At 58.6% G+C, this 57,671-nt stretch carries 47 protein-coding genes and 2 pseudogenes (1 of these 49 running past the window's edge); 31 read left to right on the forward strand and 18 right to left on the reverse strand.

Features of this window, described 5'->3' with window-relative positions; translation table 11 throughout:
* The 7 genes and pseudogenes from ACRER8_RS01850 to glmS all read left to right on the forward strand — a co-directional run.
* Window positions 1-185 (forward strand): annotated as a pseudogene (locus ACRER8_RS01850) (F0F1 ATP synthase subunit alpha); the annotation flags it as partial.
* A 50-nt stretch (window positions 186-235) separates the two neighbouring features.
* Entirely contained in the window at window positions 236-1,096 is an 861-nt protein-coding gene (atpG, locus tag ACRER8_RS01855) for a F0F1 ATP synthase subunit gamma (protein WP_110951681.1), read from the forward strand.
* A 28-nt stretch (window positions 1,097-1,124) separates the two neighbouring features.
* A complete protein-coding gene (atpD, locus tag ACRER8_RS01860; RefSeq protein ID WP_431744660.1) occupies window positions 1,125-2,501 on the forward strand; it encodes a F0F1 ATP synthase subunit beta in 1,377 nt (458 codons plus the stop codon).
* 44 nt (window positions 2,502-2,545) lie between these two features.
* Window positions 2,546-2,971: a F0F1 ATP synthase subunit epsilon gene (locus tag ACRER8_RS01865; protein ID WP_431744661.1), complete on the forward strand. Its 426-nt coding sequence runs from the start codon at window positions 2,546-2,548 to the stop codon at window positions 2,969-2,971.
* 123 nt (window positions 2,972-3,094) lie between these two features.
* Entirely contained in the window at window positions 3,095-4,462 is a 1,368-nt protein-coding gene (gene glmU / locus ACRER8_RS01870) for a bifunctional UDP-N-acetylglucosamine diphosphorylase/glucosamine-1-phosphate N-acetyltransferase GlmU (protein ID WP_431744662.1), read from the forward strand.
* Window positions 4,463-4,731: 269 nt separating this feature from the next.
* A complete protein-coding gene (locus ACRER8_RS01875) occupies window positions 4,732-5,499 on the forward strand; it encodes a DeoR/GlpR family DNA-binding transcription regulator (protein WP_431744663.1) in 768 nt (255 codons plus the stop codon).
* A 9-nt stretch (window positions 5,500-5,508) separates the two neighbouring features.
* Window positions 5,509-7,359, forward strand: a complete 1,851-nt coding sequence (glmS, locus tag ACRER8_RS01880; protein WP_431744664.1) for a glutamine--fructose-6-phosphate transaminase (isomerizing) — start codon at window positions 5,509-5,511, stop codon at window positions 7,357-7,359.
* A 151-nt stretch (window positions 7,360-7,510) separates the two neighbouring features.
* Here the strand turns inward: glmS and ACRER8_RS01885 are convergent, their stop codons facing one another.
* Entirely contained in the window at window positions 7,511-8,443 is a 933-nt protein-coding gene (locus tag ACRER8_RS01885; protein WP_431744665.1) for a LysR substrate-binding domain-containing protein, read from the reverse strand.
* A gap of 199 nt (window positions 8,444-8,642) precedes the next feature.
* Window positions 8,643-9,566 (reverse strand): DMT family transporter, encoded by a 924-nt coding sequence (locus tag ACRER8_RS01890; protein ID WP_431744666.1) that lies wholly within the window; start codon window positions 9,564-9,566, stop codon window positions 8,643-8,645.
* A 156-nt stretch (window positions 9,567-9,722) separates the two neighbouring features.
* On the opposite strand from ACRER8_RS01890, the gene gcvA reads away from it, so the two are divergent.
* From gcvA to ACRER8_RS01935, 9 genes are all read left to right on the forward strand, one after another.
* Window positions 9,723-10,631, forward strand: a complete 909-nt coding sequence (gene gcvA, locus ACRER8_RS01895) for a transcriptional regulator GcvA (RefSeq protein ID WP_431744667.1) — start codon at window positions 9,723-9,725, stop codon at window positions 10,629-10,631.
* A 383-nt stretch (window positions 10,632-11,014) separates the two neighbouring features.
* A complete protein-coding gene (locus ACRER8_RS01900) occupies window positions 11,015-11,458 on the forward strand; it encodes a cupin domain-containing protein (RefSeq protein ID WP_431744668.1) in 444 nt (147 codons plus the stop codon).
* Window positions 11,458-12,966, forward strand: a complete 1,509-nt coding sequence (locus tag ACRER8_RS01905; RefSeq protein ID WP_431744669.1) for a methionine--tRNA ligase — start codon at window positions 11,458-11,460, stop codon at window positions 12,964-12,966. The genes ACRER8_RS01900 and ACRER8_RS01905 overlap by 1 nt, the downstream gene beginning before the upstream one ends.
* A 13-nt stretch (window positions 12,967-12,979) precedes the next feature.
* Window positions 12,980-14,104, forward strand: a complete 1,125-nt coding sequence (locus tag ACRER8_RS01910) for an NAD(P)/FAD-dependent oxidoreductase (RefSeq protein ID WP_431744670.1) — start codon at window positions 12,980-12,982, stop codon at window positions 14,102-14,104.
* On the forward strand, window positions 14,101-15,060 hold the full coding sequence (locus ACRER8_RS01915) for an ABC transporter substrate-binding protein (protein ID WP_431744671.1): 960 nt from the start codon (window positions 14,101-14,103) through the stop codon (window positions 15,058-15,060). Before ACRER8_RS01910 ends, ACRER8_RS01915 begins: the two co-directional genes overlap by 4 nt.
* A gap of 52 nt (window positions 15,061-15,112) precedes the next feature.
* Complete coding sequence (locus tag ACRER8_RS01920) at window positions 15,113-16,471, forward strand: SidA/IucD/PvdA family monooxygenase (RefSeq protein WP_431744672.1); 1,359 nt, start codon at window positions 15,113-15,115, stop codon at window positions 16,469-16,471.
* Complete coding sequence (gene sbnA, locus ACRER8_RS01925; protein ID WP_431744673.1) at window positions 16,468-17,487, forward strand: 2,3-diaminopropionate biosynthesis protein SbnA; 1,020 nt, start codon at window positions 16,468-16,470, stop codon at window positions 17,485-17,487. Before ACRER8_RS01920 ends, sbnA begins: the two co-directional genes overlap by 4 nt.
* Window positions 17,480-18,487: a 2,3-diaminopropionate biosynthesis protein SbnB gene (gene sbnB / locus ACRER8_RS01930; protein WP_431744674.1), complete on the forward strand. Its 1,008-nt coding sequence runs from the start codon at window positions 17,480-17,482 to the stop codon at window positions 18,485-18,487. The genes sbnA and sbnB overlap by 8 nt, the downstream gene beginning before the upstream one ends.
* Window positions 18,478-20,295: an FAD/NAD(P)-binding protein gene (locus tag ACRER8_RS01935; protein ID WP_431744675.1), complete on the forward strand. Its 1,818-nt coding sequence runs from the start codon at window positions 18,478-18,480 to the stop codon at window positions 20,293-20,295. The genes sbnB and ACRER8_RS01935 overlap by 10 nt, the downstream gene beginning before the upstream one ends.
* Window positions 20,296-20,474: 179 nt before the next feature.
* Here the strand turns inward: ACRER8_RS01935 and ACRER8_RS01940 are convergent, their stop codons facing one another.
* The 4 genes from ACRER8_RS01940 to ACRER8_RS01955 form a co-directional block, all read right to left on the reverse strand.
* On the reverse strand, window positions 20,475-21,755 hold the full coding sequence (locus tag ACRER8_RS01940; protein WP_431744676.1) for a hypothetical protein: 1,281 nt from the start codon (window positions 21,753-21,755) through the stop codon (window positions 20,475-20,477).
* A 16-nt stretch (window positions 21,756-21,771) separates the two neighbouring features.
* On the reverse strand, window positions 21,772-23,076 hold the full coding sequence (locus ACRER8_RS01945; protein ID WP_431744677.1) for a hypothetical protein: 1,305 nt from the start codon (window positions 23,074-23,076) through the stop codon (window positions 21,772-21,774).
* A gap of 541 nt (window positions 23,077-23,617) precedes the next feature.
* A complete protein-coding gene (locus tag ACRER8_RS01950) occupies window positions 23,618-25,237 on the reverse strand; it encodes a glucan biosynthesis protein D (RefSeq protein ID WP_431744678.1) in 1,620 nt (539 codons plus the stop codon).
* Window positions 25,238-25,416: 179 nt separating this feature from the next.
* Window positions 25,417-26,046 carry a LysE family translocator gene (locus ACRER8_RS01955; protein ID WP_431744679.1) on the reverse strand — a complete coding sequence of 210 codons (630 nt, stop codon included), beginning with the start codon at window positions 26,044-26,046 and terminating at the stop codon, window positions 25,417-25,419.
* Between the two features lie 151 nt (window positions 26,047-26,197).
* Here ACRER8_RS01955 and ACRER8_RS01960 point away from each other — a divergent pair, with 151 nt between their 5' ends.
* Entirely contained in the window at window positions 26,198-26,671 is a 474-nt protein-coding gene (locus ACRER8_RS01960; protein ID WP_431744711.1) for an Lrp/AsnC family transcriptional regulator, read from the forward strand.
* Between the two features lie 81 nt (window positions 26,672-26,752).
* Here the strand turns inward: ACRER8_RS01960 and lpdA are convergent, their stop codons facing one another.
* Both lpdA and ACRER8_RS01970 read right to left on the reverse strand, forming a co-directional pair.
* Window positions 26,753-28,153, reverse strand: a complete 1,401-nt coding sequence (lpdA, locus tag ACRER8_RS01965) for a dihydrolipoyl dehydrogenase (protein WP_431744680.1) — start codon at window positions 28,151-28,153, stop codon at window positions 26,753-26,755.
* A gap of 220 nt (window positions 28,154-28,373) precedes the next feature.
* Window positions 28,374-29,174, reverse strand: a complete 801-nt coding sequence (locus ACRER8_RS01970; RefSeq protein WP_431744681.1) for a CDP-alcohol phosphatidyltransferase family protein — start codon at window positions 29,172-29,174, stop codon at window positions 28,374-28,376.
* Window positions 29,175-29,442: 268 nt separating this feature from the next.
* On the opposite strand from ACRER8_RS01970, the gene hflK reads away from it, so the two are divergent.
* The 5 genes from hflK (at window position 29,443) to cfaB (ending at window position 36,938) form a co-directional block, all read left to right on the forward strand.
* Window positions 29,443-31,422, forward strand: coding sequence for a protease modulator HflK (gene hflK, locus ACRER8_RS01975; protein WP_431744682.1), 1,980 nt, complete (start codon window positions 29,443-29,445; stop codon window positions 31,420-31,422).
* An 11-nt stretch (window positions 31,423-31,433) separates the two neighbouring features.
* A complete protein-coding gene (gene hflC, locus ACRER8_RS01980) occupies window positions 31,434-32,471 on the forward strand; it encodes a protease modulator HflC (RefSeq protein WP_431744683.1) in 1,038 nt (345 codons plus the stop codon).
* Complete coding sequence (locus tag ACRER8_RS01985) at window positions 32,468-33,535, forward strand: SPFH domain-containing protein (protein WP_431744684.1); 1,068 nt, start codon at window positions 32,468-32,470, stop codon at window positions 33,533-33,535. The genes hflC and ACRER8_RS01985 overlap by 4 nt, the downstream gene beginning before the upstream one ends.
* Complete coding sequence (locus ACRER8_RS01990; RefSeq protein ID WP_431744685.1) at window positions 33,532-35,475, forward strand: cation-translocating P-type ATPase; 1,944 nt, start codon at window positions 33,532-33,534, stop codon at window positions 35,473-35,475. Before ACRER8_RS01985 ends, ACRER8_RS01990 begins: the two co-directional genes overlap by 4 nt.
* Before the next feature lie 278 nt (window positions 35,476-35,753).
* Window positions 35,754-36,938, forward strand: coding sequence for a C17 cyclopropane fatty acid synthase CfaB (gene cfaB / locus ACRER8_RS01995; RefSeq protein WP_431744686.1), 1,185 nt, complete (start codon window positions 35,754-35,756; stop codon window positions 36,936-36,938).
* A gap of 593 nt (window positions 36,939-37,531) precedes the next feature.
* Here cfaB and ACRER8_RS02000 read toward each other — a convergent pair.
* A pseudogene (locus ACRER8_RS02000) lies at window positions 37,532-37,656 on the reverse strand (hypothetical protein); the annotation flags it as partial.
* A 325-nt stretch (window positions 37,657-37,981) separates the two neighbouring features.
* The gene (gene cls, locus ACRER8_RS02005; protein ID WP_431744687.1) at window positions 37,982-39,421 is read right to left on the reverse strand and encodes a cardiolipin synthase; all 1,440 of its coding nucleotides are present in this window, start codon (window positions 39,419-39,421) and stop codon (window positions 37,982-37,984) included.
* 187 nt (window positions 39,422-39,608) lie between these two features.
* On the opposite strand from cls, the gene ACRER8_RS02010 reads away from it, so the two are divergent.
* Together ACRER8_RS02010 and ACRER8_RS02015 are read left to right on the forward strand one after the other, a co-directional pair.
* Window positions 39,609-40,130, forward strand: coding sequence for a DUF3617 domain-containing protein (locus ACRER8_RS02010; RefSeq protein ID WP_431744688.1), 522 nt, complete (start codon window positions 39,609-39,611; stop codon window positions 40,128-40,130).
* A 252-nt stretch (window positions 40,131-40,382) separates the two neighbouring features.
* A complete protein-coding gene (locus ACRER8_RS02015; RefSeq protein ID WP_431744689.1) occupies window positions 40,383-41,627 on the forward strand; it encodes an N-acetylmuramoyl-L-alanine amidase in 1,245 nt (414 codons plus the stop codon).
* A 199-nt stretch (window positions 41,628-41,826) separates the two neighbouring features.
* On the opposite strand, the gene ACRER8_RS02020 is transcribed toward ACRER8_RS02015, so the two are convergent.
* Window positions 41,827-42,216: a glutamine synthetase gene (locus ACRER8_RS02020; RefSeq protein WP_431744690.1), complete on the reverse strand. Its 390-nt coding sequence runs from the start codon at window positions 42,214-42,216 to the stop codon at window positions 41,827-41,829.
* 89 nt (window positions 42,217-42,305) lie between these two features.
* Here ACRER8_RS02020 and zigA point away from each other — a divergent pair, with 89 nt between their 5' ends.
* A complete protein-coding gene (zigA, locus tag ACRER8_RS02025; protein WP_431744691.1) occupies window positions 42,306-43,508 on the forward strand; it encodes a zinc metallochaperone GTPase ZigA in 1,203 nt (400 codons plus the stop codon).
* 175 nt (window positions 43,509-43,683) lie between these two features.
* Here zigA and ACRER8_RS02030 read toward each other — a convergent pair whose 3' ends face one another.
* On the reverse strand, window positions 43,684-44,055 hold the full coding sequence (locus ACRER8_RS02030; protein WP_431744692.1) for an NADH:ubiquinone oxidoreductase: 372 nt from the start codon (window positions 44,053-44,055) through the stop codon (window positions 43,684-43,686).
* A 54-nt stretch (window positions 44,056-44,109) separates the two neighbouring features.
* On the opposite strand from ACRER8_RS02030, the gene ACRER8_RS02035 reads away from it, so the two are divergent.
* Window positions 44,110-45,072 (forward strand): CobW family GTP-binding protein, encoded by a 963-nt coding sequence (locus tag ACRER8_RS02035; protein WP_431744693.1) that lies wholly within the window; start codon window positions 44,110-44,112, stop codon window positions 45,070-45,072.
* Window positions 45,073-45,092: 20 nt separating this feature from the next.
* Here ACRER8_RS02035 and ACRER8_RS02040 read toward each other — a convergent pair whose 3' ends face one another.
* Both ACRER8_RS02040 and ACRER8_RS02045 read right to left on the reverse strand, forming a co-directional pair.
* Complete coding sequence (locus ACRER8_RS02040) at window positions 45,093-45,485, reverse strand: DUF3301 domain-containing protein (protein ID WP_431744694.1); 393 nt, start codon at window positions 45,483-45,485, stop codon at window positions 45,093-45,095.
* A 183-nt stretch (window positions 45,486-45,668) separates the two neighbouring features.
* Window positions 45,669-46,154: an acyl-CoA thioesterase gene (locus tag ACRER8_RS02045; protein WP_431744695.1), complete on the reverse strand. Its 486-nt coding sequence runs from the start codon at window positions 46,152-46,154 to the stop codon at window positions 45,669-45,671.
* A gap of 306 nt (window positions 46,155-46,460) precedes the next feature.
* Here ACRER8_RS02045 and ACRER8_RS02050 point away from each other — a divergent pair, with 306 nt between their 5' ends.
* A complete protein-coding gene (locus tag ACRER8_RS02050) occupies window positions 46,461-48,224 on the forward strand; it encodes a cation:proton antiporter (protein ID WP_431744696.1) in 1,764 nt (587 codons plus the stop codon).
* Between the two features lie 31 nt (window positions 48,225-48,255).
* Here the strand turns inward: ACRER8_RS02050 and ACRER8_RS02055 are convergent, their stop codons facing one another.
* The 3 genes from ACRER8_RS02055 to uvrD all read right to left on the reverse strand — a co-directional run bounded on the left by ACRER8_RS02055 (window position 48,256) and on the right by uvrD (window position 52,139).
* Entirely contained in the window at window positions 48,256-48,663 is a 408-nt protein-coding gene (locus ACRER8_RS02055; protein WP_431744697.1) for an SMI1/KNR4 family protein, read from the reverse strand.
* A 130-nt stretch (window positions 48,664-48,793) separates the two neighbouring features.
* Window positions 48,794-49,642 (reverse strand): Tim44 domain-containing protein, encoded by an 849-nt coding sequence (locus ACRER8_RS02060; protein ID WP_431744698.1) that lies wholly within the window; start codon window positions 49,640-49,642, stop codon window positions 48,794-48,796.
* 313 nt (window positions 49,643-49,955) lie between these two features.
* Window positions 49,956-52,139, reverse strand: coding sequence for a DNA helicase II (uvrD, locus tag ACRER8_RS02065; RefSeq protein ID WP_431744699.1), 2,184 nt, complete (start codon window positions 52,137-52,139; stop codon window positions 49,956-49,958).
* 336 nt (window positions 52,140-52,475) lie between these two features.
* On the opposite strand from uvrD, the gene ACRER8_RS02070 reads away from it, so the two are divergent.
* From ACRER8_RS02070 to ACRER8_RS02080, 3 genes are all read left to right on the forward strand, one after another.
* The gene (locus tag ACRER8_RS02070; protein ID WP_431744700.1) at window positions 52,476-54,530 is read left to right on the forward strand and encodes a putative bifunctional diguanylate cyclase/phosphodiesterase; all 2,055 of its coding nucleotides are present in this window, start codon (window positions 52,476-52,478) and stop codon (window positions 54,528-54,530) included.
* Window positions 54,531-54,655: 125 nt separating this feature from the next.
* Window positions 54,656-55,522 (forward strand): transcriptional regulator HexR, encoded by an 867-nt coding sequence (hexR, locus tag ACRER8_RS02075; RefSeq protein WP_431744701.1) that lies wholly within the window; start codon window positions 54,656-54,658, stop codon window positions 55,520-55,522.
* Window positions 55,523-55,757: 235 nt separating this feature from the next.
* A complete protein-coding gene (locus ACRER8_RS02080; RefSeq protein ID WP_431744702.1) occupies window positions 55,758-55,985 on the forward strand; it encodes a PA3496 family putative envelope integrity protein in 228 nt (75 codons plus the stop codon).
* Here ACRER8_RS02080 and ACRER8_RS02085 read toward each other — a convergent pair.
* Window positions 55,939-56,889, reverse strand: a complete 951-nt coding sequence (locus ACRER8_RS02085) for a LysR family transcriptional regulator (RefSeq protein WP_431744703.1) — start codon at window positions 56,887-56,889, stop codon at window positions 55,939-55,941. The two genes, ACRER8_RS02080 and ACRER8_RS02085, sit on opposite strands and share 47 nt — an antisense overlap.
* A gap of 192 nt (window positions 56,890-57,081) precedes the next feature.
* Between ACRER8_RS02085 and ACRER8_RS02090 the strand changes: the two genes are divergently transcribed.
* On the forward strand, window positions 57,082-57,671 hold the beginning of the coding sequence (locus tag ACRER8_RS02090) for an acetyl-CoA carboxylase biotin carboxylase subunit (RefSeq protein ID WP_431744704.1). 826 nt of this gene lie beyond the right edge of the window; the window shows 590 of its 1,416 coding nt (coding positions 1-590); its start codon is at window positions 57,082-57,084; its stop codon lies beyond the right edge, outside the window.

Raw genomic sequence — 57,671 nt, forward strand, 5'->3', positions numbered from 1 at the left:
GTGGGTTCCTGACCGACGTTGAAATCGCCAAAGTCGGCAGCTTCGAACAAGCGCTGATTGCTTACTTCAACCGCGATCACGCCGATTTGATGGCCAAGATCAACGTGAAGGGTGACTTCAATGACGAAATCGATTCTGGCCTCAAAGCCGGTATCGAGAAGTTCAAGGCCACCCAAACCTGGTAAGCCGCAGCGGGAGTCGCGAGGCTCCCGCTTGCTAACCTGATAGGTGTTACATGGCAGGCGCAAAAGAGATTCGCAGCAAGATTGCGAGCATCAAAAGCACGCAAAAGATCACCAGCGCCATGGAAAAAGTGGCGGTCAGCAAAATGCGCAAGGCTCAAATGCGCATGGCTGCTAGCCGTCCTTACGCGGAGCGCATCCGCCAGGTGATTGGTCATCTTGCCAACGCTAACCCGGAATACCGCCATCCGTTCATGATCGACCGTGAAGTAAAGCGCGTCGGTTATATCGTGGTAAGCAGTGACCGTGGTCTGTGTGGTGGCTTGAATACCAACCTGTTCAAGGCTTTGGTCAAGGACATGGCGAAGAACCGTGAAAACGGCGTAGAGATCGATCTGTGTGTGGTCGGCAGCAAAGGTGCGGCGTTTTTCCGCAACTTCGGCGGTAACGTCGTCGCTGCGATCAGCCACTTGGGCGAAGAGCCGTCGATCAACGATTTGATCGGCAGCGTCAAGGTGATGCTGGATGCCTACCTGGAGGGCCGTATTGACCGCCTGTCCGTGGTATCCAACAAGTTCATCAACACCATGACTCAGCAACCAACGGTCGAGCAGTTGATTCCGTTGGTCGCAACCCAGGATCAAGAACTCAAGCACCACTGGGATTACCTGTACGAACCCGACGCCAAAGAGCTGCTGGACGGCTTGATGGTCCGTTACGTGGAGTCGCAGGTGTATCAGGCGGTGGTCGAGAACAACGCAGCTGAACAAGCCGCGCGGATGATCGCGATGAAGAACGCCACTGACAACGCCGGTGACCTGATCAGCGATTTGCAGCTGATCTACAACAAGGCGCGTCAGGCAGCGATCACCCAAGAGATCTCGGAAATCGTCGGCGGCGCTGCCGCGGTTTAACGGTTCAAATATTCAGAGGATCCAGCTAATGAGTAGCGGACGTATCGTTCAAATCATCGGCGCCGTGATCGACGTGGAATTTCCACGCGACAGCGTACCGAGCATCTACAACGCGCTGAAAGTACAAGGCGCGGAAACTACCCTGGAAGTTCAGCAACAGCTGGGCGACGGCGTAGTTCGTACCATTGCGATGGGCTCCACCGAAGGCTTGAAGCGCGGTCTGGACGTTGTCGACACTGGCGCAGCCATCTCCGTACCGGTCGGTAAAGCGACGCTGGGCCGGATCATGGACGTACTGGGCAACCCGATTGACGAAGCTGGTCCGATCGACACCGAAGAGCGCTGGGGTATTCACCGTCCTGCGCCTTCGTTCGCTGAACAGGCAGGCGGCAACGATCTGCTGGAAACCGGCATCAAGGTTATTGACTTGGTTTGCCCGTTCGCCAAAGGCGGTAAAGTCGGTCTGTTCGGTGGCGCCGGTGTCGGCAAGACCGTAAACATGATGGAACTGATCCGTAACATCGCCATCGAGCACAGTGGTTATTCTGTGTTCGCCGGTGTGGGTGAGCGTACTCGTGAGGGTAACGACTTCTACCACGAGATGAAGGACTCCAACGTTCTGGACAAAGTGGCACTGGTATACGGCCAGATGAACGAGCCGCCGGGAAACCGTCTGCGCGTAGCTCTGACCGGCCTGACCATGGCCGAGAAATTCCGTGACGAGGGTAACGACGTTCTGCTGTTCGTCGACAACATCTATCGTTACACCCTGGCCGGTACCGAAGTATCCGCGCTGCTGGGCCGTATGCCTTCGGCAGTAGGTTACCAGCCGACTCTTGCTGAAGAGATGGGCGTGCTGCAAGAGCGCATCACTTCGACCAAGGAAGGTTCGATCACCTCGATCCAGGCGGTATACGTACCAGCGGACGACTTGACCGATCCATCGCCAGCGACCACTTTCGCCCACTTGGACGCCACCGTCGTTCTGTCCCGTGACATCGCTTCCCTGGGTATCTACCCAGCGGTCGATCCACTGGACTCGACTTCGCGCCAGCTGGACCCGAATGTTATCGGCCAGGACCACTACGACACCGCTCGCGGCGTCCAGTACGTTCTGCAGCGCTACAAAGAGCTGAAAGACATCATCGCGATCCTGGGTATGGACGAGCTGTCGGAAACCGACAAGCAGTTGGTATCCCGCGCTCGTAAGATTCAGCGCTTCCTGTCGCAGCCGTTCTTCGTGGCTGAGGTCTTCACTGGTGCTTCGGGTAAATACGTTTCCCTGAAAGACACCATTGCTGGCTTCAAAGGCATCCTCGCCGGTGAGTACGACCATCTGCCAGAACAAGCGTTCTACATGGTCGGCGGCATCGAAGAAGCGATCGAGAAAGCCAAGAAACTGTAATCCAGGCGCCCGGCAACGGGCGCTAATCAGGTTGAGGCAGGCAAATGGCTATGACAGTCCATTGCGATATCGTCAGCGCGGAAGGAGAGATTTTCTCCGGTCTGGTCGAGATGGTGATTGCACACGGTAACCTGGGTGATATTGGTATTGCTCCAGGTCACGCGCCGCTGATCACTGATCTGAAGCCGGGTCCGATCCGTCTGATCAAACAGGGTGGAGAAGCCGAGGTGTTTTACATCTCCGGTGGTTTCCTTGAGGTTCAACCGAACATGGTCAAAGTGCTTGCCGATACTGTGCAACGCGCTGCCGACCTGGACGAAGCCTCTGCTCAGGAAGCCCTGAAGGCTGCCGAGCGCGCCCTGAACGAGAAAGGCGCAGATTTCGATTACGGATCTGCAGCTGCACGTCTGGCGGAGGCCGCAGCCCAGCTGCGCACCGTTCAGCAAATTCGCAAGAAGTTCGGCGGCTAAGGTCGACGACTCCCACACGCGATTGAGTAAAAGGGTAGCCTCGGCTACCCTTTTTCTTTTTTCAGCTTTTTTCCTGAATCACAGCCCGGTCTAGACTGCGGCTCGCTCGCCTGGAACCTCCTCATGTCTCTCGATATCGTCATTCTTGCCGCCGGTCAGGGCACTCGCATGCGTTCTGCCTTGCCTAAGGTTCTGCACCCGGTCGCCGGTAACTCCATGCTGGGCCACGTTATCTACAGCGCGCGCCAGCTGTCACCCCAGAGCATTCAGGTGGTGATCGGCCACGGCGCGGACCTGGTACGCGAGCAGCTCGCGGCAGATGATCTGAACTTCGTGCTGCAGGACAAACAGCTGGGCACCGGCCACGCCGTCGCGCAAGCCGTGCCCGAGATCAACGCGGATACCGTGCTGATCCTCTACGGCGACGTGCCGCTGATTGAAGTCGAGACCCTGCAACGGCTGTTGACCCTGGTCAACGATCAACAACTGGGCCTGCTGACGGTCAATCTCGAAGATCCGACCGGCTATGGCCGTATCGTGCGGGACGCCGAGAACCGCGTCAGCGCTATCGTCGAGCAAAAAGACGCCAGCGACGCGCAGAAAGCCATCAAGGAAGGCAACACCGGAATTCTCGCAGTGCCTGGCAAACGGCTGGGTGACTGGCTCGGTCGTCTGTCGAACCACAACGCCCAAGGTGAGTATTACCTGACCGACGTAATCGCCATGGCGGTCAACGACGGCCTGACCGTGGCCACTACGCAGCCTCTGGATGCCATGGAAGTTCAGGGCGCCAACGATCGCAAACAACTCGCCGACCTTGAGCGCCACTATCAGTTGCGCGAAGCTCGCCGTCTGATGGGACTTGGCGTGACCCTGCGCGACCCTGCGCGTTTCGATGTGCGCGGCGAAGTGATCGTTGGCCGAGATGTGATGATCGACATCAACGTCATTCTTGAAGGTCGCGTGGTCATCGAAGACGACGTGTCCATCGGCCCGAACTGCGTGATCAAGAACAGCACCCTGCGCAAAGGGGCGATCATCAAGGCCAATAGTCATCTGGAAGGTGCGATTGTTGGCGAGCACGCCGACGCGGGCCCATTCGCACGGCTGCGTCCAGGCAGCGTTCTGGGGCCACGTGCGCATGTGGGTAACTTCGTCGAGCTGAAGAACGCAGAGATGGGCGAGGGCGCCAAGGCCGGCCACTTGACCTATCTGGGAGACGCCGTCATCGGCGCGCGCACAAACATCGGTGCAGGGACGATTACCTGTAACTACGATGGCGCAAATAAGCACAAGACGGTGTTGGGGGAGGACGTGTTCATTGGCTCCAACAATTCGTTGGTCGCGCCTGTGGATATCTCGTCCGGCGCGACTACCGCCGCAGGCTCTACCATCAATCAGGATGTGGCTCCCGAGCAACTTGCCGTGGCCCGCGCCCGCCAGCGCAACATCGACGGTTGGAAACGACCAGTAAAAATCAAGAAAAGCTGAAGTTATCCACAATTGAACGGGATCGGATACACAAGACGACATCAACCTCGATTCAGGTCCCTGCATGTGACGCGTGGCTTCATCCGATGGAGTTCCTGAATCCCGGTCCGCATGACGCAGCGGTGGCGGCTCCAAAGTCGCTGCTGCTGGCAAACCGTGTTGCTACAGACTCAGCGAATTCGAAAAAGATGAACTCTCGACCTTGACGAATATCTTTCGATCGGTTTCTATTGGCTTCGTTATCTTTCGAAACGAAACTTAGGGCCAGCATGTCGAAACGTAATACTCCTCAGCGTCGCCACAATATCCTTGCACTGCTTAACGAGCAGGGCGAAGTGAGTGTTGATGCCTTGGCCAAGCGTTTTGAAACGTCCGAGGTTACGGTTCGTAAGGACCTGGCCGCGCTGGAAAGCAACGGTCTGCTACTTCGACGCTATGGCGGCGCCGTTCCCATGCCCCAAGAGCTCATTGGTGAGCCTGGCCAGCCGGTCTCTCGCTACAAGCAAGCTATCGCCCGTGCAGCTGTCGCCCGTATTCGTGAGCACGCCCGGATCATCATCGACAGTGGCAGTACGACTGCAGCGATGATTCCGCAACTCGGGCTGCAGCCAGGTCTGGTGGTCATGACCAACTCCCTGCATGTGGCCAACGCTTTGGGCGAACTGGAACATGAGCCGGTGCTGTTGATGACCGGTGGCACCTGGGATCCTCATTCGGAATCCTTTCAGGGGCAGGTCGCCGAGCAAGTGCTGCGATCCTATGATTTCGATCAATTGTTCATTGGTGCCGACGGCATCGATTTGCTGCGCGGCACCACGACCTTCAACGAACTGCTGGGGCTGAGCCGGGTAATGGCTGAGGTGGCTCGGGAAGTGATCGTGATGGTCGAAGCCGACAAAGTCGGCCGCAAGATCCCCAACCTGGAGCTGCCGTGGAGCAGCATCCATACGCTTATCACCGATGATCGCCTGCCCCGTGAGGCGCGCGAACAAATTCAGGCCCGCGGCGTTACTTTGATCTGCGCCGCAGTTTCCTAGGAGAAGACCATGTGTGGAATCGTCGGCGCCGTCGCTGAACGTAATGTCACTGCCATCCTGCTGGAGGGCCTCAAGCGCCTGGAATATCGCGGCTACGATAGCGCGGGCGTTGCGTTGTTCAGTAACGCTGGTGTGCTCGAACGCCGCCGTCGCGTAGGCAAGGTCAACGAGCTTGAGCAATCGCTGGCTGGCGAACCTCTCGTCGGCCGTCTAGGCATCGCCCATACTCGGTGGGCGACTCATGGTGCGCCGATTGAGCAGAACGCTCACCCGCACTTTTCCAGCGGAGAACTGGCAGTTGTCCACAACGGCATCATCGAAAACCATGAGCCGCTGCGTGAGCGCCTGAAGGGTCTGGGCTACTTGTTTACCTCGGACACGGACACCGAGGTCATCGTCCATCTGCTGCACCACAAGCTGCAGGAAACGCCTGATCTGACCGCCGCGCTGAAAGCTACGGTCAAGGAATTGCACGGCGCCTATGGTCTGGCTGTGATCAGCGCTAAGCAACCGGATCGCTTGGTCGCGGCCCGCAGCGGCAGCCCTTTGGTGGTCGGTCTTGGCCTTGGGGAGAACTTCCTCGCGTCCGATCAACTGGCGTTGCGCCAAGTCACTGACCGCTTCATGTATCTGGAAGAAGGCGACATCGCTGAGATCCGCCGCGACAGCGTGCAGATATGGACCGCCGCCGGCCTTCCTGTCGAACGCGAAGTGGTGCAATACCGGGAAGGCGCCGAAGCCGCCGACAAGGGTGAGTTCCGCCACTTCATGCTCAAGGAAATCCACGAGCAGCCAAAGGTCGTGCAGCGCACGCTGGAAGGTCGTCTTGGTCAGGAGCAAGTGCTGGTGCAAGCATTTGGCCCCCAGGCTGCCGAGCTGTTCGCCAAGGTTCGCAACGTACAGATCGTCGCCTGCGGCACCAGTTACCACGCGGGCATGGTCGCCCGTTACTGGCTGGAAGGTCTGGCCGGCATTCCATGTCAGGTCGAGGTTGCCAGCGAGTTTCGCTATCGCAAGGTTGCAGTGCAGCCGGACACGCTGTTCGTTTCAATCTCTCAGTCCGGCGAAACCGCCGACACACTGGCAGCGCTGCGCAACGCCAAGCTGCTGTCTCCAAAAGAAGGGGGCTTCCTCGCCAGCCTCGCCATCTGCAACGTCGGCATCAGCTCGCTGGTCCGTGAGTCCGACCTGACGTTACTGACACAGGCCGGTCCGGAAATCGGCGTAGCGTCGACCAAGGCGTTCACCACCCAATTGGTCGCCCTGATGCTGCTGACTCTTTCAATTGGCCAGGTAAAAGGCTCGCTGGACGCCGGTGTCGAGGCCGAACTGGTAGAAGAACTGCGTCGCCTGCCGACCCGGCTGGGTGAAGCGCTGGCGATGGACAACACTGTGGAAAAAGTCGCAGAGCTGTTTGCCGAAAAGAACCACACCCTGTTCCTGGGGCGTGGCGCACAATTCCCTGTAGCGATGGAAGGCGCGCTCAAACTCAAGGAGATTTCTTACATCCACGCCGAAGCCTACCCGGCAGGAGAGCTGAAACACGGTCCCTTGGCGCTGGTAGACGGCGACATGCCTGTGGTGACCGTAGCGCCGAACAACGAACTGTTGGAAAAGCTGAAATCCAACCTCCAGGAAGTCCGCGCCCGCGGTGGTGAACTGATCGTCTTCGCCGACGAGCAAGCAGGCCTTAACAATGGAACCGGCACCCACGTCATCTCGATGCCACACATCGTCGACGCACTGGCGCCGATCCTGTACACCATCCCGCTGCAGTTGCTGTCGTACTACGTCGCTGTGCTCAAGGGAACGGACGTGGATCAGCCACGTAACCTGGCGAAATCGGTAACTGTGGAATAAGTTATCCACAGCGCGAATGCACACATTTGTTCCTTTAGATCAAAAACGAGTCTCAAGGAACAGATGTGTGTCGATCCGGCGCACACCCTCAAAGCGCACTGGCGTGACAGCGTAATAAATCAACAGCGCGCTTGCTCACCTTGCTACAGGCTCACGCCACCTTGTGCGCGGAAGCCAGTTCCCGATGATGGCCTTTGGCGGTCTTGCTCGCCTGCTGCACTGCCCATTTCATGAATTCGACGATTGCCCATTCTTCGCGCCGTTCCTTGGCGCAGTACACGAAGTAATCGAATTTCAGCTCACAGGTGCTGTTTGTCACTTGCACCAGACGCTTGGAACGCAGGGCCTCGGAGGCAAAGACATTGCTGACCAGCGCGATGCCCTGGCCGGCACATGCAGCACTTATCAACAGCGACTCATCGCCATAGCTTGACCCCTGAATCATCTTGCGATTGCTCATGCCGAACGCGTTCATCCACACCTTCCAGTAATTACGCTCGGTGTCCTGCAGCAGTGGATAAGTCAGGCAGTCCTGTGGACTTTCAATGCTGGCTTGTTTGGCGAGCAGGTTCGGGCTGCACACCGGAATCAGATAAGACGACCACAGTCGGGTAGCGTGGTTATCGAGGTTGGTGGTCATTTCCCGCTGGATAGAGATATCCACGTGGCCATGCTTGAGGTCGGAAAGACCATTGCAGATCTGGATCGAGATTTCGATGTTCGGGCAACGCTCCTTGAAGTCGCCCAGCGCGGGGATCAGCCAGGAACTGGCGATGGTGGAGGTGGTGCTGATCACCAGGCGGGTCTGCCGGGGCTGTTTGAGCGCCGCGCCCGACCACGCTTTCTCGATCATGTCGAAGGTATCGGACAGCTCGTCGAACAGCATCCTACCGCTGGCGGTCAGTTGGATGCCCTTCGCGTCACGTTCGAACAGGCGCTTGCCGATCTGATCCTCCAGGCCTTTGATTTGCTGGCTTATGGCAGCGGGCGACACGCACAGGTGATCTGCGGCGCGTTTCATACTGCCGACCTTGCACACCTCGACGAAGGTGCGAAGGGCAATCAATGGGATCGCTCTGCTCATCGTGCATACTCCGCCCGGATGCAACGGCCAATAGGCCGAGGGATGAATGCGTCTGTTGGTGTTGCCATATCGTGACTTCCCAAAGCCTGCATTTATCCCATGCCCGCGAAGCCTTTTGACAAAGGTGGGGCCAGCTGAGCCCTGTCTGGTAAACACCAGCAGGCACCCTCGTGGGTTCGGCTGTGGATAACTATTGAAATCACGTCGCTGCGGGAGAGTCCTGCGTTTGCGGTGCAGGTTTGGATTTGCTTTTGCTGAGCACGAACCACACCGCCACGCAGATCAGGCCGCCGCCGTACAGATGACCGGCTGACAGGTGTTCATCCAGGAACATCACGCCCCAGAGCACACCGAATGGCGGGATCAGAAAAGTCACCGTCAACGAACGAACCGGGCCGATATCAGCGATCAAGCGGAAATAAAGAATGTAGGCGCAGGCCGTGCAAACAAAGCCGACCGCTGCCAGCGACAACCAGACGGTGGAATCGCCCCAGCTGGCGGGCGGATTGACGGCCGCAGAGATACCGAAGAACGGCGCGAGGAAGAGTGTGGCGCCGATCTGGCTGCCAAATGCGACGAGCTTGGCATCGAGCCCGCCCCTGTCGGCGATCCACTGCCGGGTGAGGAATCCTGCCGCGCCGTAGCAACTGGTCGCGACCAGACATGCCAGCGCGCCCATTACCACCGTGCTGGTGAAGGTCACGGGCCCGGTAGTGGTGAGCAAGGTTATCCCCAACAGGCCAATCAATACGCCAGCGGCTTTTTTCGGGGTCAGCGAATCATTGAAAAACATCGAGCCAATCAATACGCCCATCAACGGTGTGGTGGCATTGAGAATGGCGGAATAGCCGGCCGGTAATAACAAGGCCGCCATGCTGTACATCAAAAAGGGTATGCCGGAGTTGATGATGCCCAACACCATGGTGGCTTTAAGTTTGCCCTGGAAGTCGTGGCGTGTTTTTAGAATCGCCAATATCACCAATAAACCGATAGCGCCCAGCAATACGCGGAAGAAAGCTGTCGGTAGTGCGCCTAATACCGGAGCAGCCACGCGCATGAACAGAAAACTTGCACCCCAAATTGCTGCGAGCAGAAGTAGTCGAACAAAATCAGCTGGACGCATGGCACTTCCTTCCCAATCCCAAGCTTTCAATAGAACGGCTGGAAACATGTGGATTGACGCTTGTCGAGCCGCGATGTGATGATTTGAGCAGTGTCCAAAGCCCGGCTCAAGCGAGCTTTTCTAAATCGCATTAGTTTTTCTTAACTGAGGACCGGCATGAAATTCCCGCCCCTGTACGCCTTGTTGTGTTTTGAAGCGACGGGGCGTCACGCCAGCATGAAGAGCGCGGCGGGTGAGCTTTTCGTCACACCGGCGGCGATCAGCCAACAGATAGCCAAGCTGGAAAAGGCCGTCGGCGTCACTCTGTTCATTCGCAATACCAAGCGTCTTGAGCTGACGCCAGAAGGCAAGATATATCTGCGTGCCATCCGCCCGGCGCTTGGCCAGATCTCCGACGCGACCCAACGCCTAATGAGCGATAACGGCCCCAATACCATTACCGTCAGCTGCACCAGCGGCTTTGCGATGCAATGGCTGTTGCCACGTTTGCCGGATTTTCAGGCGATCTGTCCCGGTATCGAAGTGCTGATCAGCACCACCAACCGGCTGGTGGATCTGCTGGGCGATGGCGTGGACTTTGCCGTGCGTCATGGTCTGGGACGCTATCCGGGTCTTGAAGTCGAGATGCTCATCAACGATCGTCTGCAGCCGGTCTGTGCGCCAAGTCTGCTACCTGATTCGCGCTATCTGTCTTCGCCCATCGATCTCAAGAACTACAATCTGCTTCACGACGAACATCGCGAAGACTGGGCGTTGTGGCTCAGGGCCGTGGGTATCGGAGATGCCGAGGCTGCGGTGCACAGAGGCTCTGTTTTCGTGGATTCCAACGGTGTGATCGAGGCCGCGCTGGCGGGCATGGGTATCGCGCTGGTGCGGCGTTCGCTGGTCCGCGAAGAGCTTGCTTCCGGTCGTTTGGTCGTGCCGTTCCGCGCCACCATCGATACACCCATCGCTTATTACCTGGTGTACGACGAAACTGCCATCCTGCCCAAATCCAGTCGCCAGTTCCGGGATTGGCTCGTGTCTCAGGCGGTCGCCAGCCAACGGGAATTCACCACACGTTGAGGCTGCGTTTTCGGGGCTGCGATCGAGTGAGCTTGCTCACGAAAGAGCCAATACATCCTCAGCAGACGTGGAGTTTGGAAGTCAACTTTCGTAAGCAAGCTCACTCCCACAGGGTTCAGTACATCCACGGCTCTTTATCGTGATAGTTAAGTCCCGCTTCAGTGTTGCCAGCGCAACATACATACCCCAAAAAATCATATAACCAGCTGATAAGCCTGTTGATTAAGCAAACTTGAGTTAAGTCAAACTTAACCGGTAATTGCGTATTTCTTGTTTGCTCCCTCTGCCGATTTTCTTCAGCTTATCTCTCTACTCAACGGCGTCGTCTGGCACTGGCTGGCGTCGGTAACGAGCAGGGATGCTCCGGGCTGAAGGAGAACCTCATGGCAGACTTTCAAATTTTCCGCCCCATGGTGTGGGACAAGCTGGTTCATGAATACGATCTGGATGGGTCCAGGCTTCTTCCCTGGGACGGTTATCCAACACCCATTGGCGGCGGTTGGTGCGTAGTCCGCCCGGGCACCAAATCGCTGTCCCATACGCAGATCGATCAAGAGTTTTTCATCGGCATCAAAGGCACCGCAAAGCTGGTGGTGGGCGACCAGACTTACCCTTTCACCATGGGCGACATCGCCGCCATTCCGAAACACACCGATCATTACGTGCTCAACGATACCGACGAAGACTTTCATTTTTATGTGGTCTGGTGGGATCGCGACTCAGCCAATCGTTTTCTCGATGAAGATGCCCGGCAAGCCGTGGCGCTGAACAAGTTTGCCCTGCAGAAGGCGACGCTCCATGACGTGTCCGATCAGAGGGCTTCGTAATGGGCAAGCTCCTGGTTACCATCACGCCCCCGACGCCCAACGGCGATCTGCACATCGGCCACATGGCAGGTCCTTTCCTGGCTGCTGATATCTACGCCCGGGCGCAACGTCAGCGCGGCCATGACTGCACGCTGGTGTCGTACTCGGACGACTATCAGTCGTACATGCTGCGCCGCGGGATCGAGCTGGATCGGGCGCCGCAGGAGCTGGCGCTGGAGAACACCGACAAGATCAACGACACCCTGAAAAAGATGGGCATCGAAGTCGATTTCTGGATGCGCCCTTATCGCAATAACTACTTCAAGAAGGCCGTTGAGGAAACCTACGAATATGCCGTGAAGGCGGGAGCCATTTACAGGAAAGTCAGCCAGGAACCCTATTGCGAACACTGTGATAAATGGGGTTATGAAGCGTTCGGGCGAGGCAATTGCGATTACTGCGGTTCGGACTCCGACGCCAGCCAGTGTGAAGAATGCGCCCATACCCCCAACGCATCGAAGATGAGCGACTTTCGCTGCAAGCTGTGCTCTTCGCAGATGATCTGGCGGCCGGTGGAGCGTGAGTTTTTGGCGCTCTCCAACATCCGCAATCACCTCAAGGCAACGTTCGAGCACGCGCCGTTACGGCCCTTCATTCGCCGGTTCCTCAATGAGGAATTCGAGATCGGCCCAGTAGACTGGGGGATTACTCGCCCTCATGACGGCGGTCTGGATCTCAAGCCTGACGGCAGTCGGCGCATCCATACCTGGGTGATGGGCCTGTCTGGCTACCTGGGTGCGTTTCGTGAATACCTCAACGAGCACAAACATGCGCCGTGGGAGTACGACGAATACTGCCGTTCAGGCAAGGGTCGGCTTGTGCACTTTCTCGGTTATGACTGCGCGTTCAGTCACATGATGGTTTATCCGGCGCTGCTGCAGACCATGCATGGCTATCGCATGCGCCAGACCTTCTACACCAATCAGTTTCTGACGTTGAACGGCAAGAACCTGTCCACTAGCCGCAACTACGCGATCTGGGCGCGGGATCTGGTCGCCGATGCCTGCACCGACAGCGCGCGGTTTTATCTGGCGTTGATCGCACCCGAGCAGGACACCGACGACTTCGACGTGGAGAAATTCGCCGCCTGGCGCAGGGAAACCTTCAACGAAGTGCTGGGGAAGCTGGCGGCTCAGGCCGAGCGCGAGCGGGTCGATGGCGACAGCCTCAGGCTCACGTCGGCGGACGCAGCAGCGATCAAGATTCTGGTTTCCCGCTGGTTCGAAGTGACCTCTGTGGACCACTTCAGCATGAAAGGCCTGGCGGTCCTGCTGTCCGACGTGATCAACGCAGCCCGCGATCGCCAACTGCTCGGCAAGCGAATCCTGCCGTACATGGCATTGATCGGCGCGCTCGGTGCGCCGGTATTCCCGGATCTGGCAAAGCAGATCCTGCGCTACTGCCGTTTCACTGAGAACGAGGTGTTCCACCAACTGGTGTATGTCAGCGCGGTTGAGTACGAGATCTGATCAGGAGACGCTGATGAAAACATCATTCGATGTGATCGTGATCGGCGCCGGTGTCATGGGCGCGTCGATTGCCGCCGCACTGGTCGAAAGCGGCCTGGATGTGGCCCTTATGGAGAAGGGTGTCGGCGGCGGTCAGGGGGCGACTCGTGATACAGGCGGTATCGTTCGAGGATTGGAGCTGGATCCGGCGTTGCGCCCGTTGACCTGTCGCGGCGCGCATCACGGCAGGACCGGCATTGTGCACGCCATATTCGAACAGACGCTCAAGCGAACCGGCGTCGCTTACATCGCCAGCTCCGAGGTATGCGGTCAGTATCTGGAGGCCGTAGGCTGCGTGGGTACGCAGAACATCGAACTGCACGCCTCAGTGAGTGCTCTGGATAACGGTCGTTTCACAGCGTTTTGCAAGGACGAATGCCTGCTTATCGAGCGCAACGGCGGAACGGTGGATGCCCGGGTGACTGTCTCGAACTTGTGCCGATACGTCAGCGAAAAGGCAACCTTTCTCGACCATCTTGCGGTCGACCGTTGTACCGAACTCGAAGGCCACGTTCAGGTGCACGCCGGCAAGTTGTGCCTGGAAGCGACCTGGATCATCGATTGCTGTGGCGCTGACGGCCCGCTGCCCAGGCCCGATGGTGCAGTGCATGCACGCACCATCCCGTTCACCCGGATGAGCTGCGATGACGCGCCGAGCATGCCGATCATCGCGCACCATCTGAATACGTACTTGCTGCCGATAGGGCGCAATCTGATGCAGGTGGGCGGACAACGGCGGCATCGCGCCGATCACGCCTGGCAACTGAATTTGTCGGTGATGGACAACGAGCAGGACGTCGTGGACCGCGTAGCCAGACTCGGCTTCGACGGGCAGCACAGCCTTCCGGTCGTCACCCAGATTGCGTGGGATGCCTATACCGATGATGGCCGGCCCCTGATCGGTCGCTCCAGCGCCGGCAGTCATATCTATCTGGCCACAGGGTTCTGCGGCATTGGCTTCAAGATGGCACCCAGTGTCGCCGAATTGCTGGCCTTCGAATTGGGCGGCCTGATGGCCGGGGTGCAGATGGACGCCGAGCATCGTTCGATCATGGAAGCGTTCCATCCCGCCCGCTTTGCCGAGGTGGCGTTGTCATGATGCGCCTGGGTATCTGCGCGGCGCTTGATGTCGGCACCACTTTGCACGCTCGAAGTTTTTTGCGCGGGGTTTATCTATCGAGCCATTTGTTCAGCAACGTGCGGCGTGCGCAGCATCTGTATTTCGACGATGGCGCCTGCGCCGGCGGTGGGCTTGCGGCTGCCAGCCACTTTATCGATGCCGGAGTGGATGCGGTCATCGGCCATTTCGCCTCCGAATCCGCTGCGGCGGTCGTGCGAAGTTATGCACAGGCTGGCATTCCGCTGATCCTTCCGGCCTCTACCTGCGCGGCGCTGACCGAGGATGGCAAAACTACCTTTCGAGTTTGCGCTTCGGACCGCGTCCTGGCCAAACGGTTGCTGGCGTTCGCTGAGAGCGCAGGTCTGCATAGACTGGCGTTGTTTGCCGATTCTAGCCTGCATGGGCAGCGGCAACTTCAGGAGCTAAAAAACGCGGCCTGCGCGTCTGCGGAGTTATCCACAGTCAAGATCGTAAATGGCATGGCTCAAGCGGACGCGCTGGTATTTTGCGGGCGGTTGAAAGCGAGTCGGCAGTTCCTTGTGGACAACCGCGCCTCCGGCTGTGGACTACCGCTGTTTTTCACCGACGATGCGGCATCGCCCGCGCTGGTTAGTGGCTTGGAAGAGACGGGAGTTGTGTATGCCGTCAGTTTCCCCATCGCCCGCGACCTGCCAGAAGCTCAGCCGGTTGACCTCGCTTACCAGCGCTTTTATGGCGAGTCGGCACCGGTCTACGCCATTGAGACACTGGCGGCATTTTCTCTTGTGGACCTCGCCGCGCGTCAACGTCGCAACCTGCTCGATGCGTTGCGCTTCGATGAGTTTTCCACACCCGCAGGCCCCATCAGCTTCAGCGATGGGGAAAACGATCACGCCCGGGTTTCGCTGTGGGTCTACGCCGACAAGCGCGTCCATGAAAGACGGCTGCTGTGTTGAATCGGGCCGCCCATGGCTCGCCACGTCTTTGAACCTTTCAGGAAGAACCACCATGAATCAGTTTGAAATCGAGGGTTTGCGTCAGGAGCTGGACGTCGTGTCGATTGGCTTCGGTCCCGCTGGCATCGCGCTGGCCTGTGCGCTGGAAGACGAAGCGGAAGACAACGGCAAGAAGCCGTTTCAGCGCGTGCGTTTTTTCGAGAAGGGACGCGATTCGACTTGGCACGGTGCGTTTCTGCTGGCCGGAACCGATATCAACCATCACGTGTTTCGCGACCTGGTGACGCCGCGCAATCCACGCAGCCGTTTTTCTTTCGCGATGTATCTGAAGGAGAAGGGGCGCCTGTATAAATTCGGTCTGCTCGGCCGACCGGCGAGCCGCGTGGAATGGTCCGACTACATCGGTTGGGTCGCGGCTCAGCTCAAAGACTACGTTTCCTACGACGAAGGCGTGCTCGACGTACTGCCGGTGGTGGAAAAAGGCTTGTTAAGCGCGGTGGATGTGGTCACCACTCAAGGGACTTATCGCACCAGGCGTCTGGTGCTTTCCCACGGCAGCTTGCCAAGAATCCCCGAGGCTTTCAGCCCGCACCTGGGTGGCCGCGTATTCCACACGTCGCAGTATCTGAAAAACATCCATTTGGGCGGCGGGCCAATCGCCCAACGTTGGCTGGTGCTGGGTTCTGGACAAAGCGCGGGGGAGGCGGTGGCGCATCTGCTCGGCGCCGCGCCTACCACTCAGGTGCATTCGGTGCATCGAGGAGTCGGTTTTCGGGTCGGCCAGCTGGGGCAGTTTCCCAACATGGCGTTCTTGCCGGAACAGGTCGATTACTTCCATCAGCTGGAGCCAGCCCGTCGCAGTAAGGTATTCGATGAAATCCGCTCGACCAATTACGCGGGCATCGACGCTGATGAGAGTCAGGCCTTGTACTCCTTCATGTACGAAGGCGAGGTGAGCGGGCACCAGCGTCTGAACCTGCATACGTGGTCCGACGTGACCTCCGTGGAGAAGGTTGGCGATGCCTATTCCGTCGTGCTGCGCGACGCCAATACAGGCCTGGAAACCAATCTGTACGTCGATGGCATCGTCCTTGGTACCGGTTACGAGCAACTGGCGGTGCCTCCTTTGCTGACGTTGCTGCAGCCCTGGTTGCTGCGCGAAGAAGACGGCAGCCTGGCCGTGGACCGGCATTATCGCGTCGGCCTGCAGAACAGTGACGGTCTGCTAATTCTCGCCAACGGCACTTCGGAGAAAACCCACGGCATCAGCGATGCGCAATCGTTCTCGATGGTCGCACTGCGCGCCCAGCAGCTGATCGATACCTTGCTGGCCACGCAACCTCGCCAGCTCGCGCCCGTCGTCGCTTATCCCAAGAGAAGCACGGTTGCTCACGCCGAGGCACGACCATGAACTTCATCTCGCATATCGTTGGCGATTCGAATTTCGTCCGGCTCAAGGGGCTGGGTTTCGAGAACCTTCATCTGAAGCTTGAGTCGTGCAATCCAGCCGGTTCGATCAAAATGAAGACCGCGATCGGCCTGATCGACTCCTACGCCGAACGCCGACTTATCCACAGGGAGACGGTGCTGATCGAGTCGTCTTCGGGCAACCTCGGCGTGGCTTTGGCAATGATCTGCGCCGAGCGCGGTTACAAGTTTTGCTGCGTGGTCGATCCAAACACCAACCTGCACAACATCAAGATGATGGAAGCCTTCGGCGCGCAAATCGTGATTGTGACCGAGCGTGATGACAACGACGGCTATCTGGGCACCCGGATTCGCTACATCCGTGACACCGTGGCCCGCGACCCACGCTATTTGTGGCTCAACCAGTACAGCAACCCGGCCAACGCGCGCACCCATGAGCAGACCACGGCGCGTTCGATTCACATCGCCTTTCCCGCGCTGGATTATCTGGTGGTTGGCGCAGGCACCACCGGTACGCTGATGGGCTGCGTGCAGTATTTCCGCAAGCATTCACCGCGCACCAAGATCATTGCAGTGGACAGCGCCGGATCGGTGACCTTCGGCCAGGCGCCAGGCAAGCGTTTCATTCCGGGCCTCGGTTCCAGCCAGATGCCGCCGATCTTTCGCGCCAATCACCTGCACAAACAGCAAGTGGTCGACGAGCGCGCCACCGTTGCGATGTGTCGCTGGCTGGCCAAGTCCAACGGCGTACTGGCGGGGGGATCGACCGGCACCGTGGTCGCCGGTCTGGCCGCGCCTTCGCTGGGGATTCCCAAGGACGCGGTGGTGGTCGCGATCTCGCCGGACGCGGGCGAGCGCTATCTGGAAACCATCTACAACGACGAATGGGTAATGCAGAAATTCGGTCGTGCCGAACTGGCCGCGCTGTCGTCACAGCCCATCAGTCGCTACCTGAATACCTTCGTCCACACCTTTGAAGGGGAAGCGCTGAATGTCTGAATTCCATGTCATCCCTGGAGCCGTGATCAAGGACATCCTCGACAGCCAGTTGCGCAGCATGGTCGCGCGCATCGAGCAGGTCTACCTACAACATCACGATGGCCAGACCCTTAATCCGGACAGTTATTTCCTGCGGTTTCCACAGCAGCCGGCCAATCGCATCATCGCGCTTCCGGCCTCGCTGGAAGGTGAAGATGCCGTGGCCGGGATAAAGTGGATTTCCAGTTTTCCCGGCAACGTCGCGCAACAGAAACCTCGGGCGTCGGCAGTGGTGATCCTCAACGATCGCGAAACGGGATACCCCTATGCCTGTCTGGAGGGTGCGCAGATCAGCGCTGTCAGAACCGCGGCATCTGCGGTATCGGGCGCCTACTGGCTCAACGGTCAGTCACGTAAAGCCGGCTCCGTGGGATTTGTCGGTGCGGGTGTGATTGCTCGAAATATCGCTCGCATGCTCGCGGTAGAAGGTTGGGACATCGGGCAGGCCGTCGTACATGACTTCGACCAGAGTTCGGCGAGCGCGTTGAAGGGATATGTCGAGCAGATCGATTTATGCACAGCCGGCACCGGTTCGCTGCATGAGGCCTTGGCTGCGGATCTGCTGATCTTTGCCACGACTGCCGGAGAACCTTACGTGAAGCCGCCCATGGCGTTTCGCGCCGGTCAGGTGGTGCTGAATATCTCGCTGCGCGACATCGCGCCGCAGTTGCTGCTGGAAGCCAACAACCTGTGCGACGACATCGAGCACTGCATGAAGGCCAATACCTCGCCGCATCTGGCCGAGCAGCTCAGCGGCAACCGCGAATTCATGAACGGCACTCTGGCCGAATTGATTCGCGGTGAGGTACGACTCGACCTGACCAAGCCTTCGATTTTCTCGCCCTTCGGCCTCGGCGTGCTGGATCTGGCGTTGAGCAAGTTCATCGTCGACACCGCGTTGGCTGAATCCCGCGCGGTGGCCATCGATTCCTTCTTTGGAGAAACCCTGAGATGGAACTAAGTCCTGCGCCGCGCCTCGACAGATTCTCCTCGGAAACGCCGTATTCGCAGAAACATGGACAACAGCCCGCCGTCAGGATTGGCATTGTGGGCTGTGGTTCCCGAGGCCTTACGGTCCTGGAACGTTTGTGTGCGCTGGCTGCCAACAGCGAACGGCGGGTCGAGATCAGCGTATTCGATCCCCATCGGCCGGGGCCTGGGCTGCATTCGGTGGAGCAACCTGCCTACCTGATGCTCAACACCGTGGCGTCGCAGATCTCCATGTTCCCCGATCAAGCCGCGCTTGGCGGCTTTACCGGGCGACAGGGACCAGACTTTTACCAATGGTGCTTGCGCTTCAAATCCGCTGACCGCGTTGTTCGCCCCAACGAATTTTTACCCAGATCCTGGCTTGGCGAGTATCTCGCCTGGACTTACGAGGAGGTGATTGGGACGCTGCCTGAACAGGTGAAGGTGACGCACCATGCCAGGGCTGTGGATAACATCGAACATACGGATCTGGGTGGGTTCATGTTGTCCACGGGCGAAGTTGAGCATCAGGTGGATTGGCTTCTGATTACGGTGGGTCATGCTGAGACCTCGCCAGAGGTTGGAAATGGCGGGCAAGTCACCGAGCGCCTTGGAGCTTATCCACAGCCGCATTCATTGAGCAGGATTTCATCCACAGACCATGTTGGCGTGGAAGGGTTGGGCCTGTCGGCAATGGATGTAGTCGCAGGGCTGACGGTGGGGCGAGGCGGACGCTTCCTTGAGGGGCGTGAGGGACTGCGTTATCAGCCCTCCGGTCAGGAACCGCAGGTGTTCATGTATTCACGAAGCGGGCTGCCGTACTGCACCCGGCCTGACATTCCGCCGAACCGCACCGCCGGTTCGCCACTGATTTTCACCCTCACAGCGGTTGCTGATCTGCGCGCTGACAACCCTGAGGGCATTGATTTCGAAGCGCAGGTAATGCCGTTGCTCAAGGCCGAGATGCTTGCTGAATACTTCGGGATGATTGCCGCGCAGCAGGGCGAGTCATCGCTTCGAATCAAGTCCGAGATAGCGAAGGCGTATTGGCTGGGCGAGACAGAAGCTAAACAACAGGAGCTCGCTGAACGGTTTGCTGTGGTCATGTTGGACGAGAGCTATTTCAATCCTCAGCATCTACAAGCGCCTGTGGATAATTATTCCCGATGGGTGCGCACCTTTATTCAGGCTGATTTGAACGAGAGCATTCTGGACCTGGACCATAGTCCGATCAAAGCGGCGGTCGAGGTATGGAGAAGTTGCCGTGAGCAAATCCGGCGCATTGTGGATAACCGTGGCCTGACCTCGAAGTCACATCGCATTTTCTTCGACGAATACGCCCCGCTGGTCAATCGCATGGTCGCGGGACCCCAGAAAGAGCGTCATCAAGAACTGCTAGCGCTCGCGGATGCTGGGATCGTGCATTGGGTTCACGGCTCGAAAGTTATGCACAACGACGAAACAGGATCAGTCGCGATAGCCCTGGAGGACAGTCGGATAATGCCGCTCAACGCAGTGGTCTGCGCCCACGCGAGCGATAGCCGCACAGCCGCAGCCCAACCGAAAATCATCCGACAACTTCGTGAAAGCGGAATTATCCACAGCCTGGGTGAAAGAGGGGAAGGCGTGCAAGTAGACAGCCAAGGCAAGGCGCAACCCAACTTGTGGATAACCGGCCCCATCGTCGAAGGCGCGACGTATTACAACCACTATGTTCCTTCATCAGGCAGCTACTCACGCGCATTCGTCGACGCGGACCGCATCGCGCGGGAGATGTTGGGGATGACCGTTATCGCCTGAAGTTATCCGCAGAGGCGCCCCGTTATCCATAGTTGCCCGGCTTGCACCGGCAGGCCCGCACAATCGCCACCGTCGGCAAGCCGGATTGCTACAGCGCGAAGCGCTCGTAAGATCGCCGAAAAATCATGGAAAAAAAGCCCGCGCTGACAGGGCCAGGCGGGCTTTTCGAGGGCAGGTGTTCAGGCTCCGGGGCTCAAACGGATGATTTTGGGGAATTCGCTCAGGCTGATGGGGGCCGTGCAGTGGTCATCGGAGCAGTCCCAGTGCTGCTCACTGTTCACCATTCCCTTATCGGGGGCTTGAGTGTCCAGCACACGCAGGGGCGCATTGTTCATTGCCTGACTGCTGGTCTGATCTTGCCGTGGGCGCCCTGCTGCCCAAGCCACCATGATCCGCTCGTGACCATCGCTGAACACCAGCTTGTACACGCCGTCGGCCTGCAGGCTGCTGTGAGGGTCGTAGTCGAAATCCCGCAGGTACGGACTGATCGCCTTGAGCACCGAATAGGCAGGCTTCGGCGAGAGATCCACGTTGAGCAGCCCGAAGTTGTGTTCCTGATCGTCGCGCTGGGTGCCATCGTTGATCAGGTCGTACCACCACATGCCCTTGATGTTGGGGACAGTGCGGGCCAGGAAATAAGCGCGGGCCAGATACGCGGCCTGACGCGTGGCATCAATGCCGCAAGCGCCTTCGTGGCTCGGCCAGCTCATTTCGGTCAGGTACAGCGGCACCGGTTTGCCGCCCTTGCTGAATCTGCCGTCCAGGTCGCGCATCCAGTTGATCCAGCTTTCCGGAGTATTGTGGTTTCGCCCCTCGCAATGCACGTACGGATGCAGCGAGATACCGTCGGCGTACTTGAGCACGCCAGCGGCGAGGACGCGGTCGACGAAACCGCCCTTGATTCCCGCTGAGGTCACGGCACCGGCAAGCACCTTGGCTTGTGGATTGTTATTGCGAATGATCGACGCGGCGTCTTTCACCACGGCCACGTAATCATTGCTCAGGCGCGCATCGCTCGGCCCGTCGATGTCCCACTCGTTCCACACTTCGTAATACTTCACCGGGCTGCCCAATTGCCGGGTGAGGTAATCGACGTATTTGAGGTAGGGGATCTTTACCTCGGGTTTTCGCGGCTTGGCGTTGCCGTTGAAGGACGTGCCGTAGCCAAGAATGACCATAGGCGCCTGGTTCAGCGCACTGGCCGTGTTCAGCCAGCCGCGCCATTGCGGGATGATCTGCAGCTGATTGGGCTCAGGCTCGGCGGTGGACCAGAACGCGTCGTCACGTACTGAAGTTGCCCCGGCGTCGCTGGCCAACTCCAGACTGCGCAGCGGCTGATTGAGATTGTTCATCGAATGAGTGGCAACCCCGACAATGAAAGGCTCGGCTAGCGCAACGTCGGCAACGATCAGGCAAGACAGCAACAGCAGGCCTTTGCGGCCAATACTCGAAAAGCTCATGCGTACCCGTCCTATTTCAGCTCAACCCTGGCAGACCATTCCATGAAGTCGCTTCAACTGGCTTTGGGGCGACGGTCCTCACCTGCGACCTTGCCGCCAATGCATGCCCGATGGCCATGCCGAGAAACAGGTTCGCCAGCGTCACCTCCAGGGTGTCGGTTGTCCAACTGACGATGCAGATGCAGAAACCCGTGGCGAGCATCGCGCGGCCATAGCGAGTGTTGATGTCTGCGAGGATGACAAACAGCGGAATGTGCAGGGCATACAGAAACAACCCAGCCAGCCCAAAGGTGGCCCACAGGTAAACCACCGTGCTGTCCGAGACCATGAAGATGTCTGCTCCGGCCACAGGGAACGCCGCTACCGAGCTTCCGACCAAACCGAATCCAGCGCCGGTATAGGCCCGACCTTCGCTCACGAGTTCGCGGATCACGTTGGGCCAGGTGTTGATCAGGCGGTCGTAGATCGAGGACAGCGAGCTTCCGGTCGAGATCTTGTAAGGGTCGAAGTCGTGCATGATGCCGATGAACGGCAACGCCATCCCCAGCACCACGGCTGCAGCAATGGCTCCCCGCGTGGTCCAGCGAAAGCGGGTGATCAGCAACAGGCCGACGGCGCCCGCGAGCGCCAGAACCGGTGCCTTGCTGGTGGTGAGCACGACGCCCACCAATCCAGCGGCACAGATGGCAATGGCCAGCATTCTCGAACGCACCGTCGTCATCAGATACAAGCTGAAAATCGAGATGATGATCGCCAGGGCGCTGGAGATCCGGGCAAAGCCGGCGGGCCGGTCGGCTTCTTCCGCAGCCCAGGTGGTGTTGGCGCTCAGCTCGGTGCCACCGATGCTGTAGCTGTAGCCCTTCCACGGCAGGTTGGTGTACTTGTCCAACACGATACCGGCGAGAGAAGCCATCAACGCAAACGCGATCACCCACATGAACAGCCGTCTGTGGTGGATGATCTGATCGCCGCATGCCAGTCCGAACAGCAAGGGGCTGATGCCATACAACGCGAAAGCGAAGTTACCGGCGCCGCCGCCATTGAGCACCGCCCACGCCGATGACAGCAGCAGTACCAGGAAGCTCAGCCAGACACCCGGCCCGGCTTTGAAGCTGCGCAATTCCAGCGCGAAGAGCAGCAGACAGGCGACTTTCGGGCCGTACAGCACAACCGAAATTCCGGCCTTGTCCAGGTAGAAGCGCAAGGCTCCCGAGAATGTCTCGACCAGAATCAGACTGATTGCAACCAGCACAATGGCCGTGGATTTGTCGAACGACATGATCGACGGCTTTTCAACGTAAGCGGGGGTAGGCGACATCATGGGAACAGCCCCTCGGGAGCGCTGGAATTGAAAAATGATCGGCAGACACAGCGGCAGGTAAGAAAAAAGTCATTAGTCATACCGAGCTACCGCTCACCGACTTCGGCAAAACGCCGTCGATGGAATCGGAAAATAGCTGGCCATTGGATGGCCGTTACGAGGAGGGGATTGCCGAGCGGGGTCCCTCTCAGAGCGGCGTGACAGGGGATATATCAGCCGCAGATGGAGAGACTGTCAATCAAATAGTCAAATTTTCGGACAGGTATGCAGACGCCTGAAAATCAGGGTTCGTAACCAATTGATTTAATTGAAGGATATAAATTTGACGCTATTAATCTGGAGAAAAACCCGGAGGATTATTGCGCAGTCTATAGCTCAGTTTCGTTACAGCTGAGCCAAAAATAAGGCCCGAAACGATACTGCGGGAGCGAATTTTTTCGCGAAAAATGGCGTAGCCGACATAGATGTGTCGAACGAGCCTCTCGCGAATGAATTCGCTCCCACAGGGTATTAACCGTCACAGGTGTATTGAACGGCTACCTCAGGTATACCGGCGCTTGTCAGGCGCGGGCGGGAAGTACTGATACAGCCAGGTTTCACTCAATGTGCGGTCGCCGGTCTTGATGAACATGCGCATCTCCACCGGATCCATAGAATCGCTGGTCGGGTACCAGTCGAAGGTCACCCGGAAGCCTTTGATGTCGGGCAGCACCAGCACGTTGAAATCCTGCACCTTGCCGTGGGAGACGGTCACCACAGGCACGATTCCCGACCCCTCCGGCAGTCGATCGATGCCGCCACCGTTGAAGTCCACGGCAAAGCGGCGCGCCCAGACTTCCGGGTAATGCTCGCCCGGCGCCCAACCTTCGATGAAGCCGCCCATGCCCGAGCGGGTCGCATGAACCTGAGCCAACGGCGTGCTCACCGGCGGCAGTGGGCTCCAGTACAGCTTGTAGCCGAAATTCATCGACATGCCGGCCTTGATCGGCTCTTTCGGATTCCAGAACGCGACGATGTTATCCAGTGTCTCGCCGGTGGTTGGCAGCTCCAGCAGATCAATCGATCCTTCGCCCCAGGCCGTGGTCGGCTCGACCCAAAGGCTCGGGCGGCGGTGATACCAGTCGACCGTGTCCTGATATGTCTTGAAATCGTGATCGATCTGCACCAGGCCGAAACCCTTCGGGTCCTTGTCGGCGAAGGCATTGAACTGGATCTTCGCCGGATTATTCAGCGGTCGACAGATCCACTCGCCATTGCCCCGCCACATCGCCAGGCGATCGGAGTCATGGATTTCCGGGTGCAGCGTGTCGCACATCCGGCGCTCATGGGTGCCGCAGCTGAACATGCTGGTCATGGTCGCAATACCCATCTGCTCGATGTCGGCGCGGGCATTGATATGGGCGTCGATATCCATCACCACGCGGTCGGCCTGACAGTCGATGTCGAAACGATAGGCGCCAGTCGCGCTCGGCGAATCCAGCAGCGCGTAGACCACGAAGCGGGTAGCGTCCTTGGTCGGTTTCTCGAACCAGAACTTGGTGAAGTCGGGAAATTCTTCGGGGCGATGGGCATAGGTGTCGATTGCCAGGCCGCGTGCCGAGAGGCCGTACTGCTTGTTGCTGTCGATCGCGCGAAAGTAGCTGGCGCCGAGGAACGACAGAATGTCGTTGATAGCGATTTCCGGGGCCTTGAACAACTTGAAGCCCGCAAAACCCAAGTCGCCCTTGAGCTGGCTCTTGTCGATGCGGCTGGCTTCGTAATTGAACAGCTCGGGGCGGAAATGCACTTCCCGCGCCTCTTGGGTCGCCGGGTCCACGCTGTACATGCGCACCGGAGTCTTGAAGCCTGCGCCGACGTGGAAGAAATGCACGTCCAGTTGGCCTTTGACGTCGTTCCACAAGGAATGACCAGCGTCGTATTTGATCGCATTGAACTGCTGAGGCGTCATGTCCGCCAGGGTCGGCGGCAGTGTCTGCTTGGTGCTTACATACGCTTTGCCGGCTGTCTGCTTGGCGAGGTCTTGCAGGATCTTGAAGTCGAAGTGTTCGATGTCGCCATCTGCTGCTGCCGCCAGGGCGCGTGCTGCATAAAGACCCGATGCTGGCAGTGCACTATAGGCTGCCAGTGCCATGGAAGCTTTCAGGAGATTCCTGCGATTCATAAGGTGAAGCCTCTGAAGAAATGCTGTGCCTTCCTGCACGAAAATGTGCGCTTTCCCAATCCTTGCCGAACGCAAATTACCAACAACAGATAACAATCTCGGCATCTTGTTCGCAAAAAAGGGAAAAAAACGTTTCAGAGCATGACTTTCTTCGGTTTCGAGTGTTGCCGTTTGTGTGTTCAGGCCTGCTGGATGAATGCCAGGCGTACGGCGAAGCCAATCAGCAGACAGCCGAACAGCCATTGCTGGCATTTTTGCGCGGTCTGGCTGCGCGCCAGCCAGCGACCGATCCAGCCCCCGGCCATGGCGTAGACGCTGTCGAACGCCAGGCCGATCAGCACCAGAATCACGCCCAGCTCTGCAAACTGCCCGGCCACCGAGCCCTTGGCCGGGTCGATGAACTGCGGCAGCAGCACTGAGCAGAACAACGGTGCCTTGGGATTGAGCAGGTTGGTCATCAGGCCGCGCAGAATCGCGCTGCGCCAAGAGATCTGTGCCTCGCCTGGGCTGCCAGGTGAAGTTGCGCCCATGGCGCCGGGCTTGAACATCTTCAAACCCAGCCACAGCAGATACGCGGCACCGAGCACGCGCACCACCTCGAATGTCCAGGGCGACACCTTAAACAGCGTCGCCAGGCCCAGCGCCGCCAGCGCCACGTGGCAGCCACGGGCGATGGCGAGCCCGACGGCAGTGGCCCATGCCTTCGCGCGACCCTGACGCGCGCCGGTCTGCAGCAGCAGAATCATGTCTGGCCCCGGCATCAGCAGGACCATCGCCAAGGCCGCGATAAACAGTGCTTTATCTTCCATTGTTCAGCTCCGACCGAGGGTAACGGAAGAAAATTCTACGTCTGGACGGCAGGGCAGGTGCTTGCGTGTTTGACCTTGCAGGCGCTTAGTATTGGCATCTTCTGCTTCTGGATAAGCCTTAAAGGTCACCGTTATGCCAAATACGCCCAATGTGAAGCTGGACGCCTACGACCGGCGGATTCTCAATGCCCTGCAACGGGACGGTCGATTGACCAATGTGCAACTGGCAGATGAAATCGGGCTGTCAGCCTCGCCATGCCTTCGTCGGGTGCGGCATCTGGAAGATGCAGGGGTGATTCGCGGCTATCAGGCGACTTTGGATGCCGATGCGCTGGGATTGGGGTTGACGGTGTTCATTGGGGTCAAAGTCGATCGTCATCACGAAGACGAGGCGCAGAAATTTCAGCAAGTGGTATCGGCGTTACCTGAAGTGATTTCAGCGCATATCGTGTCCGGCGAATCCGACTTTCTCCTGCATGTCGTGGTGCCGGACCTACGCGGCTATGACCGCTTTCTTACAGATACGCTGCTGAAAATGCCCAGTGTCCGGGACATCCGCAGCAACTTCGCGATTCGCACGCTCAAGCAGCAAGGGCCGTTGCCGCTGGTGCATTTGCCGATTTAGCCGGCTGACTCGACGCATTCGTGTAGGAGCTGGCTAGCCAGCTCCAAAATTACGCGCGATTCACGAGATTGGCGGCGTGTCTTAAGCCTGCGTCGTATGCCCTCCGGCCCCCATCGCAGCCTGCCGCAATGCCTCGGAGCGGGTCGGGTGAGGATGGCAGGTCAATGCAATGTCTTCGGCCGACGCGGCAAACTCCATCGCCACGCAATACTCGGCAATCATCTCGCTGACGCTCGGCCCTACCAGGTGCACGCCAAGGATTTCGTCGGTCTTCTCATCAGCCAAAACCTTGGCGAAGCCGTCGGTCTCATGATTGACCTTGGCCCGGCTATTAGCGCTGAACGGGAATTTTCCGACCTTGTAAGCACGGCCTTCCTCCTTCAATTGCTCCTCGGTCTTACCGACACTGGCCAGCTCCGGGAAGGTGTAAATCACATTCGGGATCAGGTTGTAATTCAGCTCGCCCTTTTTGCCAACAATCCGCTCCACGCACACTGCCGCTTCGTCTTCAGCTTTGTGCGCCAGCATCGGGCCTGACGTCACGTCGCCGATGACCCAGATGCCATCCACAGATGTACGATGGCCCTTGTTGGCCAACATGCCGCGCTTGTCGACTTCAAGGCCAACGGTCTCCAGACCCAGACCTTTCGTCACCGGCCGACGGCCAATGGAGACCAGCACGTAGTCCGCTTCGATCACCTCGGCCTCACCGCCCGCAGCAGGCTCGACCGTCAGGCTTACACCCGAGTCGCTGGCAACGGCTGAGGTAACTTTCGAGCTGAGCTTGAAGTTCATGCCCTGCCGCGACAGCGAGCGGTGCAGTGTTTTGCCGGTTTCTAGATCCGAGCCATGCGCCACATGATCGAGAAACTCCACTACGGTGACCTTGGCGCCGAGGCGACGCCACACCGAGCCCAACTCCAGGCCGATCACCCCAGCGCCAATCACCACCAGGTGTTTAGGCACCTCGCTCAGTGACAGCGCGCCGGTGGAATCCAGAATACGTTTGTTATCGATGGTCACCCCCGGAAGCGGCGTCGGCTCGGAGCCGGTGGCGATGATGATGTCCTTGGCGGTCAGCTCGGTTTCGGTGCCGCTGGCATCAGTGACGATAACCTTGCCGGGGCCTGCAAGACGTCCCCAACCCTTGACCCACTCGGCCTTGTATTTGCGAAACAGGAACTCGATGCCCTTGGTCAAGCCGGTCACGCTCTCGGATTTCTGCGCCATCATCTGCGCCAGGTTGAGGGTCGGCGTGACTTCGATGCCCAGCTTCTTGAATTCCTCGCCGGTCGCCGCTTCGTAGAGTTCGGAGGCATGCAGTAAGGATTTCGAAGGGATGCAGCCGACATTCAGGCAGGTGCCGCCCAGGGTTTCCCGGCCTTCGATGCAGGCGACCTTCAAGCCCTTTTGCCCGGCATGAATGGCGGCGTTGTAGCCGCCGGGGCCGCCGCCGATGATGACGACATCGTAGTTACTCATGAGCGTACTCCTGAAGAAAAATCGACAATGGAGGGAAGCGTAGACTTCTCTGCGCAAATATCTTGAAAGCTTCGCAACCAAGTAAATTATGGTCGTAATATCAAGCTGAAAGAGAATGAAGGTCAAGCTCGGGCTTTTCAAGAGCTCAGCCGGGCAAGTTAAACCGGCGCTGTGGATAAACTGTTCGCAGGCTGTGTGTAAGACTGTTGAAACACTGTCTTTAGATTCCTTCAAAAACCTTCGATGACGAAGCCGTGACCGGTCTGTTGACCTCTGCCACCGCTCTACGAATGCGGCTGATAATGGTCATGACCAGTAGCAACGCCATCGCAGCCAGCGCGATGTTGATGGGCGCGGTAAGTACGTATCCCGAGCCTATTCCGGCGCCAAAGATCCCGAAACAAAGCATGCGTACATCGCTTTTCAAGGGGCCATCACGGCGCCGCGATGCCTTTATCAATGGACCGAGCAGACCGGCGAATTCACTTAAAATTGCCAGCAACGTTACCAGCAACACCAATAGCAGGCTGACTTTTGGAATGACCGCAAACGGTAGGAATAGAGCAGTTTCGGCGATAACGCGACTGAGTTCGTGAGCGCAGGTTCCAAGCTTCGAATGCTGGCCGAATTCGCCGATCAGTACGGCTTCCACGGCGTTGAATAGCGTGCGAATCAGCATCCAGATTGGAATCAGCACGAAGATGGGAGGATGGAAAGCAAAAGCTGCGACCAGCATCCCAACCGCCACGGAGATAAGGCTGGCGCACGACGTCACATGGATTGCACGCACTCCGTCATCAAACAGAATCCTGGCTAGCGGATGCATTAGTTTTTGCAGCCAGGTTTTGAGTATGGTCAGCATGATCGCGGGCCAGCTACCTGTGGATAACTTTAGGGGAGCATAGTGCAAGTTTTGGAATGCATTTTTGAGGTTGTGAATGAAAGCTGTGGGAGTGAGCCTGCTCGCGACGAAGTCAGTGCATTCAAACGATTCCGTTTGGAATGCAGCCTTCTTGAGCAAGCTCGCTCCCACATGGAATTTCAATCTGCTGCGTCCCGGCATGGCGTCCCAGGCGCCTCCGAAGGCAGCAAGGGCGTCTAACCTGTCTTCCACCTGTCTGAGTGAATAAAACGTCATGTCGGCCGGTGATTACCAGACGAAAATTTCACGACTTCTGTTATATCGTAACGCCCCATAAATCTGTGCTTCGGGTGTCCCACGTTGCGTGCATTGATTCAGCGAACAGGAAGGGTGATGACTACAGCGTCTGACAAGTTTTGGAGTATCGATGCGGGTTGATCTGGATGTTGAAAGTGCGCCGCCTGCAAGCCTGCCCAGGTTTCAGCGTGCGAGCTTTCAGGCGCGTCGCCTGTCGCGGTTGACCTACCTTCTGGGTTCCATGGGCGTGATCGGCCTGGTGGTTTCGCTGTTTGTCGACCTGTTCTCACCCAATTCGCTGTGGACGGCGGTGCTCACCAACAGCGCCGCGAGTCTGCTGGTGCTGGCCTCTGCATTGCAATCGGCACAGGTGGTCGCCCTCTGGCGGGCGCGGGTTATTGCACCCGATGAGGTTGCGGCCTCGTCAGAAGAGCCAATCGCCGCCGAAGAGCAGGGCTGGTACGACCGGCTACTCACGCGTATCGGCGGGGCGGGCACTTCGATGGTCGGCCAGATCGGCGCACCGGTGTTCTGGCTGGCGGGTTGGGCGCTGCTGGCGCTGATCAGTATTTCGATGATCTGGAACCTCGCGTTGATCGGCACCAATGTCGGTCTGGCGGGCAGCGTGGTTGGCGGTTTGCTGCTATTGGTCAGTTTTGGCCTGCTGGTTCTGGAGCGGCAGTTCAGCAATGAATCCGAAGCGAGCTGGCCCGAGGCCGAGCAACTGGCGCTGATCTCGCGTGTGGCGATCGGCACGTTGCTGATCGCTGCGTTCTGCCTGTCCTTCTCCTCGGCGGAGCGCGTCTGGCCGGCCCGGTTGGCAGTGCTGATCGGCCTGTTGCCGGGATTGGTGGCCGCCGAATTGCTGATTCGCGCGCTGCTGTCGATCTTCAGTCCGCGCAACGAGCGTCTTGAGCCGCGTCTGGTGGCCAGCAGCTTCTTCGCCGGTCTGCTGCGTTGGCCGCCGCGTCCACTGACGGCTTTGCAGAACGAGTTGCACAATCGCTTCGGCATCGACCTGCGGCAAATCTGGGCGTTTACCTACATGCGTCGGGCGTTCCTGCCTGTACTCGCGGTGATCGTTGCCCTCGGCTGGGCGCTTAGTGGCGTGCACGAAATCCCGATGCAGGGCCGTGGGATTTATGAACGTTTCGGCAAACCGGTGGAGGTCATGGGCCCTGGGCTGCACGCGGGTCTGCCTTGGCCATTCGGCACAGTACTGCCGGTGGAGAACGGGGTGGTTCATGAGCTGGCGACCAGCGTGTCCGAAGGCGGCAATCCCAATAACAACAGTGCCGAGCAGGCCCTAGATCCTGCCGAAGGCGCGGCCCCGGCCGTCGCCAACCGTTTGTGGGACGCCACGCATATCAATGACAAGTCGCAGGTGATCGCCAGCGGTTCGGGGGACAAACAGAGCTTCCAGATCGTCAACATGGACGTGCGCTTCGTTTACCGCATCGGGCTGGACGATCAGGCCGCCATGGCCGCGACCTACAACAGCGCCGACATTCCGAGCCTGATTCGCAGCACTGCCAGCCGCGTGCTGGTTCACGATTTCGCGTCGCGCACCCTCGATGAACTGCTCGGCGAGCAGCGTACCGATCTGGCGGCCGACATCGGCAATGCCGTCGCCCGAGACCTGAAGAGACTCGACAGTGGCGTTGAAATCCTCGCCACTGTAGTTGAGTCGATTCACCCGCCAGCCGGGGCCGCCAATGCTTATCACGCCGTGCAAGCGGCGCAGATCAGCGCCCAGGCGCTCATTTCCCGCGAGCGCGGTGCGGCGGCCGATCAGGCCAACCTGGCGCAACTGCACGCGAGCATCGCCCACGATCAGGCAGCCGCCGACTCTCGCGAAGTGATGGCCACCGCGCAGAGCGCGGACCTGCGTTTCAACGCCGAACAACAGGGTTACGCCAAGGCCGGTCAAGCGTTTTTGCTGGAGCAGTATCTCAGCCAGCTGACCCAAGGCATGACCCACGCCAAATTGCTGGTTCTGGATCATCGTTTGGGCGGCACCAGCGCGCCCACCATCGATCTGCGTTCTTTTACTCTCCCGGTCGACCCTGCGGCGTCGCCAAAGTCGGCTGAACAGCCAACGGCTGAATAAGGAGTCGTCCCTTGAGTCTGTTTCATTCCCACGATCATCACGACCATGCAGGCCACAGCCACGGCGGTCATCATCATGGTCATCACCACGGCGAAGCATCCGGCCCGGCAGGTTTCCCGTGGCGGCGTGCCGCGCTGGCGGCCGTGTTGATCGTATTCGCGGTTGCCGCGGCGAGCCTGGTTCAGGTGCGCTCCGGCGAGGCGACCGTGATTACCCGCTTTGGCAATCCCGCCCGCGTGTTGCTCGATCCCGGCCTGAGCTGGCGCTGGCCTGCGCCGTTCGAGGCGGCCATTCCGGTCGATCTGCGCCTGCGCACCACGTCTAGCGGCCTGCAGGACGTCGGCACACGCGATGGGCTGCGTATCATCATCCAGGCCTATGTGGCCTGGCAGGTGCAGGGCGACCCTGACAACGTGAAGCGTTTCATGCGCGCCGTGCAGAATCAGCCCGATGAAGCCGCGCGGCAGATCCGCACCTTCGTTGGCTCGGCGCTGGAGACCACGGCAGCCAGTTTCGACCTGTCGAGCCTGATCAATACCGACGCCGATCAAGTGCGCATCGCCGACTTCGAGAATCAGCTGCGTCAGCAAATCGATAAGCAATTGCTGACCACCTACGGCGTACGGGTCCTGCAAGTGGGTGTCGAGCGTCTGACGCTGCCATCGGTCACCCTCAACGCCACTGTCGACCGGATGCGTGCCGAGCGCGAAACCATCGCTACCGAACGCACAGCCATCGGCAAGCGCGAAGCGGCGCAGATCCGCTCGGCTGCCGAGCGTGACGCCCGGATCGTCGAAGCGGATGCTACGGTGAAGGCCGCCGATATCGAAGCGCAATCCCGCGTCGAAGCTGCGCTGATATACGGCCGTGCCTACGCCGGCTCGCCGCAGCTGTACAACCTGCTGCGCTCGCTGGACACCTTGGGAACCGTTGTCGGCCCGACCACCAAGCTGATTCTGCGCACAGATGCCGCGCCGTTCCGCGTGCTGGTGGATGGCCCGCCCCAGCTGGATGGAAAGCAGGACGGTAAGCCTGGAACGCAGCCATGAGCGAACAGGACTCGACACCGATCGAGCGTCCGGCCGTCAACAGTCCCTGGCTGCAAGCCAGTCGCCTGGCATTCCTTGGACTGTACGTGGTGACGTTGCTGGCCGCGCTTGGTTGGGCGGTGTCTAACGTACGGCAGATAGATCCGCAAAACCGCGCCGTGGTGTTCCATTTCGGCGAGCTGGATCGTGTGCAGAACGCGGGTTTATTGCTGGCCTGGCCGCAGCCATTCGAACAGGTGGTGCTGCTGCCTTCGGCGGATCGGGTAATCGAACGTCACGTGGAAACACTGCTGCGCTCGCCGACTGCATTAGCCGCCGACAAGGTCACCAGTTTCGCCACGCCAATGAGCGATGCGCTGGCCGGATCGGGCTATCTGCTGACTGGCGATGCGGGTGTCGTACAGCTGGATGTGACGGCGTACTACAAGGTCACCGACCCGCGCGAGTTCGTACTGCAAAGCGAGCATGTGCTCCCGGCGCTGGATCGTCTGGTCAATCGCAGTGCGGTCAGCCTGGCAGCGTCGCGGGATCTGGACACCATTCTCGTCGCACGGCCCGAGCTGGTCGGCTCCGACAGCCAATCCGCCGAGCGCCGCGAGCGTCTGCGCGGCGATCTGGTGCAAGGCATTAACAAGCGTCTCGAAGAACTGACGGCCACCGGCGTGGGATTGGGCGTAGAAGTGGTGCGGGTGGATGTGCAGTCCAGTCTGCCTGCCGCCGCGGTAAACGCTTTCAATGCCGTTCTGACCGCCAGTCAGCAAGCGGATCAGGCGGTGGCCAACGCACGCACCGATGCAGAAAAGCAGAACCAGACAGCCAACCAACAAGCCGACCGCATCTTACAGGTTGCCCATGCCCAAGCGTCCGAGCGGTTGGCCAAGGCGCAGACTGACACCGCTGCCGTGACGGGGCTGGCGCAGTCGATTCAGAACAAGAGCGACCCCGGCCTGCTGTTGCGCATCTATCGCGAGCGTGTGCCAGGCATCCTCAAGCAGGCCGGGTCTGTGACGACGGTCGACCCGCATGACGATTCACGCCTGATCATTCAGGGAGCCGACAAATGAGTGGCGAAGCTGCACATATCCATGACCACGGCCATGCCGGTGCTCCAGCGCCGGGCAGCATGCTGACCAGCACCGAACAGCGCAGCGCTGCGTGGCAACTGACGCTGGCGATGCTCGCATTGGGCCTGTTGGCGTTGGGGCTGGTCTGGCGGTTCTTTGCGCCCGAGCAGGTCGGCGTCAGCCAGTTGCTGTTGGGCGCCGCGTCTCTGCTGGTGGCGATTCCCGTGGTCGGCGCCGGTTGGCACAGCCTGCGATATCCGAGCCTGCACGGCATCACCGATCAACTGATCGCTCTGGCGATGCTCGGCGCCTGGGCCACTGGCGATCTGATGACCGCCGCCTTGCTGCCGATCATCATGATCTTTGGTCATGTGCTGGAAGAGCGCAGCGTCATTGGCTCGCAGGAAGCGATCCAGGCGCTGGGCAAATTGACTCGCAGTCACGCGCGTTTGATCGCGGCGGATGGCACGATTCGCGAAGTGGATAACGGCTCGCTGGTCGCCGGTGATCGCGTCGAAGTTCGTGCAGGTGATCGGGTGCCTGCCGATGGCCTGGTAGTGTCTGGCCAGGCCAGCCTCGACACAGCGCCGATCACGGGAGAATCAGTGCCGCTGGAGGCGCATGCGGGCATGGAGGTGTTTGGCGGCGCGATCAACCTCGACGGCTTGTTGCGCATCGAAGTGACGCGTATCGGAAACGAGTCGACGCTGGGCAAGGTCATCGCGCTGATGCAAAGCGCTGAGCGCTCGAAACCACCGATCACCCGCCTGCTGGAACGCTACGCTGGCAGCTACATGGTGCTGGTGTTGTTGATAGCAGCGGTTACCTGGTTCATCACCAACAATGCCCAGGCGATGCTCGCGGTCCTGGTGGCCGCTTGTCCTTGTGCGCTGGTGCTGTCTGCGCCTGCCACAGCCATTGCAGGGATCGCCGTTGCTGCACGCCACGGCATTCTGATTCGCAGCTCGGCGTTCCTCGAAGAGTTGGCAGATCTCACGTCGCTGGTGGTCGACAAGACAGGAACGCTGACTTACGGCAGCCTGCGTCTGCAATCGGTGCAGGCCGAGAAGGGCACCGGCGATGAGGTGATCGCGTTGGCCGCAAGCCTCGGATCAGCCAGCAGTCACCCGGTCAGCCGCGCGCTGGCCGGGCTGTTGGAGAAAGATCATCACTTGGCGCTTGAAGACATTCGCGAGTGCCAGGGGCTGGGTGTCGTCGCGCAGACGGCTCGCGGCGAAGCGGCACTGGGTCGCCCGGAATTGTTCGCGCAACTGGGCATTAACACCTCGCCAGTGCCCAATCATGACGGCCCGATTGCCGGGTTGGCGGTCGACGGCGTCTTCCTCGCGTGGCTGTTGCTGGCGGACAGCCTCAAACCTGAGGCGCGTCAGGCACTGAGCGAGCTGCGCGATCTGGGGATGGGCCGCCAATTGCTCTTGACTGGCGACCGTCAGAGCGTCGCTGATAGCCTCGGGCGCGAGGTCGGCATCAGCGACATTCACGCGCAGGCGTTGCCCGAAGACAAACTCAATCGGGTGATGGGCGAAATCAACAAGGGTTTTCGGCCGATGGTAGTGGGCGACGGCATCAACGATTCCCTGGCGCTGAAAGCCGGCGTGGTTGGCGTTGCAATGGGGGCGGGCGGGGCGGATATTGCCTTGGCATCTGCCGATATCGTGCTGATTGGCAGCGACTTGCGTCGGCTCGGCACCTGCGTGCGTCTGAGTCGTCAGTGTCGTTCAACGCTGCAGGTCAACGTGATCATCGGTCTTGGTTGGACCCTGGCGATTGTCGCCTTGGCGGCATTCGGTGTGCTTGGTGCAGCGGGCGCGATGATCGCCGCCGTGTTGCACAACCTTAGTACGCTGCTTGTGCTGGGTAACGCGGGCCGTTTACTGCGCTTCCACGAGCCGATCGCAAAATTTCACAATCCGCTGTAAGCCTTTGAATTCGGCGCTTTCCCCGAAAGTGCCGAGTTAGAGGCCCGCGCTAAGTATAAAAATTCGCTTGAGCTTTGAAGCACTCTGTAACAAATTACAGGCAGTCATGAAGAGGGTGCTCCATCGCAGGCTTCACATTGGCTCGATCCTGGGGCAGGGAAGTACCCGGTAATAGGTTCGTCGTCGTATTGCATTAAAGCCGATAGCCTGACGGTTCCTACGCTGGAGCCGGTTTTGGACTACCCTTTTCCGTGTTCCTGGATCAGGGGGTTTTCTCAATGTTCGCGCAACTTCCACCGGCGTTACAGAAGCTTCACTTACCACTACGACTCAAGCTCTGGGATGGCAACGAAGTCGAACTGGGGGCTGATCCCAGCGTCACGATTGTCGTCAAGGATCCCTCGCTGGTGTCCGATTTCACCCACCCAAGCCTCGATTTGCTAGGCAGCGCGTTTGTCGAAGGCCGCCTCGAACTCGAAGGCTCGATCAGCGAAGTCATGCGCGTCTGCGACGAGTTGACGGCGGCGCTGGTGGAGGAGGACGAAGGTGTCGTTCCGGTCCGCACAGAACACGACAAGGAAACCGACGCCAAGTCGATCTCCTACCATTACGACCTCTCAAATGATTTTTACCAGCTTTGGCTGGACAAAGAGATGGTCTATTCCTGCGCCTACTTCAAGACCGGCAATGAAACGCTGGAGCAGGCACAGCAGGACAAATTCCATCACCTGTGTCGCAAGTTGCGCCTGAAGCCCGGCGAATACTTGCTCGACGTCGGCTGCGGCTGGGGTGGCCTGGCACGCTTCGCGGCGCGTGAGTATGGGGTCAAAGTGTTCGGTATCACCTTGAGCCGCGAACAGCTGGCATTGGCGCAGGAGCGGGTGAAAGCCGAAGGCCTGGAAGATCAGGTCGAACTGCAACTGCTCGATTATCGCGACCTGCCTCAGGACGGCCGTTTCGACAAGGTGGTGAGTGTCGGCATGTTCGAGCATGTCGGCCATGCCAATCTCGACCTCTATGCCAAGTGCTTGTTCGGTGCGGTGAAGGAGGGGGGGCTGGTGATGAATCACGGCATTACGGCCAAGCACACCGATGGTCGCCCAGTGGGGCGTGGCGCTGGGGATTTCATCGATCGCTATGTCTTTCCCAACGGTGAACTGCCGCACCTGGCGATGATCAGCGGGTTTATCAGTGAGGCTGGTCTGGAAGTGGTCGATGTGGAAAGCCTGCGCCTGCATTACGCCAAAACACTGGATCATTGGAGCGCGCGGCTGGAAGAGAAGCTGGACGTTGCAGCATCAATGGTCCCGGAACAAGCGTTGCGGATCTTTCGGCTTTATCTGGCCGGCTGTGCGTATGGGTTTTCCAAGGGCTGGATCAACCTGCATCAGATTCTGGCGGTCAAGCCTTACGCCGATGGCAGCCACGACCTGCCACTGACTCGGGATGATTTGTACGCGTAATTGCGCACGCTATGGATTCCCTGTGGGAGCGCATTTATTCGCGATTGGCATGAGCAGCCGATGCATCTCGATCGGCTGTACAACCTTTCGCGAATGAATTCGCTCCCACAGGTTAATACCCATGCGGATCACAAAATCGGCGAGATCAGCCGAGCCACGCGCATGCCCAACTGCTGCAAATGATGGGTCTCTTTGCTTTCCTCAATGCTGATCTCGTGGGCCTGTGCGGAGTCATCACTGAGCATCGCTTCAATGTGGGAGCGAATTTATTCGCGATTGGCATGAACAGCCGACGTATCTCGGTCGACTGTACAACCTTTCGCGAATGAATTCGCTCCCACAGTTGATACCCATACGGATCACAAAATAGGCGAGATCAGCCGAGCCACGCGCATGCCCAACTGCTGCAAATGATGGGTCTCTTTGCTTTCCTCAAATGCTGATCTCGTGGGCCTGTGCGAAGTCATCGCTGAGCATCGTTTCAATGTGGGAGCGAATTTATTCGCGATTGGCATGAATAGCCCGATGCATCTCGATCGGCTGTACAACCTTTCGCGAATGAATTCGCTCCCACAGGTTAATACCCATACGGATCACAAAATCGGCGAGATCAGCCGAGCGACGCGCATGCCCAACTGCTGCAAATGATGGGTCTCTTTGCTTTCCTCAATGCTGATCTCGTGGGCTGTGCGAAGTCATCACTGAGCATCGCTTCAACGTGGGAGCGAATTTATTCGCGATTGGCATGAACAGCCGATGCATCTCGATCGGCTGTGCAACCTTTCGCGAATGAATTCGCTCCCACAGTTAATACCCATACGGATCACAAAATCGGCGAGATCAGCCGAGCCACGCGCATGCCCAACTGCTGCAAATGATGGGTCTCCTTGCTTTCCTCAATGCTGATCTCGTGGGCCCGTGCGAAGCATCGCTTCAATGTGGGAGCGAATTTATTCGCGATTGGCATGAGCAGCCGATGCATCCCGATCGGCTGTGCAACCTTTCGCGAATGAATTCGCTCTCACAGTTAATACCCATACGGATCACAAAATCGGCGAAATCAGCCGAGCCACGCGCCTGCCCAACTGCTGCAAATGATGGGTCTCTTTGCTTTCCTCAATGCTGATCTCGTGGGCCTGTGCGAAGTCATCACTGAGCATCGCTTCAACCTCTCGCGCAAAATTCTCATCTACCGTCAGCAGCATCAACTCGAAATTCAGCCGAAAAGAACGATTGTCCAGGTTGGCGCTGCCGATCGCTGAAATCTCGTTGTCCACCAGCACTACCTTTTGATGCAGGAACCCCGGCTTGTAGCGGAACATGCGCACCCCTGCGCGCACGGCTTCGAACGCGAAGAGACTGGACGCTGCATACACCGTGTAGTGATCAGGTCGTGACGGCAGCAGCAATCGTACGTCGACGCCCCGCAAGACGGCCAGGCGAAGTGCGGCTGACACTGCTTCATCGGGGATGAAGTAAGGCGTGGTGATCCAGACTCGTTCAGTCGCGGCGTGAATCGCTTCGACGAAAAACAGCGAGCAGGTTTCCTGCGGATCGGCCGGCCCGGTCGCCAGGAATTGGCAAAGCACGCCATCTTCCGGATATCTGTCCGGCAGGATCAACGGCGGCAGCTGACGGGTTGCCCAGAACCAATCCTCGGCAAACGACTCCTGCAAACACGCCACGACCGGCCCGATGATCGCCACATGGGTATCCCGCCACGGCGCCAATGGCGGCTTTAGCCCCAGATACTCATCACCGACGTTATGCCCGCCAACAAAGCCCTTTACCCCGTCGACTACCACGATCTTGCGGTGGTTACGGAAGTTGACCTGAAAGCGATTGAGCCAGCCGCTGCGCGTAGCGAACGCTTTGATCTGTACCCCGCCGGCACGCAACTTCTCCACGTAGCTGGCGGGCAGGGAGTGACTGCCGATGCGATCATACAGCACGAATACTTCGACACCTTCGGCGGCCTTCTCCAGCAGCAGTGACTGCAACCGACGACCGAGACCATCGTCATGAATGATGAAAAATTGTACGAACACGACCCGTTTCGCCGCACGAATGGCTTCGAAAATGGCGGTGAATGTCGCATCACCGTTGATCAACAGTTTCACTTCGTTATTGGCCAGGCACGGCATCCGTCCGAGCTTGGGCATCGCACGGAGGGATTCATAGGCGTCTGAGCGTCGTGCCGCTACGGCTTCCTCGATCCAGGGCTTCCAGTTGAAGTCGACAATTGCGTTGCGCATCTCGTTGTTGGCCTGGCGACGGGCTTTGATGTAGGCGTCGAAGCTGCTGCGGCCAAAAACAAGGTATGGAATGAGGGTGATGTAGGGGATAAAAATCAGTGGCATCGCCCATGCAATCGAGCCTTGTGCGGTGCGCACGGTCAGCAATGCGTGAATCGCTGCTACGATGCCGAGCAGGTGAGTAAAGCCAATCAAATAGCCAAAGAAATACGGGCTGTGGTAATCCATGCGCAACCTTGTGCTAGAGGCTTGTCGGTGTTTAACAGACCACAGCGCGCGGGGATTGTCGCTATTTTCTTCTGGCTGCAACTGGTTATCGGATTCGTCGTCTAAACGTCATCGTCCAGTGGCGACCAAAACAGTAAACACGTTAGCCGCAATCAAACCGCTCAAGAGCAAAAAGGAAATCAGTTTCATGAAAAAGCGCGTATTGGCGTTGATGGTTTGTCTGGCTGCGCCCTTCGCTCAAGCGCAAGTGCTGCAGCCCGGTTTGTGGGAGCTGACATCGAGCAACATGCAGGTCGACGGCCAGCAAATGCCAGACATGCAGGTCATGCTCGCTCAACTGCAGATGATGGCCCCGCAGCAGCGAGCAGCCATGGAGCAAATGCTTGCAAAACAAGGAATTACCTTGGGTGGGCAAGGCGTACGGGTTTGTCTGACTCCCGAGCAGGTGAAGAACGAGCAGATTCCGCTCACTGATCCGAAGACGGGTTGCAGCCAGCAAATCACTGACCGCAACGGTGCGACGTGGAAGTTCAAATTCAGCTGCCCGCGTGCACAAGGCACAGGGACCGCGCAGTTCCTTAGTGATCGCGAATTCACTACTCATGTGATTGGCTCGTTCAATGCTACCGGTCAGCAGCAGAACGGCAGCATGGACACCAAAGCCGTCTGGTTGGGCCAGAATTGCGGAACGGTCAAACCCCGCACCTGATATCCGCTCGTCAGAACGCCCCGATTGCCGGGGCGTTTTAACTTTTTGGCTATACAATTTTCTTCGCTGTTCCACGTGGAACATGTTCTTGTTTCACCTGAGTTTTTTGCCGTTACCCCTTGTTTTAACGAGTAAAGACTCAAGCGATCCTATCAAAAACTTCATCTTCTTCAGAAAATAGGCATGTTATATAGTTACGAATAATGTCGTGTTTATCCGAGCCAAGATGCTCACTTTTATTCGGAACGTGTCATGCACCGACGTCAAATGCTGCTCAATATGCTTTTGGCCAGCGCCGCCTTCGCGCTCCCTTTCTCTGTTAACGCCGCGCAGATTCGTAATGCCCGGCTATGGCGTTCCGAAAACAAGCTGCGACTGGTCTTCGACCTGAGCGGCCCGGTGCAGTACAAGTCCTTCACCCTAAGTGCACCTGAACGGATCATCATCGACGTCAGCGGCGCGTGGTTGGAAGGCAACTTCACTCAGTTGGCACTGGAAAATACGCCAATCAAGGCCATTCGTTCCGGGCATTTCGGCCAGGGCGACACGCGCATCGTGCTGGACCTCGCATCCCCTGTGCAGCTCAACAGCTTCTTGTTGGGGCCAGAGGGCGCGCAGGGGAACCGTCTGGTGGTGGATCTGGGCCACGATGCGGCTCCGCATCTGCCTGTACAACTGGCTGCAGCGCCGGGGGCATTGGTGAAAGAGCCGCCTGCGCCCGTACTCGACAAGTCCCACCTCAAGCGAGACATCATGGTCGTGGTGGATGCAGGGCATGGCGGCAAGGATCCCGGTGCGATTGGCTCCAAGGGCGAGCGCGAAAAAGACGTGGTGCTTTCCATCGCTCAAATGCTGGCCAAAAGGTTGAAGCGCGAGAAGGGCTTCGATGTGCGTTTGGTGCGTAACGACGACTTCTTCGTGCCGCTGCGCAAACGGGTTGATATCGCCCGCAAATATAACGCCGACATGTTCATCTCGGTTCACGCCGATGCGGCGCCGAGGCTGACAGCGTCCGGCGCTTCGGTATTTGCCTTGTCGGAAAACGGCGCGACCTCGGCGACCGCTCGCTTCATGGCGCAGCGTGAAAACGGCGCGGACCTGATCGGCGCCACCAGCTTGCTCAACCTCAAGGACAAGGATCCGATGCTGGCGGGCGTGATTCTCGATATGTCGATGAACGCCACCATCGCCGCCAGTCTACAACTGGGCCACACCGTGCTTGGGAGCCTGGAAGGCGTCACGACGCTGCATCAGAAGCGCGTGGAGCAGGCAGGATTTGCGGTGCTGAAGTCACCGGACGTGCCGTCGATTCTGGTCGAGACCGGGTTCATCTCCAACAGCCGCGACAGTCAGCGGTTGGTGACCGCGCGTCATCAGCAGGCGGTGGCAGACGGGTTGTTCGACGGGATGAAGCAGTACTTCGAGCGCAATCCGCCGGCGGGTTCGTTCATTGCCTGGCGGCAAGAGCAGAAGGCGGCGGAGCAGGCGCTGGTTTGATATGACGCTGATGAGGCGAATGGGACGCGGTCGCTGTAGGAACCGGCTTGCTGGCGAATGCGCAGTGTCAGATACGTTGACGTTGGCTGCCCCTACGCGTTCGCCAGCAAGCCAGCTCCTACAAGGGTTCGCGTTTAGTCCCACACATCAGGTAGCGCTGCCGGCAACTGCCTGAAACCGGGTCCTACGGCGGCTGCAATCAACGACACCCCATCACGCGATCACAGGTGATCTTGCTCCGGCTACCGCTGGAGCTCGACACCCGGCTGATCGTCGTCCAGCCGATTTTCTGGATGTACCCCACCCAAGCCTCGCCATCCGAGGCCAGTCCCGTGAAAGACGTCATCGAGCCATAGCGGCTATCGGTCTGCGCCCAGCGGCGTTGGTCGGCGCTTTCATAGCCGCGTAAATACATGGTCGTGCCCGACATCGCCACGCTGTAGCGGTTGTCATAGGCGTCGATGCACGCCAGCAACGTCGCGCTGCGCGTGCATAACGCCTGATCCAGACGAGGTGACGGCGGTGCGGCAAAAACCTGCGTGCTCAGCAGCACCAGAACTGCAACCAAAATTCCCAAAAGCCTGACCATCGAGCGAACCTTATAAAAAGTGTTAGCAAGTTTGTATTGTTATACTATAACGTAAAAAGCACCTGAACCTGCTACCTGATGAGACCCCCATGAACCGCCTTCCCGTTACCGTTCTGTCCGGCTTTCTCGGTGCCGGCAAAAGCACGTTGCTCAACCATGTGCTGCGCAATCGCGAGAACCTGCGCGTTGCCGTCATCGTCAACGACATGAGTGAAATCAACATCGACGGCAGCGAAGTGCAACGCGACGTCAGCCTCAACCGTGCCGAAGAAAAGCTTGTCGAGATGAGCAATGGTTGCATCTGCTGCACCCTGCGCGAAGATTTGCTCAAGGAGGTCAGCCGCTTGGCGAACGACGGACGTTTCGATTACCTGCTGATTGAGTCGACGGGCATATCCGAGCCCTTGCCGGTCGCGGAAACTTTCACCTTTCGCGACGAGTCGGGGCAGAGTCTCGCCGATATCGCGCGGCTCGACGCCATGGTAACGGTAGTCGACGGGCTGAATTTTCTGCAGGACTATCAGGCTGCCGAAAGTCTGGAGTCGCGCGGCGAAACCCTTGGCGAGGAGGATGAGCGCTCGATCACCGATTTGTTGATCGAGCAGGTCGAGTTTGCGGACGTGATACTGATCAGCAAGGTCGATCTGATCAGCAGCAGCGAGCGCCTTGAACTGATGGCGATCCTCAAGCGGCTCAACAGCCAGGCCGAGATCCTGCCAATGGTCATGGGCGCAGTGCCGTTGGGCAAGATTCTCGATACCGGCCGTTTCGACTTCGAGCGCGCCGCTCAGGCACCAGGCTGGCTCAAGGAGTTACGCGGCGAACACGTCCTGGAAACCGAGGAATACGGCATCGCCTCGACAGCCTATCGCGCCCGACGTCCGTTCCATCCTCAACGCTTTTTCGACTTCATCAATCAGCCCTGGACCAATGGAAAACTTTTGCGCTCCAAGGGCTTTTTCTGGCTGGCAAGCAAGCATCAGGACGCCGGAAGCTGGTCCCAGGCGGGAGGTTTGATGCGCCATGGATTTGCCGGCCGCTGGTGGCGTTTCGTGCCCAAGGCGCAATGGCCGCAGGATGAAGAAAGCACGCAGGTGATCCTGCGCAGCTGGCTGGCGCAGACCGGGGATTGTCGGCAGGAACTGGTGTTCATCGGGCAGAACATTGACTTCGCGCGGCTGACTGCCGATCTGGACGGATGCCTGCTGACGGATGAAGAAATGGCGATTGGCGTCGAGGGATGGAAGCAGATGTCCGACCCGTTTGGTGATTGGTACGGCGAGGTGGCGTAGCGCTGGGTTGGTCCCACGGCGCCGATTGACGGCAAAAATTTACCCGCTCAACACAGTACTGTGCGAATGAGCTTGCTCACGAAGAGATCAGTACATCCACGTGAGATGTGGGGCCTGAAAAGTCAGCCTTCGTGAGCAAGCTTACTCCCACACGTTTGAATCTCATTAGCCGCACTCACTGCACCTTCCACACGCCCTTGCTCTGCTGCTCGCAAAACGGCTTGAGAAACGCCGCATCGCTGGCCACGCCGTAATAGTGAATGTTCTGCCGATAAGGCATATTGGCGACTTGCGCGTTGCTGCACTGGCCGAACGAGCCGGTCGGGCACTGATCCATGTAGGTCACTTCGACCTTCTGATCCTTGAGTTGGGGTTTGCAGAAGCCGTCGTGGAACAGATCGGGCGGAATGGTGAGATTTTCCTGACAGACCTTCACGTCAAGCCGCTCGGCATGACTCTGAACCACACAGGATTCGGCCCGCGCCTGGCTGCACGTGACCGCTAACAGCACCAACGCCAGCCGCGCGGGCAGCGAGATTGCTCGCATCGATTACCTCCGTCTGCGCTCGTTTTCGGGAGCGACGCTCAAGAATTGCCGGACATGCTGCAGAACATTCCTACTCATGTCATTGCTGGCCCTTTGGGCGCTGGCAAGACCAGCCTGATCAAACACCTGCTGTCGCAGAAACCGGCGAATGAACGCTGGGCGATTCTGATCAATGAGTTCGGTCAGATCGGCCTGGATGCGACGCTGCTCAGCACGGCCGATGATGGTATCGCACTTGGCGAAGTGGCTGGCGGCTGCCTGTGCTGCGTCAACGGCGCGCCGTTTCAGATCGGGTTGGGTCGTCTGCTGCGCAAGGCCCGACCGGATCGATTGTTCATCGAACCTTCCGGCCTTGGCCACCCGGTACAGCTGCTGGCGCAACTGCGAGAGGCGCCGTGGATTGGCGTGCTCGCGGTGCAGCCCAGCGTTATCGTGCTCGACGCCCAGGCGCTCGCGGCGGGCAAAACCCTGCCGCCAACCCAGCAGGACGCAGCGGCTCGGGCCGGTTTACTGGTGCTGAATAAATCCCAGGGACTGGATGAGAAGAAGCGCCAGGTGATTGTTGAAACACTGCCCCCTTGCGCGTTGTACTGGACTGAACTGGGCGCATTGGCCCTTGATCGGTTACCCGGCGTGAATGCGCGTGCTAACGAGGGTGTGGATAACTTCGTCGCGCCCAAAACATTGACTCAGTTAGCGCCGATATGGGCCGATCCGCTCACGCCCATTTGCTTGAGCCAAGGTCAAGCCGAGGGCTGGAGCATCGGATGGCGTTGGCATCCGGATCAGGTATTCGACGCATCGAAAATTCAGCAATGGTTGCACGGTCTTGGCTGGCGCCGGTCGAAGCTGGTTATCCACAGCGCTTCAGGCTGGGTTTCGGGCAATGCCTTGGATGGTGGCGAGATAGTCTGGGCAACGAGCGAGTGGCGTAAGGATTCGCGTCTGGAACTGATTTTTGCCGAGCCTCAGGACGAGGCCTTGTTGAATGCGCAGCTTGCGGCTTGTCTCGCCTAGCTTGGGTTATCCACCGCCGATCACTGCTTCCACTTGTTGTGTTCCTGGCGCCATTCGTTGAGCTGGATAATTTCCGCGGTTGGCTTGGGATTCTTGATCTCGAACGGGTAGGGGGCCAGTTCGATCTGCGCGGTGTGGGCACCGAACATGGTGATGGTGCCGGGATGCCGTTGCTCGCCGGTCACGGTGAATTCAAAGTTGTAGACACGGGCCAGACGCTTGCGTCCTTCGCTGTCGCGTTTGAACGTGATGCGACGTAGCGCGACATTGCCGTCGAGTAACTCGATATCGAGTTTGGCGCAGTGCTGTTTGACGCGCTCCAGCGCCCGTTCACGCAGACCATGAGAGTGCCACAGCCAGGCGCCAGCGGTCGCCAGCAACATCAGGACGAATATATTGCCCAGGGTCAGCATGAAGAGAGAACTCCGACAGAAGATGTCCAGCTTAACTGCGTCAGGTCGTCGACAGCCATAGCCCGGTCGTTTAATTTCGCTTCACTTCGTCCGGGGGCGTTACCCGAATTCGCTGCTCGAACACCTGGCCATGGCAACCGCGCTTCTACAGTGGACGGATCTGTCGTGTGCCCTGTCGCTCGATCAAACCCCTTCTTCCCGAATTTCGCGGTAGCGTTTTTCCAGCTCCTGACGAAGCTGACGTCGCTGTTGCGCCTGCACATACCGGCGCTTGTCTTCACTGGTTTCCGGACTCAGGGGCGGCACGCTGGCCGGTTTGCGCTGATCGTCCACAGCCACCATGGTAAAGAAGCAACTGTTGGTGTGGCGCACCGAGCGCTCGCGGATGTTCTCGGTCACCACCTTGATGCCGACCTCCATCGACGTGTTGCCGGTGTAGTTCACCGATGCCAGGAACGTCACCAGTTCGCCGACATGGATCGGCTCGCGGAAAATTACCTGATCCACTGACAGCGTCACCACGTAACGACCTGCGTAACGGCTCGCACAGGCGTAGGCGACTTCATCCAGATATTTAAGAAGAGTGCCGCCGTGCACATTGCCAGAAAAGTTGGCCATGTCCGGGGTCATCAATACAGTCATCGACAGCTGGGCGTTTCCGGGTTCCATAGCGTGCTCACGGTCTGTTAGGTCAATTTGGCACCTCGAATGGGTGCTCGAATGTAGATCGGCAATCAAAACCAACACTATCGGGACGCTGGCAGGCGTGCTGCCGTCACGCATGACTCAATCTGTTTCCATATATTGCACCGGCTTTATCCGTTTTTGGGCGGTGTTAACCTGCGAAAACCCTTGGATGGGGTATTTCCCGCGTTCCGCTCAGAAATTTCTGGCCCAGCTGGCGATCTTTCCCACAGGGGCCGTTTCTCTTTCAGCATGAACGCGCATCTTTAGGACGTCACAAGGAGCCGCGCCATGCATGCCATCAGTTTCATTCAGGACTTGGCAGTCATCATGCTGGTCGCAGGCGTGGTGACCGTCCTGTTCCACCGACTCAAGCAACCGGTTGTGCTGGGCTACATCGCTGCTGGATTCATCATCGGCCCACACACACCGCCGTTCGGCCTCATCCACGATGAAGACACCATCAAGATCCTTGCCGAACTGGGCGTGATTTTCCTGATGTTCTGTCTGGGGCTTGAGTTCAGTCTGCGTAAGCTGTTCAAGGTTGGGGCCACAGCTTTCATCGCAGCGTTCCTTGAAATCATGCTGATGATTTGGATCGGCTACGAAATCGGCCAGTTCTTCGGCTGGAGCACCATGGATTCGCTGTTCCTTGGCGCGATCCTGGCAATTTCTTCCACTACCATCATCGTCAAGGCGCTCAACGACCTGAAGATGAAGAACCAGCGTTTCGCTCAGCTGATCTTCGGCGTGCTGATCGTCGAAGACATTCTCGGTATCGGCATTATTGCGCTGTTGTCGGGCATTGCCGTCAGCGGCACCGTGAGTTCCGGCGAAGTGTTCTCCACGGTGGGCAAGCTTTCGCTGTTTATGATCGTCGCGCTGGTGATCGGTATTCTGCTGGTGCCGCGCTTGTTGGCTTACGTCGCGAAATTCGAAAGCAACGAAATGCTGTTGATCACGGTACTTGGCCTGTGTTTCGGCTTCTGCCTGCTTGTGGTGAAGCTGGAATACAGCATGGTGCTGGGCGCATTCCTGATCGGCGCGATCATGGCTGAATCCAAGCAACTGGTGAAGATAGAGCATTTGATCGAGCCTATTCGCGACATGTTCAGCGCGATTTTCTTCGTCGCCATCGGCCTGATGATCAATCCGCAAATCCTGCTCGATTACGCCTGGCCCATCGCAGTGATCACGGTGGCTGTCGTGCTGGGCAAGATGTTTTCCTGCGGCCTTGGGGCATTTATCGCCGGCAATGATGGGAAGACTTCGCTGCGCGTCGGCATGGGGCTGTCACAGATTGGTGAGTTTTCCTTCATTATCGCGGCGCTCGGGATGACATTGCAGGTCACCAGTGACTTTCTTTATCCCGTCGCGGTAGCGGTTTCGGCGATCACTACGTTGCTGACGCCCTATTTGATTCGCGCGGCTGATCCGTTGTCCCACTCGCTCGCCAGGATTGTGCCTACGCGCATGGCTCGGGTTTTTGGCATGTATGGGGAATGGCTGCGCAGCATTCAGCCACAAGGGCAGGGCGCGTTGCTGGCTTCGATGATTCGCAAGATCCTGCTGCAGGTCGGCGTGAATCTCGCGCTGGTCGTGGCGATTTTCTTTTGCGGGGCGTACTTCGCCGAGCGCATTGGCGACTATTTCAGCGAGTGGGTGCCTGAGGTCGGTCAGCAGAAAGCGTGGATTTGGGGCGCCTCGCTGCTGCTGTCTCTGCCATTCCTGATTGCGGCGTATCGCAAGCTCAAGGCACTGTCGATGCTGTTGGCGGAAATGAGCGTCAAGCCGCAGGTGGCGGGCCGACATACCGAGCGTGTACGACGGGTGATCGCCGAAGTGATCCCGTTGTTGTCGCTAATGGTGATCTTCGTGCTGATCGCACTGCTGTCGGCCAGCATGTTGCCGACCCATGAGTGGCTGCTGCTAATCGTGCTGGTCGCGGCAGCCGTGGCCGCGGTGCTGTGGCGCTGGTTCATCCGCGTGCACACGCGCATGCAGATCGCGCTGCTGGAAACACTGGGGAATCATCAGGAGCCTTCTGAGCATTGATCTGAAGGCTCGCCGATGGCGCGGGGATGTTTCAACTTTCCAGCCAGACGTCCCGCGCCCAGTGCCAGACCGACTCCCAGCTCTCTTCGGTGACGAGTTCTTCTTCGCCGGACCACAGCACCACCGTGCCGTCTTCCTCGACGCAATAGTAGTCCTCGCCGTCCTGGCAAATCGGGATCAGCTCACGCGGGACGCCGATATCCCACGCATTCGCCGCCACTTCCGGCAGGTAGGTGTGGGATTGCGGGTCGGTGACAGTCACCGGCTCCAGGCTTCCGTAAACCACGTCGCTGACGGTCAACAGAAATTCTTTGAAGACAAAGGGTATGTTGATGAACAGCTGCTCTTCGATTTCGACGAGCTGGTCTTCATCCGGCAGTTCAAGTGGAACCGGAACAGGCTCATTGACTTCACGGAGTTGTTCGATGACTTCTTCCACGACGTGGATCCTCTAACGATTTACGCGGGTTATACAGTAGCTCAAAGGCATCACCAAATTAACTGCGAGGCTCAAAAAACAAAACCCCGGAGCGAGTCCGGGGTTTTGACTAGAGCAGCGGCGCAGAGTTTCAGCCGTTCTGGCGAATACCAGCCACCAACCAAGGCTGGTTGTCGCCAGGAGCGCGTTCCATGTTCCAGCTTTCGCTGAACACTTCACCCTGATCGAAGCGCGAAGTTTTCGAGACACCAGCGAAAGTCAGGGTCGCGATGGTCTTGTCGGCGCGATCGTCCAGGCCGTCCAGTTGCACGGTCAGGTTGTCGATGTAAGTCGACTGGAAGCCATCACCCAGGTCAGCACGTTCCTTTTTAAGGAACTGCAGCATTTGCGGGGTCACGAACTCGGCGATCTTGTCCATTTCGTTCGCATCCCAGTGCTGCTGCAGCGACTGGAAGTGAGTGCGAGCGGCCTCGAGGAAGCGTTCTTCGTTGAACCAGGCCGGAGCGTTGATCACCGGGCGAGCAGCCGCAGCGGATGCGGAGCCACCGAAGATCGAGTTCTGAGCCGGTTGCTCGAAGGTTTCACGCTGGTAAGGCGCGCCAGCTGGAGCCATGTGCGGCTGCTGCTTGCGTCGACGGGCCGCAATGAAGCGGAAGATCACGAAGGCGATGACCGCCATGATCAGGATGTCGAAGAATTGCATGCCCTGGAAACCACCGCCCATGAACATGGAGGCCAGCAGGCCGCCGGCGGCGATACCGGCCAGTGGGCCCAGCCATTTGGAAGCACCGCCTGCAGCAGGCGCAGGACGACCGGCGGCATTAGGTGCGGCGGCAGGGGCGGAAGGAGCTGTCTGACGCGCCTGGTGACTTGGCGCAGAGCCGAAGCTCTTGCCACCACCGAAACGCGCGGCGTTGGCATCCAGACTCATGGTGAGCCCGATGACCAGCGCCAAAGCGATGCTTAGAAAACGTTGCATATTGGGAATTCCCGTTTGTGGATTGCACGCGCGCCATATTGAACAGGACGAATGTGTCTGACCAGCGGCCATATGTTTCTGGCTTTTGCATGGATCTTCACAGGGCCTGTACTACTTGGGTTGTAGGCCGGTGAAGAAAGTTCTGTAGGAAAGATGGGGGCCAGATGTAGGAATGCAAGCGGAGCCGTCGGACGCCACTCCAAATTTGTAGGAGCCGGCTTGCTGGCGAACGCGGTGGGTCATCGACAAGAATGTCGGCTGGCACACTTGGTTCGCCAGCAAGCCGGCTCCTACAAGGGTATGAGTGCTGGTCTCAAACCGGCTCCAGCTTCGCATACCCGAGCATCAACCATTTGCTGCCTTCAGTGAAATTCACCTGAACGCGAGCCTGGGCGCCTGAGCCTTCGAAGTTGAGGATCACGCCTTCGCCAAACACCGCATGCTGCACACGCTGGCCCAGAGAGAACTGGCTCTGCGGGATGTTCTCGCCATCAAACAGGCGACTCGGCGCCATGGTCTTGGAGCCGCCAAAAGGCCGCGTGACGCTGTTGGACAGTCGCACTTCCTGAATCAGATTCGGCGGGACTTCGCGTACGAAGCGCGACACTTTGTTGTAAGTCTCACTGCCATATAAGCGTCGGGTTTCGGCGTAGGTCAGCACTAGGTGCTGCATCGCACGGGTGATCCCGACGTAGGCCAGGCGACGTTCCTCTTCCAGACGACCCGGTTCTTCCAGGCTCATCTTGTGCGGGAACAGGCCTTCTTCCATGCCGACCAGGAACACATATGGAAACTCCAGGCCCTTGGCGCTGTGCAGCGTCATAAGTTGGATGCTGTCTTCGTGCTCGTCGGCCTGTGTGTCGCCCGCTTCCAACGAGGCATGACCGAGGAAAGCCGCCAGCGGCGTTAGATCTTCCTCTTCTTCGCTGTTTTCGAAAGCGCGAGCGGCGCTGACCAGTTCCTCAAGGTTTTCTACCCGGGCCTGGCCTTTCTCGCCTTTTTCTTCCTGGTGGTAAGTGATCAGCCCGGATTGCTCGATGACGGTCTGAGTCATCAGATGCAGCGGCATCTCCATGACTTTCGCCGAAAGGTTTTCGATCAGCTCGATGAAGCCCCCAAGGGCACTCGCGGCACGACCGGTCACGCCCTTGTTGGCAACCAGCAAACGCATGGATTCCCACATCGACACGTCGGCGTGACGCGCATGTTCGCGGATCGCTTCAACGGTCTTCTCGCCGATACCACGGGGCGGCACGTTGATCACGCGCTCCAGTGCCGAGTCATTGCCTCGACCTTCCAACACCCGCAGATAGGCCATGGCGTTCTTGATTTCGGCGCGCTCGAAGAAGCGCTGGCCGCCGTAGATGCGGTACGGAATGCGTTCGCGCAGCAAGGCTTCTTCCAGTACCCGCGATTGGGCGTTGGAACGGTAAAGAATGGCGATATCGCTGCGCGACATGCCGGTCTTGATCGCGCTTTCGATGGTTTCGACCACATAGCGCGCTTCGTCGTGTTCGTTGAAGGCGGCGTACAGGCTGATCAGTTCGCCATCGCCGACATCGGTCCACAGTTCTTTGCCCAGGCGGCCGCTGTTGTTCACGATCAGGCCGTTGGCGGCTTTCAGGATGCTCGCCGTGGAGCGGTAGTTCTGCTCCAGGCGAATGGTCTCGGTGTCCGGGAAGTCATCGGAATACTGATGAATGTTCTCGATCTTTGCGCCGCGCCAGCCGTAAATCGACTGGTCGTCGTCACCGACCACCATCAAGCTGTCGCCACCCTTGGCCAGCAAACGCAACCAGGCGTATTGCACGGCGTTGGTGTCCTGAAATTCGTCTACCAGTACGTGGCGGAAGCGGCGTTGGTAGTGTTCGAGCAGCCCGGGGTTGTCGCGCCACAGGTCCAGCGCTCGCAGCAGCAGTTCCGAGAAGTCGATGACGCTCGCCCGCTGGCATGCAGCCTCATAGGCCTCGTAGATCGACTTCATGGTGCTCAGGAACAGATCGCCCGACGCCTGGATATGCTTGGGCCGCAGCCCTTCGTCCTTCTGCCCGTTGATGAACCATTGCGCCTGACGCGCTGGCCATTTTTGTTCGTCCAGGCCCATCTCGCGGATCACCCGCTTGACCAGACGTTGCTGGTCGTCACTGTCGAGAATCTGGAAATTCTGGTTGAGCCCCGCTTCCTGCCAGTGTGCCCGCAGCAAGCGGTGCGCCAGGCCGTGGAAGGTGCCGACCCACATGCCGGCCGGGTTGATACCCATCAGTTGCTCGATGCGATGACGCATCTCGGCGGCGGCCTTGTTGGTGAACGTCACCGACAGGATCGAGTGCGGCGACGCGTTCTCGACCTGGATCAACCAGGCGATACGGTGCACGAGCACACGGGTTTTACCGGAACCAGCGCCGGCCAGAACCAACTGACGACCCACGGAAGCGGCTACCGCCTGGCGTTGGGCATCGTTGAGGGAATTAAGCAGAAGGGAGAGATCATCGCGCATCGGCGCATTCTAGGGTGCCGGGGGATGGTGGGCAAACTCTAACGCTGGTCGGTCGTGAAGATATGACTTCGGGCAGTCGCTGGACCAGCAGGCTAATTCTTTTCTACGCCCGGGTATGCACCGGATATATCTGATACCTCAAACCCAGCGGGAGTGAGCTTGCTCATGACTGGGGCAGTGCGCCCACAGCATTCCAGCGTCTGGAAGTCAGTCTTCGTGAGCAAGCTCACTCCCACGATGACCGTCCATGCAAATTTAATTTCTGACTGTTTGGTCTCCCCGGCCGCTTGTGTATGCTCCGCTGACGTTCAAGGCCCACCAATTATAAGAATTGCCATGACCTCCAGCTCCGAAGCCCCGGGTGATTCTGTGGCGACACGCCGTGTCATCCGCAAACAGTTCGCTACCCAGCTTGCCGTCGAGCGCACACGCCTTCTATATCAGGGGTCAATGCTGCCGACCCTGTTCATGTTCATCAATGGTCTGCTTTGCGCCTGGCTTCTCTGGAGTCCACAGCGTTATGTGCTGGTTGGAATCTGGGTCGGCTGGCTGTCGGCGCTGGTGTGTCTGAGGGTCCTGCAGGTCACGGCGTTTCGCGCGGCAACGGTCGAACGTCAGGCGCAACCCGTCTGGACACGCATGTTCCTGGCCGGGGCCTGCGTCAGCGGTTTTACCCTCTCCAGCGCGGCGCTTGTGCTAGTGCCGGCAGAGAGCTTCGTTCAGCAGGCGTGGGTTTTTGGGCTGATCGGCGCCGCGACCCTTTCGGCAAGCGTGGCTTATGCGGCCAGCATTCCCGCTTTTCTGACCTTTACCGTGCCGTGCCTGCTGCCACCGATCGTTTACCTGTTCTGGGGCGGCGATGTGCCGTTGCGCGGTTGGGGCTGGCTGGGGTTGATCCTGCTGCTGGCGCTGATTGTCGTTGCCGCACAGGTCAACCGACTGATCGATCGGGGGCTGATTCGACGTTTTCAGAATCTGGCGCTGATCGAGCATCTGCAACAAGCTCAGGCCACAAGCGAAGAGCTTAATCGTGAGCTGGCGCGGCAGTACGAGGAGCGCACGCGCTTCCTCTCGCATTACGACGAGCTGACAGGATTGGCCAATCGGGTGCTGTTCAACGAGCGGCTGCGCGAAGCCAATCAGCGGGTGCGCCATGGCAGTCGTAATCTCGCGCTGCTGCACATCAACCTCGATCGCTTTAAATTGCTCAACGACAGCCTAGGGCATGAGGTTGCCGACCAACTGCTGCATCAGATAGGACGTCGCGTGAGCGTCGAGCTGGCTGAGGCGGACACTGTCGCGCGCCTGTCCGCCGACGAGTTCGCGGTGCTGTTCGATACCTATGGCATGACGACGCTGGCGCGAGTGACGACCCGGCTGCTGGCCAAGCTGCGCTCGCCGATTCTGGTGGCTGGTCACGAGCTGGTCGTCAGCGCCTCCATCGGCATCGCCTTGCTGCCGGATTCAGCCCGGGACATCGCAGCGCTGGTCACTCAGGCCAACACGGCAATGCAACATGCCAAGCATCTGGGCGGCAATAACTTCCAGTTCTACACCGAAAGCCTGCAAGCGCAGACGCTGGAGCGGCTGCAACTGGAGATTCAGTTGCGCCGAGCGATTGAGGAAGGCCAGCTCGAGGTGTTCTACCAACCCAAGCTGGAAGTGGCGACTGGACGTCTGAATTCGGCCGAGGCGCTGGTGCGATGGCGTCATCCAATTCGCGGCATGGTGCCCCCCACTGAGTTCATCGGGCTGGCGGAAGAGTCCGGACTGATTGCCGATATTGGCGAGTTCGTCCTGCGCCGTGCCTGCCGACAGGCGTGCGAGTGGCAGCGAAGCGGACTGATGCCGATTCGGGTATCGGTCAACCTGTCCGTGCATCAGTTGCGACAAGGCAAGCTGGTGAGTCTGGTGCGTCAGGTCCTCGATGAAACCGGACTGATGCCCGAATATCTGGAGCTTGAACTGACCGAAAGCCAACTGTTGGACAGCGTCGAACACATCATCAGCACCTTCCGACAATTGCGTGAGCTGGGGGTAAAACTGGCGATCGACGATTTCGGCACCGGCTATTCGTCCCTGAGTTACCTGAAGCGCTTTCCGGTGGACTACGTGAAGATCGATCAGGCCTTCATCCTTGGTCTGAATGAGGGCACGGAAGATGCCGCAATCACTCGCGCGATCATCGCCATGGCTCACAGCCTGGACCTGAAGGTTGTCGCCGAAGGGGTGGAAAACGCTGAGCAGCTGGATTTCCTCAGGGCGCACCATTGCGACGAGGTGCAAGGCTACTTGATCAGTCGACCTTTGGAGGCTTGCGCAATGGGCGATGTCCTTCGCGGTGTGAAAGCATCGCCTGGAGTCCTGTGTGAAAAGTCCTACACTGCATGACGACCTGTCATTCAGGGCTTCTCGGTTGCCATCTTCGAACTCGTTTAGCTGTGCGGTTTGCAGGTCATGTAGTATAACTACAAGAAAGCTACAGCCCGGCCCATCCTTCTATTGAGTCCTGTCCTTTGAATCTGTTGCAGCACATCGCCCAGTCTCGCCATCTCTTGCGTAAGTCGGAGCTCAAGGTAGCCGACCATGTGCTGCTTGATCCTGCGGCCGTGATGCACAGTTCCATGGCTGATCTCGCCCATAGCGTGGGCATCAGCGAACCGACGATCGTGCGCTTCTGTCGCGCCATTGGTTGCACTGGTTTTCAGGATCTTAAACTCAAACTGGCGCAGAGCCTGGCCGCCGGCGCGAGCTTTGGGCAATTCGCGATTCACGAGGACGACTCGGTCGCGGACTACAGCCTGAAAATCTTCGACACGACACTCCATACGCTCATGGAAGTAAGGGAGAGGCTCGACCCCCACGCGCTGCAGGCAGCCGTGACGGTCATGGCTGCGGCCCATCGTGTGGAGTTCTACGGTTTTGGTGCCTCAGGCGCTGTCGCGGCGGATGCGCAGCACAAATTTTTCCGCCTGCTGCTGACCGCCGCTTCGTACTCCGACCCGCACATGCAGGCAATGTCGGCGGTGACGCTCAAGCCAACAGACGTCGCGGTATGCATTTCGCAGTCGGGGCGTTCGAAGGATCTTTTGATCACCGCCAACCTGGTGCGCGAGAGCGGCGCCAATCTGATCACTCTGTGTCCAAGCCAGACGCCTTTGGCCGAGCTGTCGACGGTCAACCTCGCAATCGACGTGCATGAAGACACCGAAATCTACACCCCACTGACCTCGCGCATCGCCCATCTGGTGGTGATCGACGTGTTGGCAATGGGTGTGGCGATGGCCCGCGGGCCGAGCCTGGTCAATCACCTCAAGAGCGTGAAGCGCAGCTTGCGCAGCCTGCGGTTGTCGCCCAAATCGATCAAGTCGGCAGAGGATTGAGATTGAAGCGCTCCTCCACCCTGTGGGAGCGAATTCATTCGCGAATCGGTCGTTCAGACGATACATCGCCAACGGTCATGCCAACGTCTCGCGAATGAATTCGCTCTCACAGGGATGTAAGCCGATTATTGATCTCCTGGGGCTGCAACCTTCACCAACTTGTAACGCTTCCTACGTCTGATCGTCATCGCCTCCCACCATTCTGTACTCCCGCACACGCAATGGGAGACAGCATATGCCTCGGCACTACGATGACTCGCAGCAGCACAGCACCAACGCCAAGACCCGCCGTCAGCAGGAAGACCAGCGGCGCATGGCATTCAGGCGTGCGATCGAGACGTACTCGGAAGAGCGTCGCCTGAATCAGGAACTCTCCGATTATCTCGACGCCGTTTCCGCCAATTTCTGGCAGGGCGCTAGCGCGTCGGAAGGTGCCCGTCAAAGCGTGCGACAAGTTCGGTGATCTGCGCGCGTTCGGTGCGAATGAACGCCAGGAAAGCGTGAGCCACCGGCGACAGACGTCTATCCCGCGCTTGTACGACGCACCAGCTCCGATACAACGGCAACTCGGCCACTGACAGCTCCTTCAGCGTGCCGGTGGCCAGTTCCAGGCTCAGCGCATGCCTGGTCAGCAGAGCAACGCCCAGACCCGCCACCACGCATTCACGCTGCGCCTCGGCTGACGACACCTCCAGCGCGTTGTCGAAGTGAATGCGCTTCTCCTTGAAGTATTCCTCACACGCCTTGCGCGTGCCCGAGCCTGGCTCGCGGACTACTAGCGTGTGGCCTTCAAGATCCTTTAGCGAAGGATTGGGCAGCGACGCCAATGGATGATCCGGTCGCGCCACGGCAACAATCGGGTTATTCAGAAATGGCAGAAACTCCAGGCCCATATCCTGCGGCACCATCGACATCACCACTAGATCATCGCGGTTATCCGAGAGACGCCTGATAACCTGAGCTCGATTAACCACGGTCAGGTTGAGCATAACTTCGGGATACTGGCGCTTAAATGCGGCGAACAGGTGAGGAACGAAATACTTTGCGCTGGACTCGATCGCCAGCTTAAGTTGCCCTTGAAGCGAGCCTTGCATGTCCGAGAGCTGCATATCGAGATTTTCCAGGCGACCGAAAATATCTCGACTGGCGAGCCGTAACGCGTCAGCGGCTTCAGTCAGGTAAAGCTTCTTTCCGACGTACTCAAACAACGGCTGGCCAATCAGCTCTTCCAACTGGCGAATCTGCAGGCTGACCGCCGGTTGGGTAAGCGACATTTCCTCTGCCGCTCGGCTGTAGGACCGCAGATCACAGACTTCGTTGAAAATCCGAAGTTGCCGCAATGTCATTCGCATCAATGACTTACGCACTTTTCCACTACCTCGAAAATGACTGAAGCGACGACTATAAGGTTTTACTTATGTTTAACCCAATTTTTACTCATTTTTGTTAATTGCTGATTCGGAATAGGGTGGCTTCTGCGAGGCAACAGGCGGTAACAGGGTGTCGCGCCGTACTGATCGGGTCTCCGGTCCGTCTGCTCATCGGTCGAGGAAATGCCAGTGATAACAAAAATCCTGATCGCCAACCGTGGAGAAATCGCTGTCCGGATTGTGCGCGCTTGCGCCGAAATGGGCATCCGCTCGGTTGCGATCTATTCCGACGCGGACCGCCATGCGCTCCATGTAAAGCGTGCGGATGAGGCTTACGGCATCGGTTCCGAACCGCTGGAGGGTTATCTCAATCCGCGCAAATTGGTGAATCTGGCCGTGGAAACCGGCTGCGACGCGTTGCACCCTGGCTATGGATTTCTCTCCGAAAACGCCGAGCTTGCCGAGATTTGCGCCGAACGTGGCATTAAATTCATCGGTCCGTCCGCTGAAGTCATCCGCCGTATGGGCGACAAGACCGAAGCCCGCCGCAGCATGATCAAGGCCGGTGTGCCGGTCACGCCAGGCACCGAAGGCAATGTCGCTGACATCGCCGAAGCCCTGACCGAGGGCGATCGCATCGGTTACCCAGTGATGCTCAAGGCTACTTCTGGCGGTGGCGGTCGCGGGATTCGTCGCTGCAACAGTCGTGAAGAACTCGAACAGGCCTTCCCCCGGGTCATTTCCGAAGCGACTAAGGCCTTCGGCAAGGCCGAAGTCTT

This window comes from Pseudomonas sp. (assembly GCF_050739935.1).
Classification (GTDB): domain Bacteria; phylum Pseudomonadota; class Gammaproteobacteria; order Pseudomonadales; family Pseudomonadaceae; genus Aquipseudomonas.

What these genes read in the sequence shown, in the direction of transcription:
- atpG (WP_110951681.1), top strand. Translation starts at nt 236, where the DNA reads ATGGCAGGCGCAAAAGAGATTCGCAGCAAGATTGCGAGCATCAAAAGC.
- atpD (WP_431744660.1), top strand. Translation starts at nt 1,125, where the DNA reads ATGAGTAGCGGACGTATCGTTCAAATCATCGGCGCCGTGATCGACGTG.
- ACRER8_RS01865 (WP_431744661.1), top strand. Translation starts at nt 2,546, where the DNA reads ATGGCTATGACAGTCCATTGCGATATCGTCAGCGCGGAAGGAGAGATT.
- glmU (WP_431744662.1), top strand. Translation starts at nt 3,095, where the DNA reads ATGTCTCTCGATATCGTCATTCTTGCCGCCGGTCAGGGCACTCGCATG.
- ACRER8_RS01875 (WP_431744663.1), top strand. Translation starts at nt 4,732, where the DNA reads ATGTCGAAACGTAATACTCCTCAGCGTCGCCACAATATCCTTGCACTG.
- glmS (WP_431744664.1), top strand. Translation starts at nt 5,509, where the DNA reads ATGTGTGGAATCGTCGGCGCCGTCGCTGAACGTAATGTCACTGCCATC.
- ACRER8_RS01885 (WP_431744665.1), bottom strand. Translation starts at nt 8,443, where the DNA reads ATGAGCAGAGCGATCCCATTGATTGCCCTTCGCACCTTCGTCGAGGTG.
- ACRER8_RS01890 (WP_431744666.1), bottom strand. Translation starts at nt 9,566, where the DNA reads ATGCGTCCAGCTGATTTTGTTCGACTACTTCTGCTCGCAGCAATTTGG.
- gcvA (WP_431744667.1), top strand. Translation starts at nt 9,723, where the DNA reads ATGAAATTCCCGCCCCTGTACGCCTTGTTGTGTTTTGAAGCGACGGGG.
- ACRER8_RS01900 (WP_431744668.1), top strand. Translation starts at nt 11,015, where the DNA reads ATGGCAGACTTTCAAATTTTCCGCCCCATGGTGTGGGACAAGCTGGTT.
- ACRER8_RS01905 (WP_431744669.1), top strand. Translation starts at nt 11,458, where the DNA reads ATGGGCAAGCTCCTGGTTACCATCACGCCCCCGACGCCCAACGGCGAT.
- ACRER8_RS01910 (WP_431744670.1), top strand. Translation starts at nt 12,980, where the DNA reads ATGAAAACATCATTCGATGTGATCGTGATCGGCGCCGGTGTCATGGGC.
- ACRER8_RS01915 (WP_431744671.1), top strand. Translation starts at nt 14,101, where the DNA reads ATGATGCGCCTGGGTATCTGCGCGGCGCTTGATGTCGGCACCACTTTG.
- ACRER8_RS01920 (WP_431744672.1), top strand. Translation starts at nt 15,113, where the DNA reads ATGAATCAGTTTGAAATCGAGGGTTTGCGTCAGGAGCTGGACGTCGTG.
- sbnA (WP_431744673.1), top strand. Translation starts at nt 16,468, where the DNA reads ATGAACTTCATCTCGCATATCGTTGGCGATTCGAATTTCGTCCGGCTC.
- sbnB (WP_431744674.1), top strand. Translation starts at nt 17,480, where the DNA reads ATGTCTGAATTCCATGTCATCCCTGGAGCCGTGATCAAGGACATCCTC.
- ACRER8_RS01935 (WP_431744675.1), top strand. Translation starts at nt 18,478, where the DNA reads ATGGAACTAAGTCCTGCGCCGCGCCTCGACAGATTCTCCTCGGAAACG.
- ACRER8_RS01940 (WP_431744676.1), bottom strand. Translation starts at nt 21,755, where the DNA reads ATGAGCTTTTCGAGTATTGGCCGCAAAGGCCTGCTGTTGCTGTCTTGC.
- ACRER8_RS01945 (WP_431744677.1), bottom strand. Translation starts at nt 23,076, where the DNA reads ATGATGTCGCCTACCCCCGCTTACGTTGAAAAGCCGTCGATCATGTCG.
- ACRER8_RS01950 (WP_431744678.1), bottom strand. Translation starts at nt 25,237, where the DNA reads ATGAATCGCAGGAATCTCCTGAAAGCTTCCATGGCACTGGCAGCCTAT.
- ACRER8_RS01955 (WP_431744679.1), bottom strand. Translation starts at nt 26,046, where the DNA reads ATGGAAGATAAAGCACTGTTTATCGCGGCCTTGGCGATGGTCCTGCTG.
- lpdA (WP_431744680.1), bottom strand. Translation starts at nt 28,153, where the DNA reads ATGAGTAACTACGATGTCGTCATCATCGGCGGCGGCCCCGGCGGCTAC.
- hflK (WP_431744682.1), top strand. Translation starts at nt 29,443, where the DNA reads ATGCGGGTTGATCTGGATGTTGAAAGTGCGCCGCCTGCAAGCCTGCCC.
- ACRER8_RS01985 (WP_431744684.1), top strand. Translation starts at nt 32,468, where the DNA reads ATGAGCGAACAGGACTCGACACCGATCGAGCGTCCGGCCGTCAACAGT.
- ACRER8_RS01990 (WP_431744685.1), top strand. Translation starts at nt 33,532, where the DNA reads ATGAGTGGCGAAGCTGCACATATCCATGACCACGGCCATGCCGGTGCT.
- cfaB (WP_431744686.1), top strand. Translation starts at nt 35,754, where the DNA reads ATGTTCGCGCAACTTCCACCGGCGTTACAGAAGCTTCACTTACCACTA.
- cls (WP_431744687.1), bottom strand. Translation starts at nt 39,421, where the DNA reads ATGGATTACCACAGCCCGTATTTCTTTGGCTATTTGATTGGCTTTACT.
- ACRER8_RS02010 (WP_431744688.1), top strand. Translation starts at nt 39,609, where the DNA reads ATGAAAAAGCGCGTATTGGCGTTGATGGTTTGTCTGGCTGCGCCCTTC.
- ACRER8_RS02015 (WP_431744689.1), top strand. Translation starts at nt 40,383, where the DNA reads ATGCACCGACGTCAAATGCTGCTCAATATGCTTTTGGCCAGCGCCGCC.
- ACRER8_RS02020 (WP_431744690.1), bottom strand. Translation starts at nt 42,216, where the DNA reads ATGGTCAGGCTTTTGGGAATTTTGGTTGCAGTTCTGGTGCTGCTGAGC.
- zigA (WP_431744691.1), top strand. Translation starts at nt 42,306, where the DNA reads ATGAACCGCCTTCCCGTTACCGTTCTGTCCGGCTTTCTCGGTGCCGGC.
- ACRER8_RS02030 (WP_431744692.1), bottom strand. Translation starts at nt 44,055, where the DNA reads ATGCGAGCAATCTCGCTGCCCGCGCGGCTGGCGTTGGTGCTGTTAGCG.
- ACRER8_RS02035 (WP_431744693.1), top strand. Translation starts at nt 44,110, where the DNA reads ATGCTGCAGAACATTCCTACTCATGTCATTGCTGGCCCTTTGGGCGCT.
- ACRER8_RS02040 (WP_431744694.1), bottom strand. Translation starts at nt 45,485, where the DNA reads ATGCTGACCCTGGGCAATATATTCGTCCTGATGTTGCTGGCGACCGCT.
- ACRER8_RS02045 (WP_431744695.1), bottom strand. Translation starts at nt 46,154, where the DNA reads ATGGAACCCGGAAACGCCCAGCTGTCGATGACTGTATTGATGACCCCG.
- ACRER8_RS02050 (WP_431744696.1), top strand. Translation starts at nt 46,461, where the DNA reads ATGCATGCCATCAGTTTCATTCAGGACTTGGCAGTCATCATGCTGGTC.
- ACRER8_RS02060 (WP_431744698.1), bottom strand. Translation starts at nt 49,642, where the DNA reads ATGCAACGTTTTCTAAGCATCGCTTTGGCGCTGGTCATCGGGCTCACC.
- uvrD (WP_431744699.1), bottom strand. Translation starts at nt 52,139, where the DNA reads ATGCGCGATGATCTCTCCCTTCTGCTTAATTCCCTCAACGATGCCCAA.
- ACRER8_RS02070 (WP_431744700.1), top strand. Translation starts at nt 52,476, where the DNA reads ATGACCTCCAGCTCCGAAGCCCCGGGTGATTCTGTGGCGACACGCCGT.
- ACRER8_RS02080 (WP_431744702.1), top strand. Translation starts at nt 55,758, where the DNA reads ATGCCTCGGCACTACGATGACTCGCAGCAGCACAGCACCAACGCCAAG.